Origin of the sequence: Streptomyces odontomachi (assembly GCF_024435355.1) — a bacterium.
Classification (GTDB): Bacteria; Actinomycetota; Actinomycetes; order Streptomycetales; family Streptomycetaceae; genus Streptomyces; species Streptomyces odontomachi.
In genome coordinates this window covers 115,344-173,014 of record NZ_JAMJWG010000006.1, presented here as the reverse complement: position 1 = coordinate 173,014, position 57,671 = coordinate 115,344, and the positions used below count along the sequence as shown (strand labels likewise).

44 protein-coding genes (1 of these 44 only partly in view) are annotated in these 57,671 nt (G+C 71.2%); 16 read left to right on the top strand and 28 right to left on the bottom strand.

The window, feature by feature from the left end:
* Window positions 1-101: 101 nt before the first annotated feature.
* The 4 genes from kdpC to kdpF are packed head-to-tail and all read right to left on the bottom strand — an operon-like array spanning window position 102 to window position 4,596.
* Window positions 102-713: a potassium-transporting ATPase subunit KdpC gene (gene kdpC, locus NQO67_RS15380; RefSeq protein ID WP_255950530.1), complete on the bottom strand. Its 612-nt coding sequence runs from the start codon at window positions 711-713 to the stop codon at window positions 102-104.
* A gap of 6 nt (window positions 714-719) precedes the next feature.
* Window positions 720-2,852 (bottom strand): potassium-transporting ATPase subunit KdpB, encoded by a 2,133-nt coding sequence (gene kdpB, locus NQO67_RS15375; RefSeq protein WP_255950529.1) that lies wholly within the window; start codon window positions 2,850-2,852, stop codon window positions 720-722.
* Window positions 2,849-4,510 (bottom strand): potassium-transporting ATPase subunit KdpA, encoded by a 1,662-nt coding sequence (gene kdpA / locus NQO67_RS15370; protein ID WP_255950528.1) that lies wholly within the window; start codon window positions 4,508-4,510, stop codon window positions 2,849-2,851. The genes kdpB and kdpA overlap by 4 nt, the downstream gene beginning before the upstream one ends.
* A gap of 8 nt (window positions 4,511-4,518) precedes the next feature.
* The gene (kdpF, locus tag NQO67_RS15365) at window positions 4,519-4,596 is read right to left on the bottom strand and encodes a K(+)-transporting ATPase subunit F (RefSeq protein ID WP_305125883.1); all 78 of its coding nucleotides are present in this window, start codon (window positions 4,594-4,596) and stop codon (window positions 4,519-4,521) included.
* A gap of 431 nt (window positions 4,597-5,027) precedes the next feature.
* On the opposite strand from kdpF, the gene NQO67_RS15360 reads away from it, so the two are divergent.
* A complete protein-coding gene (locus tag NQO67_RS15360; RefSeq protein WP_255950525.1) occupies window positions 5,028-6,059 on the top strand; it encodes a hypothetical protein in 1,032 nt (343 codons plus the stop codon).
* Window positions 6,060-6,087: 28 nt separating this feature from the next.
* Here the strand turns inward: NQO67_RS15360 and NQO67_RS15355 are convergent, their stop codons facing one another.
* From NQO67_RS15355 to NQO67_RS15340, 4 genes are all read right to left on the bottom strand, one after another.
* Window positions 6,088-7,326 carry an MFS transporter gene (locus NQO67_RS15355; RefSeq protein ID WP_255950524.1) on the bottom strand — a complete coding sequence of 413 codons (1,239 nt, stop codon included), beginning with the start codon at window positions 7,324-7,326 and terminating at the stop codon, window positions 6,088-6,090.
* 22 nt (window positions 7,327-7,348) lie between these two features.
* Window positions 7,349-8,164, bottom strand: a complete 816-nt coding sequence (locus tag NQO67_RS15350; protein ID WP_255950523.1) for a PIG-L deacetylase family protein — start codon at window positions 8,162-8,164, stop codon at window positions 7,349-7,351.
* The gene (locus NQO67_RS15345; RefSeq protein WP_255950522.1) at window positions 8,161-9,306 is read right to left on the bottom strand and encodes a glycosyltransferase family 4 protein; all 1,146 of its coding nucleotides are present in this window, start codon (window positions 9,304-9,306) and stop codon (window positions 8,161-8,163) included. The genes NQO67_RS15350 and NQO67_RS15345 overlap by 4 nt, the downstream gene beginning before the upstream one ends.
* Window positions 9,307-9,411: 105 nt before the next feature.
* A complete protein-coding gene (locus tag NQO67_RS15340) occupies window positions 9,412-9,984 on the bottom strand; it encodes a helix-turn-helix domain-containing protein (RefSeq protein ID WP_308295666.1) in 573 nt (190 codons plus the stop codon).
* Window positions 9,985-10,133: 149 nt separating this feature from the next.
* On the opposite strand from NQO67_RS15340, the gene NQO67_RS15335 reads away from it, so the two are divergent.
* Window positions 10,134-11,225: a GTP-binding protein gene (locus NQO67_RS15335; protein ID WP_255950521.1), complete on the top strand. Its 1,092-nt coding sequence runs from the start codon at window positions 10,134-10,136 to the stop codon at window positions 11,223-11,225.
* Window positions 11,226-11,308: 83 nt separating this feature from the next.
* On the opposite strand, the gene NQO67_RS15330 is transcribed toward NQO67_RS15335, so the two are convergent.
* The 4 genes from NQO67_RS15330 to NQO67_RS15315 form a co-directional block, all read right to left on the bottom strand.
* The gene (locus tag NQO67_RS15330; protein WP_255950520.1) at window positions 11,309-12,223 is read right to left on the bottom strand and encodes an acetamidase/formamidase family protein; all 915 of its coding nucleotides are present in this window, start codon (window positions 12,221-12,223) and stop codon (window positions 11,309-11,311) included.
* Window positions 12,223-12,363 (bottom strand): hypothetical protein, encoded by a 141-nt coding sequence (locus NQO67_RS15325; protein WP_255950519.1) that lies wholly within the window; start codon window positions 12,361-12,363, stop codon window positions 12,223-12,225. The genes NQO67_RS15330 and NQO67_RS15325 overlap by 1 nt, the downstream gene beginning before the upstream one ends.
* A gap of 100 nt (window positions 12,364-12,463) precedes the next feature.
* A complete protein-coding gene (locus NQO67_RS15320) occupies window positions 12,464-13,828 on the bottom strand; it encodes an MFS transporter (RefSeq protein WP_255950518.1) in 1,365 nt (454 codons plus the stop codon).
* A gap of 211 nt (window positions 13,829-14,039) precedes the next feature.
* The gene (locus NQO67_RS15315) at window positions 14,040-14,609 is read right to left on the bottom strand and encodes an antibiotic biosynthesis monooxygenase (protein ID WP_255950517.1); all 570 of its coding nucleotides are present in this window, start codon (window positions 14,607-14,609) and stop codon (window positions 14,040-14,042) included.
* A gap of 368 nt (window positions 14,610-14,977) precedes the next feature.
* Between NQO67_RS15315 and NQO67_RS15310 the strand changes: the two genes are divergently transcribed.
* Window positions 14,978-15,883: a fructosamine kinase family protein gene (locus tag NQO67_RS15310; protein WP_255950516.1), complete on the top strand. Its 906-nt coding sequence runs from the start codon at window positions 14,978-14,980 to the stop codon at window positions 15,881-15,883.
* 45 nt (window positions 15,884-15,928) lie between these two features.
* Here the strand turns inward: NQO67_RS15310 and NQO67_RS15305 are convergent, their stop codons facing one another.
* The 4 genes from NQO67_RS15305 to NQO67_RS15290 all read right to left on the bottom strand — a co-directional run bounded on the left by NQO67_RS15305 (window position 15,929) and on the right by NQO67_RS15290 (window position 21,783).
* Window positions 15,929-17,929 carry a beta-galactosidase gene (locus tag NQO67_RS15305; protein ID WP_255950515.1) on the bottom strand — a complete coding sequence of 667 codons (2,001 nt, stop codon included), beginning with the start codon at window positions 17,927-17,929 and terminating at the stop codon, window positions 15,929-15,931.
* 109 nt (window positions 17,930-18,038) lie between these two features.
* Window positions 18,039-18,965 (bottom strand): carbohydrate ABC transporter permease, encoded by a 927-nt coding sequence (locus NQO67_RS15300; RefSeq protein WP_255950514.1) that lies wholly within the window; start codon window positions 18,963-18,965, stop codon window positions 18,039-18,041.
* Complete coding sequence (locus NQO67_RS15295; protein ID WP_255950513.1) at window positions 18,962-20,107, bottom strand: ABC transporter permease; 1,146 nt, start codon at window positions 20,105-20,107, stop codon at window positions 18,962-18,964. Before NQO67_RS15295 ends, NQO67_RS15300 begins: the two co-directional genes overlap by 4 nt.
* The gene (locus tag NQO67_RS15290) at window positions 20,107-21,783 is read right to left on the bottom strand and encodes an extracellular solute-binding protein (RefSeq protein WP_255950512.1); all 1,677 of its coding nucleotides are present in this window, start codon (window positions 21,781-21,783) and stop codon (window positions 20,107-20,109) included. The genes NQO67_RS15295 and NQO67_RS15290 overlap by 1 nt, the downstream gene beginning before the upstream one ends.
* A gap of 786 nt (window positions 21,784-22,569) precedes the next feature.
* Here NQO67_RS15290 and NQO67_RS15285 point away from each other — a divergent pair.
* Window positions 22,570-24,495 carry a glycoside hydrolase family 127 protein gene (locus NQO67_RS15285; protein ID WP_305125856.1) on the top strand — a complete coding sequence of 642 codons (1,926 nt, stop codon included), beginning with the start codon at window positions 22,570-22,572 and terminating at the stop codon, window positions 24,493-24,495.
* A 77-nt stretch (window positions 24,496-24,572) separates the two neighbouring features.
* Here NQO67_RS15285 and NQO67_RS15280 read toward each other — a convergent pair whose 3' ends face one another.
* Window positions 24,573-25,235: a peptidoglycan recognition protein family protein gene (locus NQO67_RS15280; protein WP_255950510.1), complete on the bottom strand. Its 663-nt coding sequence runs from the start codon at window positions 25,233-25,235 to the stop codon at window positions 24,573-24,575.
* 307 nt (window positions 25,236-25,542) lie between these two features.
* Entirely contained in the window at window positions 25,543-28,032 is a 2,490-nt protein-coding gene (locus tag NQO67_RS15275; RefSeq protein ID WP_255950509.1) for an MMPL family transporter, read from the bottom strand.
* Window positions 28,033-28,511: 479 nt separating this feature from the next.
* On the opposite strand from NQO67_RS15275, the gene NQO67_RS44255 reads away from it, so the two are divergent.
* On the top strand, window positions 28,512-29,711 hold the full coding sequence (locus NQO67_RS44255) for a PP2C family protein-serine/threonine phosphatase (protein WP_255950508.1): 1,200 nt from the start codon (window positions 28,512-28,514) through the stop codon (window positions 29,709-29,711).
* Between the two features lie 95 nt (window positions 29,712-29,806).
* Here NQO67_RS44255 and NQO67_RS15265 read toward each other — a convergent pair whose 3' ends face one another.
* The 5 genes from NQO67_RS15265 to NQO67_RS44570 form a co-directional block, all read right to left on the bottom strand.
* Window positions 29,807-31,390, bottom strand: coding sequence for a dipeptide ABC transporter ATP-binding protein (locus tag NQO67_RS15265; protein WP_255950507.1), 1,584 nt, complete (start codon window positions 31,388-31,390; stop codon window positions 29,807-29,809).
* Complete coding sequence (locus NQO67_RS15260) at window positions 31,387-32,385, bottom strand: ABC transporter permease (RefSeq protein ID WP_255950719.1); 999 nt, start codon at window positions 32,383-32,385, stop codon at window positions 31,387-31,389. The genes NQO67_RS15265 and NQO67_RS15260 overlap by 4 nt, the downstream gene beginning before the upstream one ends.
* A 74-nt stretch (window positions 32,386-32,459) precedes the next feature.
* Window positions 32,460-33,446, bottom strand: coding sequence for an ABC transporter permease (locus tag NQO67_RS15255; RefSeq protein WP_255950506.1), 987 nt, complete (start codon window positions 33,444-33,446; stop codon window positions 32,460-32,462).
* Between the two features lie 90 nt (window positions 33,447-33,536).
* Window positions 33,537-35,252 (bottom strand): ABC transporter substrate-binding protein, encoded by a 1,716-nt coding sequence (locus NQO67_RS15250; RefSeq protein WP_255950505.1) that lies wholly within the window; start codon window positions 35,250-35,252, stop codon window positions 33,537-33,539.
* A gap of 234 nt (window positions 35,253-35,486) precedes the next feature.
* Window positions 35,487-35,579, bottom strand: coding sequence for an Ms4533A family Cys-rich leader peptide (locus NQO67_RS44570; protein ID WP_374119000.1), 93 nt, complete (start codon window positions 35,577-35,579; stop codon window positions 35,487-35,489).
* 154 nt (window positions 35,580-35,733) lie between these two features.
* On the opposite strand from NQO67_RS44570, the gene NQO67_RS15245 reads away from it, so the two are divergent.
* Window positions 35,734-35,958: a hypothetical protein gene (locus tag NQO67_RS15245; RefSeq protein ID WP_255950504.1), complete on the top strand. Its 225-nt coding sequence runs from the start codon at window positions 35,734-35,736 to the stop codon at window positions 35,956-35,958.
* A gap of 53 nt (window positions 35,959-36,011) precedes the next feature.
* Here NQO67_RS15245 and hypF read toward each other — a convergent pair whose 3' ends face one another.
* Window positions 36,012-38,471 (bottom strand): carbamoyltransferase HypF, encoded by a 2,460-nt coding sequence (gene hypF, locus NQO67_RS15240; RefSeq protein WP_255950503.1) that lies wholly within the window; start codon window positions 38,469-38,471, stop codon window positions 36,012-36,014.
* Between the two features lie 272 nt (window positions 38,472-38,743).
* Between hypF and NQO67_RS15235 the strand changes: the two genes are divergently transcribed.
* Window positions 38,744-39,229, top strand: a complete 486-nt coding sequence (locus tag NQO67_RS15235; RefSeq protein WP_255950502.1) for an RICIN domain-containing protein — start codon at window positions 38,744-38,746, stop codon at window positions 39,227-39,229.
* Between the two features lie 108 nt (window positions 39,230-39,337).
* On the opposite strand, the gene NQO67_RS15230 is transcribed toward NQO67_RS15235, so the two are convergent.
* Both NQO67_RS15230 and NQO67_RS15225 read right to left on the bottom strand, forming a co-directional pair.
* Window positions 39,338-41,755, bottom strand: coding sequence for an RICIN domain-containing protein (locus NQO67_RS15230; protein ID WP_255950501.1), 2,418 nt, complete (start codon window positions 41,753-41,755; stop codon window positions 39,338-39,340).
* A 133-nt stretch (window positions 41,756-41,888) separates the two neighbouring features.
* Window positions 41,889-44,513: a PA14 domain-containing protein gene (locus tag NQO67_RS15225; protein WP_305125881.1), complete on the bottom strand. Its 2,625-nt coding sequence runs from the start codon at window positions 44,511-44,513 to the stop codon at window positions 41,889-41,891.
* A 593-nt stretch (window positions 44,514-45,106) separates the two neighbouring features.
* On the opposite strand from NQO67_RS15225, the gene NQO67_RS15220 reads away from it, so the two are divergent.
* Complete coding sequence (locus tag NQO67_RS15220; RefSeq protein WP_255950499.1) at window positions 45,107-47,821, top strand: glycoside hydrolase family 3 C-terminal domain-containing protein; 2,715 nt, start codon at window positions 45,107-45,109, stop codon at window positions 47,819-47,821.
* Between the two features lie 107 nt (window positions 47,822-47,928).
* On the opposite strand, the gene NQO67_RS15215 is transcribed toward NQO67_RS15220, so the two are convergent.
* Window positions 47,929-48,531 (bottom strand): TetR/AcrR family transcriptional regulator, encoded by a 603-nt coding sequence (locus tag NQO67_RS15215; protein ID WP_255950498.1) that lies wholly within the window; start codon window positions 48,529-48,531, stop codon window positions 47,929-47,931.
* A gap of 234 nt (window positions 48,532-48,765) precedes the next feature.
* On the opposite strand from NQO67_RS15215, the gene NQO67_RS15210 reads away from it, so the two are divergent.
* The 3 genes from NQO67_RS15210 to NQO67_RS15200 are packed head-to-tail and all read left to right on the top strand — an operon-like array spanning window position 48,766 to window position 50,275.
* Window positions 48,766-49,935 carry an alkane 1-monooxygenase gene (locus NQO67_RS15210; RefSeq protein WP_255950497.1) on the top strand — a complete coding sequence of 390 codons (1,170 nt, stop codon included), beginning with the start codon at window positions 48,766-48,768 and terminating at the stop codon, window positions 49,933-49,935.
* Window positions 49,932-50,105 carry a rubredoxin gene (locus NQO67_RS15205; RefSeq protein WP_255950496.1) on the top strand — a complete coding sequence of 58 codons (174 nt, stop codon included), beginning with the start codon at window positions 49,932-49,934 and terminating at the stop codon, window positions 50,103-50,105. The genes NQO67_RS15210 and NQO67_RS15205 overlap by 4 nt, the downstream gene beginning before the upstream one ends.
* Window positions 50,102-50,275: a rubredoxin gene (locus NQO67_RS15200; protein ID WP_255950495.1), complete on the top strand. Its 174-nt coding sequence runs from the start codon at window positions 50,102-50,104 to the stop codon at window positions 50,273-50,275. Before NQO67_RS15205 ends, NQO67_RS15200 begins: the two co-directional genes overlap by 4 nt.
* Window positions 50,276-50,306: 31 nt before the next feature.
* Here the strand turns inward: NQO67_RS15200 and NQO67_RS15195 are convergent, their stop codons facing one another.
* Window positions 50,307-51,131: a winged helix-turn-helix domain-containing protein gene (locus tag NQO67_RS15195; protein WP_255950494.1), complete on the bottom strand. Its 825-nt coding sequence runs from the start codon at window positions 51,129-51,131 to the stop codon at window positions 50,307-50,309.
* A gap of 643 nt (window positions 51,132-51,774) precedes the next feature.
* Here NQO67_RS15195 and NQO67_RS15190 point away from each other — a divergent pair.
* The 5 genes from NQO67_RS15190 to NQO67_RS15170 form a co-directional block, all read left to right on the top strand.
* Window positions 51,775-52,674, top strand: coding sequence for an alpha/beta fold hydrolase (locus tag NQO67_RS15190; protein WP_255950493.1), 900 nt, complete (start codon window positions 51,775-51,777; stop codon window positions 52,672-52,674).
* A gap of 35 nt (window positions 52,675-52,709) precedes the next feature.
* Complete coding sequence (locus tag NQO67_RS15185) at window positions 52,710-53,822, top strand: 2-oxoglutarate and iron-dependent oxygenase domain-containing protein (RefSeq protein WP_255950492.1); 1,113 nt, start codon at window positions 52,710-52,712, stop codon at window positions 53,820-53,822.
* A gap of 118 nt (window positions 53,823-53,940) precedes the next feature.
* Window positions 53,941-55,872, top strand: coding sequence for a serine/threonine-protein kinase (locus NQO67_RS15180; RefSeq protein ID WP_255950491.1), 1,932 nt, complete (start codon window positions 53,941-53,943; stop codon window positions 55,870-55,872).
* A 115-nt stretch (window positions 55,873-55,987) separates the two neighbouring features.
* The gene (locus NQO67_RS15175) at window positions 55,988-56,854 is read left to right on the top strand and encodes a right-handed parallel beta-helix repeat-containing protein (RefSeq protein ID WP_255950490.1); all 867 of its coding nucleotides are present in this window, start codon (window positions 55,988-55,990) and stop codon (window positions 56,852-56,854) included.
* A 542-nt stretch (window positions 56,855-57,396) separates the two neighbouring features.
* A protein-coding gene (locus NQO67_RS15170) for an IlvD/Edd family dehydratase (RefSeq protein WP_255950718.1) crosses the window boundary here: on the top strand, window positions 57,397-57,671 show its start. 1,441 nt of this gene lie beyond the right edge of the window; 275 of the gene's 1,716 nt are visible here — the first part of the coding sequence; its start codon is at window positions 57,397-57,399; the stop codon falls past the right edge of the window.

The window sequence follows — 57,671 nt, the reverse complement described above, 5'->3', positions numbered from 1 at the left end:
TCCACTCCGGGGGTCGGTCGGGACCGGCGGGCCGGCGGCGGGAGCCACCGGGCCTTCGGTGTCCGGTCCGGTGGCTCCCGGCTGTCCGTTCGCCAAGCCCATCAGGGGTGGACCAGTTCCTTGAGGGCCACGTTGACCTCGAGGACGTTGACCCGCTGCTGGTCCATGAAGCCGGCCGTACGGCCCTGGGTGTGCTCCTTCACCAGCTTCTGCACCTGCGCGACGGACAGGCCGTTCGCCTGGGCCACCCGGTGCACCTGGAGGTGGGCGTAGGCCGGTGAGATGTCCGGGTCGATGGCTGAGCCGGAGCCGGTGACCGCGTCCGTGGGGACCGCGGACTCGGGCACGCCGTTGAAGTCGGCGACCTGCGTCCTGGCCTCCTTGACCGCCTTGACGAGGCGGGGGTCGCTGGCGCCGAGCTGGCTGGAACCGGTGGCCAGCGGGTCGTACCCGCTGTTGGACGGGCGGCCCTGGAACCAGTGCGGGTCCGGCCGGTCGGTGCCGGGCACGTTCCAGCTCTGGCCGATCAGCCGGGACCCGACCTCCTTGCCGTCGACCTTCACCACCGAACCGTTGGCCTGGTCGTGCAGGGCCACCTGGCCGATGCCGGTCACCAGCAGGGGATAGGCGATACCGGTCACGGCGGTGAGCGCGAGCAGCATGCGCAGGGCGGCCCAGAGCAGGCGTCCGGTGTTCGCCACGGAGAAGTCCATGTCGTTTCACCCAATCCCGGGGATCAGCGAGATGAGCAGGTCGATGATCTTGATGCCGATGAAGGGCGCGATCAGGCCGCCGAGGCCGTAGATCCCGAGGTTGCGCCGGAGCATCCGGTCCGCGCTCACCGGCCGGTACCGCACGCCCCGCAGGGCGAGTGGCACCAGCGCGATGATGATCAGCGCGTTGAAGACGACCGCGGACAGGATCGCGGAGTCCGGTGAGGACAGGCCCATGACGTTCAGCTTGTCCAGGCCTGGGTAGACGGCCGCGAACAGTGCCGGGATGATCGCGAAGTACTTGGCGACGTCGTTGGCGATGGAGAACGTCGTCAGGGCGCCGCGGGTGATCAGCAACTGCTTGCCGATCTCCACGATCTCGATCAGCTTGGTCGGGTTGGAGTCGAGGTCGACCATGTTGCCGGCCTCTTTGGCGGCCGAGGTACCGGTGTTCATGGCCACGCCGACGTCCGCCTGTGCGAGGGCCGGGGCGTCGTTGGTGCCGTCACCGGTCATCGCGACGAGCTTGCCACCGGCCTGCTCCCGCTTGATCAGCGCCATCTTGTCCTCGGGAGTCGCCTCGGCGAGGAAGTCGTCGACGCCGGCCTCGTCCGCGATCGCCTGCGCGGTCAGCGGGTTGTCACCGGTGATCATGACGGTCCTGATGCCCATGCGGCGCAGCTCGTCGAAGCGTTCCCGCATGCCCTCCTTGACGACGTCCTTGAGGTGGATGACGCCCACCACGCGGGCGCCCCGGTCGTCCTTGACGGCGACCAGCAGGGGAGTGCCGCCCGCCTGTGAGATGCCGCTCGCGATCGGGTCGGCGTCCTCGGCCGGGGCGCCGCCCTGCTCCCGCACCCAGGTCAGGACCGAGCCGGTCGCACCCTTGCGGATCCTCCTGCCGTCCATGTCCACACCCGACATACGGGTCTGGGCGGTGAACGGGACCCACTGGGCGCCGGCCAGCTCGCCCTGGTGCCTTTCCCGCAGTCCGTACCGCTCCTTCGCCAGGACGACGACGGAACGGCCCTCGGGCGTCTCGTCGGCCAGCGACGACAGCTGGGCGGCGTCCGCGACCTCCGCAGCGGTGCCTCCCCGCACCGGCACGAACTCGGCCGCCTGCCGGTTGCCCAGGGTGATCGTGCCGGTCTTGTCGAGGAGCAGCGTGGAGACGTCGCCGGCGGCCTCGACCGCACGACCCGACATGGCCAGCACATTGCGCTGCACCAGCCGGTCCATGCCCGCGATGCCGATCGCCGACAGCAACGCGCCGATCGTGGTGGGGATCAGACAGACCAGCAGCGCCACCAGCACGACCATCGTCAGATGCGTGTCCGCGTAGTCGGCGAACGGCGGCAGGGTCGCCACCGCCAGCAGGAAGACGATCGTCAGGGACGCCAGCAGGATGTTCAGCGCGATCTCGTTCGGCGTCTTCTGCCGTGCCGCGCCCTCGACCAGGCGGATCATCCGGTCGATGAAGGTCTCGCCCGGTCTTGTGGTGATCTTGACGACGATGCGGTCGGAGAGCACCTTGGTGCCGCCGGTGACCGCGGACCGGTCGCCACCGGACTCGCGGATGACCGGCGCCGACTCACCGGTGATCGCCGACTCGTCGACGCTCGCCACCCCCTCGATGACGTCACCGTCACCGGGGATGACGTCGCCCGCCTCGCAGACGACCAGGTCGCCGACGTTCAGCTCGGTGCCGGGCACCCGCTCCTCGCGCTCGCCCACGAGGCGCCGGGCGACGGTGTCCGTCTTCGCCTTGCGCAGGGTGTCGGCCTGTGCCTTGCCGCGGCCCTCGGCGACCGCCTCCGCCAGGTTGGCGAAGACGACCGTCAGCCACAGCCAGGCGCTGATCGTCCAGCCGAACCAGTCGCCGGGATCCTCGAAGGAGAAGGCCGTGGTCAGCACGGAGCCGATCCACACCACGAACATCACGGGCGACTTGACCATCACCCGCGGATCGAGTTTGCGTACGGCGTCCGGCACGGACGTGATCAACTGCTTCGGGTCGAACAGGCCGGCACCGACCCGGCTCTCGCCGGACCGGCCGCCGGTGGGGACGTCCTGGTGCGGCGCCCGGGTCGCGGTGGTGGTGGACATGACGTCCTCGGGTTTCTCGATGTCGGTGGTCATGCCAGCCCCTCGGCGAGCGGACCCAGCGCCAGGGCCGGGAAGAACGTCAGCCCGGTGACGATGAGGATCGAGCCCACCAACAGGCCGGTGAACAGGGGCTTCTCCGTCCGCAGGGTGCCGGCGGAGACAGGGGTCGGCTGCTGTGCGGCCAGCGAGCCGGCCAGGGCCAGGACGAACACCATCGGCAGGAAGCGGCCCAGCAGCATGCACAGGCCCAGCATGGTGTTGTGGTACTGCGTGTTCGCGGCGAACCCGGCGAAGGCGGAGCCGTTGTTGTTGCTGGCCGACGTGTACGCGTACAGCACCTCGGAGAAGCCGTGCGCACCCGTGTTCGTCATCGACGCCTCACCCTTGCCCAGCGCCATCGCCAGCGTGGTGCCGACCAGCACCAGCGCCGGGGTGATGAGGAGGTAGCAGGCGGCCAGCTTGATCTCGCGGGAGCCGATCTTCTTGCCCAGGTACTCGGGCGTCCGCCCGACCATCAGACCGGCGATGAACACCGCGATGATCGCCATGATCAGCATGCCGTAGAGGCCCGAGCCGGTGCCGCCGGGAGAGATCTCGCCCAGCATCATGCCCAGCAGCAGGATGCCGCCGGACAGTGCTCCGAAGGAGTCGTGGAAGGCGTCCACGGCACCCGTCGACGTCATCGTGGTCGACACCGCGAACAGCGAGGACGGGCCCTCGCCCAGCCGCTGCTCCTTGCCCTCCAGCGCGCCGCCCGCCAGCTGTGCGGCGGTGCCCGGGTGGGCGTACTCGAGCCAGGTCACGGCCACCACGGCGAGGACCCAGATGGTCCCCATCGCGCCCATGATGGCGTACCCCTGCCGGACGTTGCCGACCATCTTGCCGAAGGTGCGCGGCAGCGAGAACGGGATCACCAGGATCAGGAAGATCTCCAGCAGGTTGGTGAAGCCGTCGGGGTTCTCGAAGGGATGGGCCGAGTTGGCGTTGAAGAAGCCGCCGCCGTTGGTGCCCAGCTCCTTGATGACCTCCTGGGACGCCACAGCGCCGGGGCTGATCGCCTGCTTCTGGCCGGTCAGCGTGGTGATCGTGTGGATGTCCCCGAAGTTCTGGATCGCGCCCGCCGCGATCAGCAGCACGGCACCGACCACGGAGATCGGTACCAGGATGCGCACGGTGCAGCGCACCAGGTCCGCCCAGAAGTTGCCCAGGTCACTCGTGCGGGACCGGGCGAAGCCACGGATCAGCGCCACGGCCACCGCGACGCCGACGGCCGCGGAGACGAAGTTCTGCACGGCGAGACCGGCGGTCTGCACGACGTGGCCCATGGCCACCTCGCCCGAGTACGACTGCCAGTTGGTGTTGGCCACGAACGACGCGGCGGTGTTGAACGCCTGGTCAGGAGCGATCGGCTGGAAACCCAGGGACAGCGGCAGCTTGTCCTGGACCCGCTGGAGCAGGTACAGGAACAGCACGCCGACCGCGGAGAAGGCCAGCACCCCACGCAGGTACGCGGGCCACCGCATCTGCACGTCGGGGTCGGCACCCACCGAGCGGTAGATCCAGCGCTCGATCCGCAGGTGCTTCTCGGACCGGAAGACGGCGGCCATGTAGTCGCCAAGCGGACGGTGCACCAGCACGAGCGCGCCGATCAGCGCGATCACGAGGAGCACATCAGCAAGTACGGGGCTCATGTCGCGGCTCAGAACCTCTCGGGAAAGACGAGGGCGAGGACGAGGTAGCCGAGCAGGCCGACGGCCACGACGAGGCCGACGCCCATCTCGAGATTGGATGCGGTCTCGGCGGTCACAGCTTCGCCACCCCCCTGGCGATGAGAACCACCAGTGCGAAGACCGCGACGGTGGTCACAGCGAAGGCCACGTCGGCCATCGTGAACTCCTGAAAGGTTCGGGACAGGATCGGACTCGTCCAGGAAACGCGCTGCTCAGCCGGGTCCCCACCGTCCTTGACGGCCGCCTTACGGCGAGCCCGGCGGTTTTGACACGTCCCATACGCTCAGGCGGACCGGCCCACGGCCGGACGACGGAGAGTGGTGAAAGGGTCCGCGTTGTCGCCCCTGTGACCATCGGCTGACTCAATGCGACCAGCTGTTAGGGTGCCGTTCACGCGACCACGCCTTCAGGGGCCGGGCCAGGAGCCGTACGCATGGGATCGCCATTAGCAGGGCGTGTTCACATCTCCGTGTCGATCATGACGCATCCCCAACGCCGGGACCTGGCCGACGACCTGTGCGAGCGGCTCGGCGAGCTGGCCCCCCGGATCGTCGTCGACCCCGAACCCGACGGGCCGCCGACCGCCGTGCGCACGGCGGCTGCGGCGTGGAACTCCGCGCCCTCGGACGCCACCCATCATCTGGTGATCCAGGACGATGTGCATCCGAGCAGGGAATTCACGTCCGCGCTCGCCGATGAGGTGCGCTCGGCGCCGATGTGCTGTCTGTCCCTGTACGCCGGGTGGGCGAACCGGGTCGGCGCCACCGCACGGGTCGCCGCCCTGACCGGAAGGCGCCGGTTCCTCATCGAGGAGTCGTTCGTCCCGGCACCGGCGCTCATCCTTCCCACGGGCCTGGCCCGCGAGGCGGGTGCCTATCTGAACGCGCACATGGCGGACGCGGACCTCGGGGACTCGACCCTGCTCAGCAGCTTCCTGCGCCGGCGCGGCATCCCGGTGGAGGCGCTGACCGCGAGCCTGGTGCAGCATGACGCCCTCGGCAGCCCCAGCCTGCTGGCGAAGTCCGCCGCGAAGGGCATCCGACGTGCGGCGTGCTTCCGGGACGACATCACCGATCACACCGACTTGGACGGTCTGCTCGCCCGGCCGCCGGCACTGCCGTACGTCATACCCGACAACCGGCGCGCCGTCGTCGACGTGGGTCTTCCGGACGGGAGCTGGAAGACGCTCCACGCGGCGGAGTGGCTGGAGGGGCGCGGATACGACGATGTGCTGCCGCCCCCGGTGAAACCCCTCGTCGACGAGGGCGGCCGGGTGGTCGCCTCGTCCTCGGACCTGCGGGAGGCATGGCTGGCCGCGTTCTGCGCGGGTGTGCTCGCCGGCCCCGGCGCCCTGCCGCGCAGCTGCGAAGGTTCGGTGGCCGCGGTCGCCCTGCGGAGCCTCCTGCCCGGCTCGTTCCGCAGGGGCCTGACCGGGCCGGACGTCGCGTTGCTGACCGACATCGGCGGGCCGCTGATCGACGACGCCCTGGAGCGCAGCCGCCGGAGCTGACGTCTTCCGTTCGCGACAGCGCGCCGCGTCACGACGAAGCGCGGGACGACGCCATGTCCTCCGCGTCGCCGGGTTCCACCGGCTCCGCACCGCGGCCGCCTCCGCCGAGTACCAGGCCGACCGTCACCACGAGGAAGAACGCCGCCGGAACCCAGAAGATCCCGGGCAGCCCGAGCACGCCGACCCCCAGCGCCCCGGTGGCGCCGGCGACGATGCGCGACAGGGACTGCCCGGCGAAGAACACCGACGTCGCCGTACCGGTGCCCAGGGTGCTGAACTGCTGCAAGAACGTGGGCCCGAGCCCGAGGGTGACGGACAGCACGATGACGTGGACGACCTGCACCACGTACAGGTTCCACATCTGACCGCTCAGCGCCAGGATCGCGAAGTCCACCACGCCCACCGCGATTCCGGCGGTGACGATCCGATGGATCCCGAACCGATCGCTCAGGGCCCCGACCAGCGGCATCACCACGACCTCGCACACCGCGGAGACCGACAGCAGGCTTCCGAAGGTGACCAGGGAGCCGCCGAGGTCACCGGTCACGTACAGCGGCAGGTAGACGGACTTGAGGCCGTCTCCGCTGAGCACCAGGGCGGTTCCGGCGACGAACAGCAGCACGCTGAGCCCGGCCGCCGGCAGGCTGCGCAGGGACGCCTTCGGCTTGGCCGGCACGGTGCGCCGGGCGTCCGTGAGCGTGAGCGAGAGCGCCGCGCAGCAGAGGTACAGGCCGGCGGACAGGACGAACGCGGTCCGCAGCCCGTAGGCCGACGACACCGCCGTCCCCACGAGCGGCCCGACGACGTAGCCCAGCGCGTAGCCGCCCCTGATCGTCGCGGTGATGGTGGCGCGGGCGGTGGAGTTCTTCTCGTCCAGGGTCTCCGCAAGGCTGGCGAAGAACTGGGCGCTGACCGTCCCCAGGACCGAGAAGAACACCATGTTGATGGCGAACGCCTCCCAGATCCTCCCCGTGAAGGAGAGCAGGACCCAGCCCGCCGCGAGCCACACCATGGAGCGACGCAGGAGCTTCGTGCGGGAGGCGACGCGGTCCGACAGCCACCCGGTGCTCAGGCTCACCACGGCTCCCGCGACCGTGGAGACCGCGAACAGCCCGACGGTCCGGTTGTCGGCGTGCAGGTGCGAGCTGAGGAACAGGGACAGCAGCGGAACGGCGGACGACGTGGTCGTGCCCAGGAGCAGGAAGCAGACGAGGTACTTGCGGTACTCGGCGTCCCGCACCACCAGGGCCAGCGTGCCGGCCTTCATGCCGGGTGCCCGAGGGAAGGGTTCATCGCGTGGCTCCGCCCGTCGTCGCCAGCCCCCAGGTGGCTTCGTTGTACGCCGTTTCGGAGCGCTCCCGGGCGTACCGCTCGAGGCGCTCGGGCAGCGGCTCACTCTCGTGTCCGAGGAGCGCGAGCTGCGACTCGTAGTGCAGCAGGGCTCGGAACTTCGCGTCCCGGTCCTGCGGGTCGACCGGCTCGACGAGGTGGCCCGTGAAGGACGTGCCGGCCGGCAGCGGCGGCATCCGCGTCGTCTTCCCCCGGTAGGGCAGGTCCTCCCAGAACCTCAGTGGGATGTCGGTCCCCAGCAGCGCCTTGACGGTGGCGTCGCGCGTTCTCCAGTGGTCGACATGCCTGCCGATCGCCGCGCAGGTGTACACCGCGGCAGGGCGGAAACGCGTGGAGAATTCCCTGATGTGCTGCGCGACCGATGCCATCAGGTCGGGTTCCTCGACCTCGAGGGCCTGGCTGCTGACCGACCGTGAGGGATCGTCGACCAGCCAACGGCCGTTCGGGAGGGTCCGGTAGATGGCGTCCAGGAAGTCGGCGTGGCGCGGTGTCAGACCCAGTTCGCGCAGGGCCTTCGCGTCTTCGTCGATGCGCATCGGAACGGGATTGCCGCTCACCCCCCACGTGTCGTGGTAAACGTGCGCGGTAGCGGAGTACGGGGGGCCCGGCACACCCGCGAACACGGTCAGCACGACGACCTCGGCACCGCTTCGGGCAAGTTGGTGCAGTCGCGCACCGTACGACAGGACGGCGTCGTCGAGATGCGGTGAGACGGCCAGCACGCGTGTCGGTGCCGTCGGTCGTGCGGAGGTCATGAGGCCGCCCGGTTGGTGACGGCTTCGGCGAGCACGGCACGGGTCGAGGCCGCGAGCCCTTCCCAGCTGAACTGCCCGCTTCTGCGCCGGCCCGCAGCCCCGAGCTCGGCGCTGAGCCGGTCGTCGTCGAGCAGCCGCAGGACGCTCTTGGCCATGGCGTCCGTGTCGGCGGGATCGTGCAGGAGCGCGGCGTCCCCGGCGATTTCCGGAACGGCGGGGCGATCGGATCCGACCACGGGTGTTCCGCAGGTCATGGCGTCCAGGACGGGGAGACCGAAGCCTTCTCTGTGGGCCGGGTGCAGCAGCAGGGCCGCCGCGTTGTAGACGTGCGGGACGACCTCGTTGGGGAGCCAGTCGGTGACGGTCACGTCCTCCTGGACGCCGTATTCGCGGAGCGTGGACCACACGGGAGGGAAGTCGGCGTTCATCAACACCAGCCCGGTGGATTCCCGGACGGCCTTCGGGAGGGCGGTGTAGACGTCCAGGACACCGCGCAGGTTCTTACGCGGGTGGGTGGCGCCCACGTTGAGGAGGTAGGCACCTGTCACCCCGAGCTGTTCCCGCACGACTTCGCGGGAGACCTCGATGTCCGTGGGCGTCGTGCGCAGTGAACTTCCCAACAGGGTCACGGCGACGGGCTTGTCCGTGATTCCCCAGAGTTCCGCAACGTCCGACGCCGTCGCCTGGGACACGCAGATCACCGCGTCCGCATGCTCGGCCGCGCGCCGCCCCCACTCCTTGTAGAGGGCGAGATTCACCTCGGTGAAGAATTCTGGATGCCGCTCGAAAACCAGATCGTGAACGGTGACGACTTTGGCGCCCGGCCAGTCGAGGGGGAGGAAGAAACTCGTCCCGAGGATTACGTCGGGTGCATCCTCGTACAGGGCGGAATTCAGTACCTCTTGATGCCATCGAAAATCTCTGACCGAACGGTCCGGATAATCGGATAACTCGAAGGGGAGCCGCCGCACGGTGCAGGTTGGACTCGACTCGATCACCACGTCGGCGATCTGTCCGGTCGGCACGTAGACAAGGAGCTCGTCCTCTCCTTTTGCAAGGTATTCAACGAGCCGGGAAATGTAGTGGGTGAATCCACCGAGGCGAGCTGATCCGCTTACATAGGCGTCAATCCCAATCCGCATTTCGTGGACACTAGCACCCGCTCCCGGGGACTGTCACCCGACCGAGAAGTCGGTCTCCGGAGGCCGTGCATTCATAAGGGATGAAGGGATCTGCCATCGGCGGCTTCAGTGCGGCGGCTCTGACGCGCAGCCCGGGGAGACGGTTCGAGACGGGGTCCCGAGGCGTTGGGCCACCATCCGCCGGTAGTTCGGGCACCGCGTGAGGTCGTCGTGCGCACAGCCCAGGGCGCCTTCCAGCAACTCCAGGGAGGTCTGGGCGGCCGCGATCCTGGAACGCAGTGCCGCGGCCTCGCGGCGCAGGATGTCCCGACGGGTGGTGGGGTCCGCCGCGGCGGCGGCCAGGGCCCGGATGGTGTCCAGCGCGAGGCCGGCGTCCTTCGCCTGAAGGATCAGCGCCACGCGGGTGAGGTCGTCGGCGTCGTAACGGCGACGGCCCCCCGCGTCCCGGCCGGGGCGCAACAGGTCCATCGTCTCCCAGTGCCGCAGGACGTGGGTGGCCAGACCGAAACGGTCGGCCACGGCACCGATGGTCATCGTCGTCGTGGTCATCGCTGTGGCCGTCGTCGTGGTGCTGTCGGGGGCGCTCGACTTCATGTCGCCATTAAGGCGCAGCAGGCCGGACATGTCCAAGGCGGCGGCGACGGCGCGGGGGCTGAACAGCACCGACGACAACGCCAACGAGCGGCAGGGGAAGGCTCTTGACCCTCTTCACCCGGGCCCGTAGCGTCGGAGCGCTTTGCGGGAGAAGCCCGCTCCGTGCAGGGATCCGCAGCTCGGCGGCTCCGCGCAGGCGCGTGCTTTTGGTGCGCAACGGGGAGGGACACGCGGTGATACGGTTCATCGGCCTCAGCGGGTTTCTCGGCGCCGGCAAGACCACCACGCTGCTGGCGGCAGCCCGCCACCTTCAACTGCGTGGCCGCCGGGTGGCCGTCATCACCAACGACCAGGGCACCGACCTGGTGGACACGCGCCTGGTGAAGTCCAGTGTCGACCGGGTGGGCGAGGTCACCGGCGGGTGCTTCTGCTGCCGGTTCGACGACCTCGTGGACGTCGCCCGCACCTTGGTGGACGATCAGGGCGCCGACACGATCCTCGCCGAGTCCGTCGGCAGCTGTACGGATGTGCAGGCCACCGTCGTGAATCCGCTGAAGAAGTACTACGGGGACCGGTTCGCGGTGGCCCCGCTGACCACCGTGGTCGAGCCGGACCGGTATCAGGCCCTCGCCAGCGCCCTCCCGCTGGAGGACACCGAGTCCGACCTCTCCTACCTCTTCGGGAAGCAACTGGAAGAGGCCGACGTCATCGCCCTGAACAAGTCGGACACCTTACCGGCGGGGAAGCGCGAGGAGCTGGTCGCGCGGCTCGCCCGGCGCCATCCGACGGCTCGCGTCCTGCCCTACTCGGCGGCCACCGCCGAAGGAATGGCCGACCTGGTGGACGCCTGGTGGGACGGCACCGGCTCGGGGACGGTCCTGGAGATCGACTACGACCGTTACGCCCATGCCGAGGCCGAACTGGCCTGGCTCAACCAGGGCTTCCACGCAGTCGGCGAGCCGGGCTTCGTGCCGCACCGGTGGGCCGCCACCGCCCTCCAGTACCTGTCGGAGCGTGCTGCCGCCGCGGGCTGGCTGGTCGGGCACGCCAAGGTCAGCGTGCGCTCCGGAACGGAGTTGACCAAGCTCAGCGTGGTCACTGCCGGCGCGGCCCCGGTCGCCACCGTCGCCCAGACCGAGCCCGTGCGCACCGCGGACGTCCAGTTCAACGCCCGGGTGGTGTGCGATCCGGCCGTCCTCGAACAGGCGGTGCGGGACGCCGTCCGCGCCGCGGACAGCGCGGCGGGGTGTGCCAGCACCCCGCAGTCCGCGCCGACCGCGTTCCGCCCCGGGTATCCGGTTCCGGTGCACCGCATCCGCGGGTAGCCGTCGGCCTCGTGCCCGGCGCCCGCGCCATGCTGGCACGGGGCACCGGACACCGGGCATCGGGCATCGGGCATCGAGGACGGTCAGAGGCCGGCCAGCAGGGCCCGGTCCAGATGGGCGCTGACCACCCAGTTCGGTACGTCCACCACCTCGGAGATCGCCAGGTCGCCGGCGATGCTGACGAGCAGGTAGGCGTCGACCGGATCCACTCCGGTGCGCCGTGCGACCTCGTCGACCAGGGCGCGGGTGGCCTCCTTGGCCGCGGCCATCAGGTCCGGGCCGATCCCCGTGGTGGCCAGGGCGGCACCGGTGCGGCGGGTGGCCGGGGCGGTTTCCAGTACCGGGGTGCGGGGTGCCGCGCCCCGTTCCAGGTCGACCCGCAGGGCGACGGTCGCCGAGGTCTCCACGCCGGTCCCGCAGACCTCACCGTCGCCCATCGCCGCGTGCACGTCGCCCAGCGAGAGCAGCGCACCCTCGACGCCCACCGGAAGCCTGAGCCGGGCACCAGGACCCACCTGGCGGATGTCCATGTTGCCGCCCCAGCGGCGCGGCGGCACCAGCGAGTGCTCGCCCGGCTCCGGCACGGCCACCCCGATGGTGCCGACCATCGGCAGCACCGGCACGGCGAGGCCGGGCAGCAGCTCGGCGCGGTCGCCGTCGATGGAGACGATCCGCAGGTGGGCGTCGGGGAAGTCGTCGGCGAGCAGCCCGAAGCCGGGGATGCAGGCGGTCCAGCCCCAGTCGGCGACGGACGTCTCCAGGATGTCGATCACCAGCGCGTCGCCCGGCTGCGCACCCTCGACCCGGATCGGGCCGGTCACCGGATTGACCCGGCCGAAGTCCAGGGCGGAGACGTCGACGGCCGTCGAGTCGCGGGTGAGCTGTCCGCCGCTGGACTCCAGGGTCTGCACGGTGATCGTGTCGCCGGGGGCCAGGGTGAGCACCGGGGCGATCGAACGGTCCCACACGTGGTGCACGGAGGTTGCTTGCAGATGCATCAGTTCTCCAGTTCCAGATCGGTGCCACGGCCGCTGCGGCGGTAGTACAGCAGGACGCAGGCGCCGATGACGAGCCAGGCGCCGATGACGAGCCAGGCGACGTCGCCGATCCGGGCCCGGTCGTCCACGTTCCACAGCACCCGGCTCCGAGGTGCCGCACCCGGCGGAGGGAGGCGGACGTCACCGCCTGACCGCTGACCGCTGACCGCTGACCGCTGACCGCTGACCGCTGACCGGGCGTCAGCCCCGTGCGGTGGCCGCCGGCTGCGCTTCGGCGCCGCGGTCCTCGGGTTGGGCCTCGCGGGAGGCCTCGTGCAGGGCGACATGCCGGGTCTCCGGGGCCAGCGGGACCGAGATCACTACGCCGAGGAAGACGACGGCGGCGAGGATGAGCATCGTCGGGCCGATCCCCAGACCGTCGAGCACGGACGGCAGCACGAACGTGCTCAACGCCGCACCGACGCGGCTGATCCCCGCGGCGAGCCCGGTGCCGGACGCGCGCACCTCGGTCGGGAAGATCTCCGACGGGTAGACGCTCTCCAGGTCGGCGGCGGCGGAGATGACGAACGCCACGACGAGGAAGACCGGGATGAGCACCGGGGCGGGCAGTGAGGGGTCGAGGCCGAGCACGAGCAGGGCGCTGCCGACGATGACGAACGACCAGATGACGAACGACCTGCGGCTGATCGCGTCCATCACGAACCAGCCTGCCACCGCGCCGGCCAGGAGCAGCAGGTTGAACAGGACCTCCCCGAGCGAGCCGTTCTCGATGCCGAACGCGTCCACGATCCTGGGCAGGAACGTGCCGATCCCGAAGTAGGGGAACACCTGGCAGAGCCAGAACATGCCGGCGAAGAAGGTGCGTCCACGGTAGCGCCGGGAGAACACCTCCCGGTACCGGGTGCGCTGCTCCTTCGGCGGCGCCTCCTCCAGGGCGTACTCGGGACCGAAGTAGCGGTCGACGATGCTGCGCGCCTCGTCGGCCCGGCCCTTGCTGACCAGCCAGCGCGGGGACTCCGGGGTGCCGAGCCGTAGCAGCAGGGTGAGGAGGCCGGGTATCGCGCTGCTGGCGAGCAGCCAGCGCCAGGCGTCGTCCCCGAGACGGCCGTCGAGCAGGATGCCGATGCCGTACGAGGCGACGAATCCGACCGTGAAGGTGGCGTTGAGACTGGAGAGCAGCCGCCCGCGGTAGCGCCGCGGCGCGAATTCCGTCAGCAGCGTGGGGGCGATGGCGTAGTCGGCGCCGATGGCGACGCCCAGTAAGAAGCGCAGCGCGAACAGCGCGACCGGGCCGGCCACGAAGAGTTGCAGGACGGACGCGATCACGAAGAGGACGAGGTCGCCCAGGAGCATCTTCTTCCGGCCGACCCGGTCCGTGATCGGTCCGAAGACGACTGATCCGGCGAAGATGCCGATCAGCGCCGAGGCGCCGAGCAGGCCCTCCCAGGTCGAGCCGAGCCCCATCTCCGTTTTGATCTGCGGCAGCGCAAGCCCGATGGAGCCGAGGATGTACCCGTCGCAGATGAAGCCTCCGACGGTGTAGCAACAGGCTTTGACGTGGAACGCGGTGATGGGGGAGTCGTCGAGCAGCCGTGCGGTTCCCATGCCAGGACCTCGCTGTCATCAACAGAGTTGCTCCGTCAGGGGCGGCAGGGAACGTAGCCTTTTCACGGGAAAATTGTCAACAATCTGACGATCGGACAGTACCCGATCGGATAGTGGCCGTTCTGCTACCCCTCGTCCCCTTCCTGGGCCCTTCGCCGTCGAACCGAACGAGGGCGACATCCGTGTCCGACCCGCGAGGTCCGACGCAGCCTCACTCCGCGGCCTGCTCGCCGTACAGCCAGCGCCGCAGGACGCGGCTCAGCCCCGGCATGATGGCGTAGGTGAGCAGCGGCGACAGGAACACGGGGAAGATCACGGTGGCTTCGGCGGGCTGCCAGGTCTCGAAGTACCGCGCGAACACCTCGTTGTACAACAGCGCGAACGGATAGACCGCCACCAGGGTGACCAGCGACATCTTCCAGCGGGCCGGCGGCCTCGTCACCATCCGGGGGATGTTGAACCAGGTCTCCAGACCGGTGGTGGTCAGCTGCGGATGGGCCGTCCGGCCGAAGGCACTCACCTGCTCGTACCGTGCCGCCCGTTCGGGCGAGGCCATCCACCGGTCCAGGCTGTCCGGACCGGACCAGCGCACCACCGCGTGGTAGCGGCGGCTGCCACCCTCGGGGCGCAACCAGGTGACGCCCTGGTTGCCGGGGAACGTCTCCGCGTCGGCCTGCAACCCGTGCGCCCACCGTTCGAAGGCGGCGTCCTCACCCGGCCTGACCTCCCAGGTGAAGACGGTCGTCACGGGCCTGGGCGCGCGCTGCACCTGCTCGTTCATCTCACCGTCCGGCCGCCCTGCCCGGCGCCGGCACGGCGCTGCGCAGGGTGCTGTGTCGTGTCCCCCGGGCCAGGCTAGGGCGCCCGCCCCCGGATCGGGAGCACCGCCTCGCGGTCGTGGCGCCACCGCCGCAGCGGCTCCTGGCGTTCCCGCGGCCATGCGTGCTCGCCGTCGACCCCACCCCGCGTATCCTGCTCCGCGGCTCGCCGACCGCCGCGCACGACGCTCCGCGGGTCGGTGCGTACGACGACGGCGGCCCGACAGAACGCCGGCCGACGCCGACCATCCGGAGGACGGGACGAGGTGCTGACGGTGAGCGAGGACACGGCATCCGAGACACGCGCCGCCGCGACGGCGCACCCGGGCGCATGAGCGGCTCCCCGGCGGGCCCGGGCGGCGACGACCCGGGGGCGGCCTGCGGCAGCGGCCCGGGCACCGCGGCGGCCCGGCTCACCGGGCGTCGAGTGACCGGGGAACGCCGGCTCACCGGCGCGCTCGCCGAAGTCACCCTCGCCGGCGGGCAGGTGGTCATGGTCAAGCACGACGACACGCCCGGCGCGATCCGGGCCGAGGCGGCGGGGCTGCGCTGGCTGGCCGCGGCCGGCACGGTCCCGGTGCCCGCCGTGCACGGTCACGACCGGCACCGGCTGGTGACCGACCGGGTCCCCGCCGGCCGGCCGACCGGGGCCGCCGCGGTCCGCTTCGGCCGTGCCCTGGCCGCCCTGCACGCCGCGGGCGCGCCCGCCTTCGGCGCGCCGCCACCCGGCGGTCCCGCGGACGCGTACATCGGACGCGCCCCGATGCGCAACACCCCCGGCGCCGACTGGCCGCACTGGTACGCGGCGCACCGGGTGCTGCCGTACCTGGCCCGAGCGGTCGACGACGGCACGCTGGAGCATGCCGAGGCGGCGGTGGTCGAACGTGCCATGGCGCGGCTGCCGGAGCTCGCCGGCCCCGCGGAGCCGCCCGCCCGGCTGCACGGCGATCTGTGGAACGGGAACGTGCTCTGGGGCGCCGACGGGCAGGCGTGGCTGATCGACCCGGCCGCGCACGGCGGGCACCGTGAGACCGATCTGGCCATGCTCCACCTGTTCGGCTGCCCGCACCTGGAGCGCGTGCTGGCGGGCTATCAGGAGAGGGCACCGCTGGCTGCCGGCTGGGCGGACCGCATGGGGCTGCACCAGCTCTTTCCCCTGCTGGTGCATGCGGTGCTGTTCGGCCGCGGCTACGCCGAACAGGCCCTTGCGGTGGCCCGGGCGGCCCTGGAGAGATGACCCGCCGCGCGAGGTGGGCCACGTGCGACGACGCTCCGGGCGGGCTCACACGTGCTGCGCGGCGCCGCTCCCCGTGCCCGTGCCGTGCGGAACCAGTGCGGCCACGCCGTACCTCTCCAGGCGGACGGAGTCCGTGGCGACCTCGCCGGTCAGCAGGTCGCGGTGGGTGCCGGTGGGCAGGGTGACGTCGGCCGGTCGGCGGCCGTGGTTGAGCAGGAACAGCACGGTGCCGCGGCGTACCGCCTCCACCCCGGCGGGCAGCTCGGCGACCGGGGGGCGCACACCGGCTTCGGCGGCCGCTCCGGCCAGCAGGGCGCTCAGGGCCTCCGGTTCGGGCAGCGTGGACAGATACCAGGCGCTGCCCCGGCGCAGCACGGCCGGGAGGCCGTCGAGCTCGCCGCCGCGGTACGCGGTCACCACCGTGGCGTCCTCGGCCGCGGTGAGCTCCTCCGACCACAGCGTGCCGCGGAAGCGCACGCAGTCGACGGTGTCCTCGGCTTCGAGCGGCCACCACTCGTGCACGGTGCGGATCCCGAGCAGCTCCCTCAGCCGTGCGTCCATGCCGCCGGGCCTGATGCGGTCGTCCCCGTCCACGATCCCGGTGAAGAAACCGCAGACCAGGGTGCCACCGGACCGTACATAGGACACGAGGTTGTCCAGGGCGGCGTCCGTCAGCAGGTACAGCTGCGGCACGGCGACCATCCGGTACGCCGCCAGGTCGTGCTCGGGGTGCGCGAAGTCGACGGGCAGCTTGGCCTCCCACAGGGCGCGGTGCCAGGACCGCAGCACGTCCTCGTGGCGGACCAGGGACGAGGGCCGGCCGTCCTGGCCACTCGCCCACCAGGAGTGCCAGTCGTGCAGGACGGCGATGTCCGCCGAGGTGTGCGTGCCCGGCACGGTGCCGCCCAGGGCGGGCAGCTCGCGGCCGATCCGCTTGATCTCCTGGAAGGTGCGGCCCTCCTCACCCGCGTGGCCCACCATCCCCGAATGGAACTTCTCCGCGCCCTGCCGGGACTGCCGCCACTGGAAGTAGCAGACACCGTCGGCGCCGTGCGCCACGGCCTGGAAGGTCCACAACCGGCCCAGACCCGGGGGCTTGGGATGGTTGACGCCGCGGAAGTTCACCGGGCCGGCCGCCTGCTCCATCAGCAGCCACGGGCCGCCGGCCTGGCCGCGCGTCAGATCGGCGATCATCGCGTTGTACTGGCCGCCGAGCGGATCGCGCGGGTCCGGATAGCTGTCCACCGAGACGACGTCCTCCTGCGCCGACCACGCCCAGGCGTCCTGGCCGATCCACAGCGGCATGAAGTTCGTCGTGACCGGGATGACGCCGGGCGTGTGGCGGCGGACCAGGTCGCGTTCGGCGAGGTAGCACTCCATGAGCGCGTCCGAGGTGAAGCGGCGGAAGTCGAGCAACTGCGTGGGGTTCTTCAGGTACTGGGCGCGGCGCGGCGGGATCACCTCGTCCCAGCAGTCCACGCGCTGGCTCCAGAAGGCCGTGCCCCAGGCCTCGTTGAGGGCGTCGAGACAGCCGTAGCGTTCCCTGAGCCAGACCCGGAAGGCGCGCGCCGCCTCGTCGCCGTAGTCGAAGGTGCAGTACTCGTTGTTGATGTGCCACATGCGCAGGGCCGGGTGGTGGCCGTAGCGCACGGCGAGGTCCTCGGTGATCGCCGCCGCGTAGCGCCGGTAGACCAGGCTGGAGTGGGAGAACTGCTGGCGGGCGCCCCACCACACGATCTGCCCGTGCTCGTCACGGGGCAGCGTCTCCGGGTGCAGCCGGCCCAGCCACGGCGGCGGGGACGCGGTCGGGGTGGCGAGGACGACGCCGATGCCGTGCTCGTGCATCAGGTCCATCAGGCGGTCGAGCCAGCCGAAGTCACGGGCGCCCGGGCGCGGTTCGAGCTTCGCCCAGGAGAACACGCCGAGGGTGACGGAGTTGACCCCGGCGGCCTTCATGAGGCGGACGTCGTCCGCCCACACCTCCTCGGGCCACTGCTCGGGGTTGTAGTCGCCGCCGAAGAGGATGCGGCCGTCGGGGGTGATCACGAAGGTGGCTTCCTTGGGATTTGGGGGCCAACGGTGGCGGGGAAGCGGGTCGGGCGGCGGGCGTGGGCCGGGCACACGGGCCCGTGCCCGCCGCCCGGCCGGTCCCGGTTCACCCCTTCACGGCGCCCGTGAGCATGCCCTTCTTGAAGTGCTTCTGCACGAGGGGCGAGGCGATCCCCACCGGGATCAGGGCGAGGACCATCACGGCCATCTGTAGTCCGAGGGAGGAGAGCTGGCCGGAACGCACCGCCTGCTGGAGTCCGGTCGGCGCCTCGGTGTTCTTCTGGACCAGCTGGATGAGCACGTTCTGCAACGGCAGCATCTGCTGGTCGGTGAGGTAGATGGAGGCGTTGAACCATGCGCTCCAGTACCCCACCGCGTAGAACAACGAGATGACGGCGAGCACCGCGCGCGACAGCGGCATGACGATCGTCAGCAGGATGCGCAGATCGCCGGCGCCGTCGATGCGGGCCGACTCGGTGAGTTCCGGCGAGATCCCCATGAAGAAGGACCGCAGCACCAGGATGTTGAAGACGCTCACCGCGCTCGGCAGGATCAGCGACAGATAGGTGTCGGTGAGCCCGAGCGACTGCACCAGCAGGTAGGTCGGGATCAGGCCGGCACCGAAGAACATGGTCGCCATCAGCGCCATCAGCAGGAACCGATGGCCCAGACTGCCCGTCCGGGACAGCCCGTAGGCCGCCAGGACCGACACCACCATGGAGAACAGCGTGCCGAAGAAGGTGACCCCCAGCGAGACCAGGATCGCCCGGCTGACCTGGCCGCCGCTGAGCAGTTCGGTGTAGTTGACGAAGGTGATGCCCTGCGGGATCACCACGAGCCCGCCGACCCGGTCGATCACCGGCTTGGGGGAGAGGCTGGTGACGATCACGATCCACAGGGGAGCCAGCACGCCGAGGCAGCACAGCAGGAGGAAGCCACCCTTGGTGGTCAGCCCGGTCCTGCTCGGCGGCTCCTCCCACACGGGGCGCGCCGGGGCCTTGAGGCTCCGGATGAGCTGCGTGTTGAGACTCACTTCTGGTACACCCCCTGCTCGCCGAGCAGGTGCGCGAACTTGTTCGCGCCCAGCACGAGACAGACTCCGATGACTCCCTTGACCAGGCCGACCGCTGCCGCGTAGCTGAAGTCGCCGTGCTGGATGCCGACGTTCCACACATAGGTGTCGAGGACCTCGCTGGCGCCCGCGCCGACCGCGTTGCGCTGCAACAGGAACTGCTCGAAGCCGACGCTGAGCGCGTCACCCACCCGCAGCACCAGCAGCAGCGCGATCACCGGGCGCAGCGCGGGCAGCGTCACATGCCACATGCGGCGCCACCGGCCCGCGCCGTCCATGGCGGCCGCCTCGTACAGATCGGTGCTGACGGAGGCGAGCGCGGCGAGGAAGACGATGATCCCCCAGCCCGCGTCCTTCCACACCGCCTGCGCGGTGACCAGGTACTTGAACAGCCCGGCGTTCGTCATCAGGTCGAAGCCCTGCACTCCGTGGTCCTGGAGGACCTGGGCGATGATGCCGGCGCCGCCGAAGATCTGCTGGAAGACGGTGACGACCAGTACCCAGGAGAAGAAGTGCGGCAGGTACATGACGGCCTGGGCGACGGCACGGACCCGGGGGCGCACCACGCTGTTGATGAGCAGCGCGAGGGCGACCGGGACCGGGAAGAACAGCACCAGTTGCAGCACGAACAGCACGACGGTGTTCTTCGCCGCGCTCCAGAACAACGGGTCGTCGAACATTCGGGAGAACTGCTCGACGCCCACCCAGGGGCTGTGGAAGATCGCCGTGATGCCGTTGCTGGAGATGTACGGGTCGTAGTCCTGGAACGCGACCACGTTGCCCAGCAGCGGGATGTAGTTGAAGAGGAGGAGCAGCGCGAGGGCGGGCAGCGTCATGAGGATGAGCGCACGGTCCCGGCGCAGCCGGACCCGCCAGGGGATCCTGCCGGAACGCCGCTTGGCGCCGGCACGCGCCGCGGTCCGCCCCGCGGCGCCGGCGCCGGCGGCCGCCCCGTCCGCCACCGTGCCGGCGGCCACGCCGTCCGCCAGGACGTCGGCGGGCGGCGTGGCTCGCTCAGTGCCGCCGTCCGCGGGGAGCGGAGCGCCGGCCCGGCCCGGCGGCGTCTCCTCCCCCTCGGAGGGGCGGCCCGTTGCGAGGGACATCAGTTGCCGCTGCCGTTCTCGTCGAGGAGCTTCTTGTACCAGTCGCGCAGCTTCTCGCCGCCGGACGACTTCCACGTGGCGATGGCGTCCTGGATGTCGGACATCTTCTTGTTGCCGCGCACGTAGTCCTTCTCCAGCTGCTCGAACTGGCTGGAGAGGTTGGCGTACCGGGACGGCTCGACGATGTTCATGCCGTACGTGGACGGCTTCTTGGCGAAGGCGCCCATCCGCTGCTCCCACTCCGCCTGCTTCCTGGCGACTTCGGGGAAGTCCGGGTGCGCGACATAGGGCGCGGGCGCGGCCAGCATCACCCAGGCGTTGACCACCTCGGAGTTGCCCCGGTCGTTCTTGACCGGAACGCCCTTCTTCACCGTGTAGTGGGTGCCCTCGACGCCGTAGTCGACCAGCATCCGCTCCTTGGTGCCGTAGGGGGCGGCGGCGAAGTTCGCGGCGGCCAGCGCGTTCTCGACGACCGCCTTGGAGGCGCCCTTGCGGATGCACGACCAGATGGTGGCGGGCTGGCCGGCCCAGAGGGTGGGGTCGCCGCCGTCGGCACCGAAGATGTCCATGCCGTCGATGACGAAGTCGGGGTTGGACTGGGCCTGCTCCGCGGTCCTGACGTACCAGTGCGAGAAGTCGTTGTTGTAGACCAGGACCTGACCGGCGGTGAACCGGTTCTCAGGCTGGCCGGACTGGGCCTTGGCGTCGGGGTGCACCACGCCGGCCGCGTACAGCTTGCGGGACCATTCCAGCGCCTCGAGGTACTCGGGCCGCTCGATGCGGTAGGTCAGCTTGCCGTCCGCCAGGTTCCAGCCGAGCGTGCCGGAGGGCCGAACGCCGTAGACGTTGAAGGCCGTCCAGGTCATGTCGTCGCAGGCGTACACCTTGGCCTTGGCGTTGGTCGCCTCCTTGGCCCAGGACAGGAACTCGTCCGCCGACGTGGGGACCTCGTACCCCTTCTTGTCGAAGATGTCCTTGCGGTAGAACGGCACGATGAAGGTGGAGCTGGCCGAGGGCATCGGGATGCCGCGCAGCGCACCGCCGAAGATGCTCATCCGCCAGGAGTCGGACGGGATCGCGGCCAGGTTGGGGTACTTCTTGACCTTGTCGCCGGCCAGGTACGGGCCCAGGTCCATGAACTTCGCGGTGACCGCGTTCGAGATCTTGCCGACCAGCTCCCAGCCGGGCACCACCACCATGTCCGGTATGGAGCTGGAGGCCAGGATGGCGCCGAGCTTCTCGCCGTAGGTGTTGCCGTCCTGGTTCTGCCAGGTGACCTTGGTGCCGGCGGCCGCGTCCACCGCCTTGTAGTAGGCGCAGTCCGGCTTCGGCGCGGTGCCCCACAACGGCGACATGATCTTGATGGGTTCCCCGGTACCGAGCTTCTTCGGGACCGACGTGGTCAGCGCCGCGAGATCGACCTTGCCCGTGTACCCGGCCACCGAACCGTTCTTGGAGGGGACGTCGGGGTTCACCCCGTGCTGCGCGACGAACGTCGGGACGAGCTTGTCGGCGTCCTTCGCGGAGGTGGTGCCCTCCTTGCCGCCGTCGGCCGAGCCCCCGCACGAGGTGAGCAGCGGCAGCCCGCCCACTACCGCGGCGGCGGTCGCGGCGGTGGAGGCGAGGAACCTTCGCCGGCCGAGGCCGCCTGGGGACGAGGTCGAGTTCGGCGTCATGTGCGGCAACCCTTCGTGCAATGCGCTGGGCGGGAACGGGACTTGGACGAGCAGGAACCACTGTCGAACCGATTGTCGAAGCGCTTCAATCAGGTCAGACAGGGCAGAGGGTATGGGAGCGCTTCCATAGCGACAAGGCTCGTGGCGAGATTTCTCGGCGGGTGAGTGCCGAGTGGCTGGGCGGGAGTCGGGTGCCCTCGGATCCGCCGGACGGTGTTCCGAACGGTACCGCTGGTGGCGGCGCTGGGTCGGTTGGGGTGCCGGCCGCGCGGTGTCATGGTCGAAGCGCTTCACTGGATTCGAAACCGCCAACTGCGCCGTCGGGCGACCCGAAGTTGTCGTGTCCATTAACAGGGGGCCGGGGCTTCGGCTACCGTGAGGGCACGCACCGTATATCGCACATCGTTCGGTATCTCGAACGATGGGGTCGGATGGACCCACGCGCATCGAGCACATGCACATCGGGCCCATCGCGTGCTTCGGGCCCTGTCGTGCGCCGCGTACCCGGAAGGTCGTCCTGGGCGCCCGACGGCATGCCACGCCCAGCGCACCACGTTCCGGGCGCTCGGAGCACATCAAGCGCACGGAGAGCATCAAGCGCACACGGAGCGCGTCGAGCGCACGAAGCGCAGCAGACCCGCAGCACGCGACGAGCGCACCCAGCACGTCCCACGCACGGAACACACCGACCCTACGGGGCGCATCGAACGCACCGAAGCCCCCCGCACCTCAGGAGAGGCGGGCCGTCCTGGCCCCCGGGGGCTCACGGCACACGGAAGGTTCGACATGAGTGGATCACTGCACAGACGGCACTTCCTGGCGGCGGCGGGCGGCACCGCGGCATTGCTCGCAACAGGCGCCACCCGCGCCACAGCGGCACCCGGGACACACGGGACGGCACATTCCGGCACGGCGCGCGCCGGCGCGGCCGGCAGCGGTGGGACACCGCGGGCGGCGTCCACCGTGCAGCCCTTCCCCCTCACCGCGGTCACCCTGCTGTCCAGCGCCTTCAAGGACAACCAGGCGCGCAACTCGGCCTACCTGCGATACGTCGACATCGACCGGCTGCTGTACACCTTCCGCCGCAACGTGGGTGTGTCCAGCTCGGCCCAGCCGTGCGGTGGATGGGAGTCGCCGGACACGGAACTGCGCGGCCACAGCACCGGGCATCTGATGTCCGGGCTCGCCCTGGCGTACGCCAACACGGGGGACGGTGCGCTCCAGGCCAAGGGCGACCAACTGGTCGCCGCGCTCGCCGACTGCCAGGCGCGCTCCCCGCAGGCCGGATTCGGCAAGGGCTACCTCTCGGCGTACCCGGAGAACTTCTTCGACCGGCTCGAGGCCGGATCCGGGGTCTGGGCGCCGTACTACACCATCCACAAGATCATGGCCGGCCTCGTCGAGCAGTACCGCTCGGCCGGCAACGACCAAGCCCTGGACGTGGTGTTGAACCAGGCCGCCTGGGTGGACACGCGCACCGCGAACCTGTCCTACGCGACGATGCAGAACGTGTTGCAGACGGAGTTCGGCGGCATGGCCGACGTACTGGCCGACCTGCACTCCCTCACCGGGGACAGCCGGTGGCTCGACGTGTCGGAGCGCTTCCGCCACGCCGTCGTCTTCGACCCGCTGGCCAGGAACGAGGACCGGCTCAACGGGCTGCACGCCAACACCCAGATCCCCAAGATGGTCGGCGCGATCCGGCAGTGGGAGGAGGGTCTGGACGACAGCTACCGCACGATCGGCAGCAACTTCTGGCAGATCGTCACCGACCACCACACCTACGTGATCGGCGGCAACAGCAACGGCGAGGTCTTCCACGCGCCGGACGCCATCGCCTCCCAGCTGTCCAACGGCACCTGCGAGAACTGCAACAGCTACAACATGCTCAAGCTCACCCGGCTGCTGCACTTCCACGACCCGTCCCGCACCGACCTGCTCGACTACTACGAGCGCACCCTGTTCAACCAGATGCTCGGCGAGCAGGACCCGAACTCCTCGCACGGCTTCAACATCTACTACACCGGCCTCATCCCCGGCGCGTTCAAGCAGCAGCCCTCCTTCATGGGCTCGGACGCGAACCAGTACTCCACCGACTACGACAACTTCTCCTGCGACCACGGCTCGGGCATGGAGACCCAGGCGAAGTTCGCCGACACCATCTACACCCACGACGCCCAGAGCCTGCTGGTGAACCTGTTCATCCCCTCGGAGGTGCACTGGCAGGAACAGGGCATCACCTGGCGGCAGACCAACGGGTTCCCCGACGAGGCCGGCACCACCCTCACGGTCACCGCGGGCGGCGCCGCACACCAGCTTTCGGTGCGCATCCCCGGATGGGCGAAGGGCGCGCGGGCCACGCTCAACGGCCAGCAGCTCCCGGACACCCCGGCCGCCGGTAGCTGGCTGACCCTGGACCGCACCTGGCAGACCGGCGACACCGTGCAGGTCTCCCTGCCGATGCAGACGACGATCGAGTCCACGCCGGACGCCTCCAACGTGGCGGCGGTGCTGTACGGGCCCGTGGTGCTGGCCGGCGCCTACGGGAGCTCCGGCTCCTCGCGGATGCCCGCCCTCACCACCGGCTCGGTGCGCAAGACGGCCGACGCGCCGATGTCGTTCACGGCGACCGCCGACGGCAACGGCATGACCCTCGCGCCCATCGCCCGCACGCACCACCAGCACTACAACGTCTACTGGTCGATCGACTGACCCGGGACCGCCGGGGCCCCGGCACGCCCGCCACGGGCGGCCGGGGCCCCGGCACCGTGCCTACGGGCGCAGCCCTGCTACATCGCGGCGGCGACGTCGCTGCGCAGCTGCGGCAGCATCGCGTAGAAGGTGTCACCCGGGCACTCGGTGTCGTTGAAGTCCCGGTGCCCGTAGATCTCGTTCGGGTTGAGCCCGTACTGGGTGCAGATGTACGCGCACATGCCGACCAGGCTCGTGTAGAGGACCTGCGGCGGGGCCTCGGTGATGTAGGTGCCGTTGTTCTCTATGCCGATGCCCTGGCTGTTCTGGCCGACGGTGTGGGCGCCCACGACCATGTCGCTGCCCGCGCGGAGGCGTTCCAGGCTGCGGTGGCGGCCCTCCATGATGTAGCCGGTGCGGCTGATGGTGAAGTGCTGGCCGGAGTCGATCCAGCCGTTCGTGTCCATGTGCAGGTCCTGGATCTCCTTGGCTATGGCGAAGGAGCCGGACTGGCCGGTGTCCGGAGTGTTGTCGAACGCGGTGTGGTGCACCACGATCTTGTTGGGGTCGTTGCCGGCCAGGCTGACTGCTGAGGACGGTGGCCGGGCGTTCCACGCCGTGGTGTCGTAGATGGTGGGGGCGGCTTGGACGGCCCGTGCCGGAGTGGAACCGAGGATCACGGCTCCGGTTCCGAGGCTGAGCGCGGCGGCCGAGGTGAGGAATCTGCGACGGCCCATTCCGGAGTGCTCGAAGAACGACATGCGTGCTCCCGCAGGGTGGGGGGTGGGGAGGACAACTTCTGTCTGTGGGACTGAAATTGAAACTTACTGCCAATCAATCATCTTCGAACAGGGGTCAGATGAAAGTTTGTGCCAATCCTTGTCGCTCCGTTGCCGCTTTCCGATCGCGGGGGAGATGGCCGGGCGCGCGCGACGGCCCCGACGAACGACGAGAGGCGGGCGATCCACTCGGGATCGCCCGCCTCGGCCGTGGTCACCCTTCCGTGCCGCGGGTGGCCGGTCGTCCTGCACAGCGCGCCCTGCTCCGGCGCGCCCCACTCGTGTACTGCTAGCCCTGCGGGCCCCACCCTTGCGGGTTGTGCCCCTGCGGGTTGCCCTGGGCGTCATACCCCTGGGGGTTGCCCTGCGGGTTGTAGCCCGGCTGGGCGTTCTGCTGGGGGTACCCCTGGGGGTTCTGCTGGGGGTTCTGGGGGTAGCCCTGCTGGCCGTACTGCTGTTGCGGGTGACCCTGCTGGGGGTGTCCCTGTTGTTGCGGGTAGCCCTGCTGGCCGTGTCCCTGCTGCGGGTAGCCCTGCTGGTACTGCTGCTGGGGGTAGCCCTGCTGGTTGTAACCCTGCTGCGGGTAGCCCTGGGCCTCCTGGGCGTAGCCGGCCTGGCCGTTGCCGGGGACGAGCGCGGGCTCGTAGGGGCCGGTGGGTGCGGCGGGCGCCGTGACCGGTCCCGTCTCCCTGGCCCTGTCCCCGTGCCCCGGCCACCATGCCGCATGGCCGATCAGCGCGGTGAGGCTCGGCGTGAAGAACATCGACATCACGAAGGCGGCGATCGCGATGCCGAAGGAGACCGCGAAGCCCATCTCCGAGAGCAGCGAGTTGCCGGCCAGCAGCATCGTGGCGAACGTCGCCGCCAGGATGAATCCGGCCGCTGCCACGGTCGGCCCGGCGTGCCGCAGCGCCATTCCGGCGGCGGCGCGCGGGTCCAGGCCCTCGCGTGCCTCCTCGCGGAGTCGGGCGATCATGAGGATGTTGTAGTCGGTGCCGATCGCGACCACGAACAAGTACATGATCACCGGGAGCATGAACATCAGCCCCGAGTGGCCCTGGATCTTCTGGAAGACCAGCACGGTGGCGCCGAGGGTGGCGCCGAATCCGAGGCCGACCGAGGCGATCAGGTACCAGGGCGCGACGATGCTGCGGAGCAGCAGGCCCAGGATGAGCATGATCAGTACCGCGGCGACGGGGAAGACGGTCTTGTAGTCGTGGTTGACCGCGGTGTCGACGTCCTTGTAGATCGAGGACATGCCGCCGACCAGGGCCTTTGTCCCGGGCGGGGCGTCGGAGTGCGCGACGTCGCGCACCTCGCTCACCACGTCGAGCGCCTTGTCGGTGGCGGCACCGTACTTGAGGGTGAGGGTGAAGTCCGCGGTGGCGCCGTCCTTGCTGTACCGCGGCGGGAGGGCGTCGGCGACACCGTCCACCGCGCCGAGCTGCTTCGCGTAGGCGCCCAGCGCGTTCTTGTCGAGCGGCTTGCCGTTGGTGCTGGTCAGGTAGACGTCGGTGGGTGATGCGGCGCCGGCGGAGTACGCCTTCTCCATCTGGTTCTGGACGACCATCGACTCCTTGGTGTCGGGCATGGAGCCCGAGGCGAGGTCGAAGGTGGCCTTGTACTCGGTGACGCCGAACGCCAGCGCCGCCAGGATGGCTCCCGAGATGATGGTGGTGAGCGCCGGGCGACGCTGCACGCCACGGCCGAGCGCTGCGAAACGGGCGTTCTCCGGCTCGCGCTGCCAGCTCTTGGACGGCCAGAAGATCTTCGGGCCGATCAGCGAGACCACGGCCGGAATCAGCGTCAGGCCGGCGATCAGGGTGGCGGCCACCGCGATGGCCAGCGCCGGGCCCATCTGCTTGAGGAAGCCGAGGGTGGACAGGATCAGTGCGAGGAAGGCGATGATGACCGCACCGGCGGCCGACGCGATGGCCTCACCGACCCGGGCGACCGCTTCCACCATGGCCTGCTTGGGTTCGTCACCGGCGCGCAACCGCTCGCGGTAGCGGAACATGAGGAAGAGGAAGTAGTCGGTGCCCACGCCGAACAGGACCACGATCAGTATCGAGGACACCGAGCTGTTGGCCTCGAGGTCGAACAGCTTGGTGGCGTAGGCGATCAGCCCGTTGGCGATCGCGGACACCACGCCGATCAGGATCAGGGGCAGCACGGCCAGGAGCGGCGCTCGGAAGATGATCAGCAGCGTGATCAGGATGATGCCGAAGGTGCCGATGCCGATCAGCGCCTGACCACGCTTGGAGGAGTCCTCCTGGTCCAACGCCTGGGCCGCGGCGCCACCGAGCTTGACGTCCAGGTCGGTGCCCTTGGCCAGGTCCTTCAGATCCTCGCGGAGGGTTTTCGCCGCCTCGTTCTGCTCGGGCTGACCGGCCTTCTTGTTGTCCATCTGGACCAGAGTGGTGTCGTACTTGCCGTCCTTGGACGGCTGGCCGGGGATGACCTTCTGCACCTGGTCGATGTGCTTCTTGCCCAGCTCGGAAGTGATACGGGCGATGTCGCTGAGGTCGGTCTTGGTCAGCTTGCCGCCGTCGGTGCGCTGGTACAACGCGATTGCGGCCGGGGTGAAGGCGCCCGGGAACGCCTTCGACTGGACGCCGGCTGCCTGGATGGACTCGTAACTCTTGGGGAGGAAGCTGCTCTGGTCACTGCTCGACGGCAGGGTCGGAGCCGTGGCGACGATCGCGACCGCCGCGATCACCCAGGCCACGATCGTCCAGATCGGATGCCGGACGACAGCGCTTCCCATGCGCTGGAACATTTCGGATTTTCCTCCAAGGCAGGAGGATCACCGCCGCCCTGGGGAGAGAAGGCCCGGCATCGGTGACCCAGACCGGAATCGCCACCGGTCGATGTGGTTGTGTGCGGCTGCGTATAGTAACTTACCTGCCGTCCGGCAAGACCGGCCGGCTCCCCCTCTGCACGCCGCGGTGCGGCGCGTTGCCTCCTGCATACTCCATTTTTCCGGGGGACGACCCCCGGACCCCCAGCCGGAAAAGCAGACCAGTCGGGGTGGCCGACGCGGACATCACGCGGCGAGCCTGAGCACATCGTTGTGGCGCCGCTCTGTTGTCCTGCGCCCCCTGCATACCGGGCCCCGCGCCCCCTCCCGCACCGCGCGCACCCCTCGCAGTTCCCAGTCACTCAAGGTAACCCCGGCATCTCCTGCGCCCACCCGCGGCCCGTTGCACACTGGAATCAACCGATTCACGCTGGACGCGCAACATGGGACGTGCTGAGGTGAGTGAACGGGACGGCGGTGTCCAGAGGATGCTGACGGGGCTGCTGGACGTCGTCGGCGTCACGGCACTGGACGATCTGGCGGACACGGTGGCCGAGCACGCCAAGAACGCGGGCTTCGCCGAGGTCCGCCTGTACGTCGGCGATGTGGAGCGCCGGGGGCTGCATCTGCTGCCGGGCGGCTCCACCCCCGCTTCCGTCCCGGAGGTCCTGCCGATCGAGGGCACCCTTCCCGGCCGGGCGTACCAGAGCGGCAACGTGCTGCCCGACTACGCGCCGTCGCCGCTCGGGTTCGGCTACTGGGTGCCGATGTTCGACGGTCTCGACCGAGTCGGACTGATGCGGATGACCAGCACGGAAAGCGGAGCCGGGGCCCGCGAGGACGCCCGGCACCTGGCCGCGCTGGTGGCCCTGGCCATCGTCAGCAAGCGCGGCCACAGCGACGGCTACGCCCGGGCGAACCGCACCAGCCCCATGAACGTCGCCGCCGAGGCGCAGTGGCAGCTGATGCCGCCGCGCACCTACCGGGACTCCCGTGTGGTCATCGCCGCGACGCTGGAGCCCTCGTACCAGATCAGCGGTGACGCCTACGACTACGCGATCGACGGCGCCCTGGTCCATCTGTCGATCTTCGACGCCATGGGGCATGACACCGCCGCCGGCCAGGTCGCCGCCCTGGCCCTGGCGGCCGCACGCAGTGCCCGGCACCGCGGGGCCGGGATCGCCGAGGCCGGCCTCGCGATCGACCGGGAACTGGTCGGCCAGTTCGACGGCGAGCGCTTCGCCACCGCGGCGCTGGCCTCGCTCGACACCCGCTCCGGGGTGCTCAGCTGGGCCAACTTCGGGCACCACCCGGTGCTGTTGCTGCGCGGCGGAGAGGGGATCCGGCTGCCGTGCCGGCCCGCCTTCCCGCTGGGCATCGGCCTGGGCGCCCCGGCGGCGACCGTCTGCCACGCCCGGCTCGAACCGGGTGACCGGGTCGCCCTCTACACGGACGGCATCATCGAGGCACGTCGCCCGGACGCCTGCCAGTACGGCCTGGCCCGCCTGATCGACTCGCTCGCCCAGCACCATGCCTACGGTGTGTCCGTCCCGGAGACCGTGCGCCGCTTCGTCCACTCCTTCGTCGACCACCACGACGGATTCCTGGAGGACGACGCCACGGTGCTGCTGTGCGAGTGGCCGGGGCCGCACGCCTGACGGTCGGGGGCTCAGGTGGGCCCGTTGCTCCGGGAGCACGTCCGGGGCGCCCGACGGCCTTGACCGTCCGGCGCCCCGGGCACGTCACCGCACGCTCACGGTGCCGCGGTCAGCGCCCGGCGGGCGGTGCGCCGCTCGGCGGCGGCGACCGGATCGAGCGCGGGCACGGCGGCCAACAGCCGGCGGGTGTACGGATCGCGCGGCTTCCCGTACACCTCGGCCACCTCGCCGACCTCCACGAGGCGACCCTGCCGCATGACCGCCACCCGGTCGCTGACCTGGCGCACCACGGCGAGGTCGTGCGCGATGAAGACCAGGGCGATCCCGAACTCCCGCTGGACCTCGGCGAGCAGCGCGATCACCTGGGCCTGTGTGGTGACGTCCAGCGAGGAGACCGGCTCGTCGCAGACCACCAGGTCGGGCTGGGGGGCGAGGGCGCGGGCGATCCCGACGCGCTGCCGCTGCCCGCCGCTGAACTCGTGCGGATAGCGGTCGTAGTGCGCCGGGTCGAGCCCGACCCGCTCCAGCAGCTCGCCGACCCGGGCACGCAGCCGGGCCCCGTCGCGCTCGCCCCGGGCCCGCAGCGGATCGGCCACCGCTTCGCCGATGCTGCGCCGCGGGTTGAGCGAGGCGACGGGATCCTGGAACACCATCTGCACCCGTGGACGCCTGCCGTCGTAGCGCAGGGTGCCGCCGGTCGGCTCCAGCAGGCCGACCAGCAGCCGCCCGAGCGTGGTCTTGCCGCTGCCGCTCTCCCCGACCACGCCCAGCGTCTCGCCCGTGTGCAGGGTGAGGGACACCCCGTCCACCGCGGTGACCGCGCGCCGCCCCCGACCGAACTCGCGGCGCAAACCGGTGGCGGTGAGCAGCACGTCGCCGGTGACCGGGGCGCGCGGCGGCACGGGTGCGTCCACGCGCGGCACCGAGCCGAGCAGCTCGCGGGTGTACGGCTGGACGGGGGAGCCCAGCACCGTGGCGACGGGGCCGCGTTCGACCACCCGCCCGCCCCGCATCACCAGCACGTCGTCGACGCTCTCCGCCGCCACCCCCACGTCGTGCGTAACGAGCAGCAGACCCATCCCGGTCTCCTCGCGCAGGCCGTGCAGCAGGTCGAGGATCTGCGCCTGGACGGTGACGTCCAGCGCGGTGGTCGGCTCGTCGGCGACGAGCAGGTCCGGTTCGAGGGCCATGGCCATCGCGATCAGGGCCCGCTGGCGCATCCCGCCGCTGAACTCGTGCGGCCGCATCCGCGCCCGGCGCGCGGCGTCGGCGATCCCGACCTGGTCGAGCACCCGCACGGCCCGGGCGCGCGCCGCCTGCCGCCCGGTCTTGTGGTGCGCCCGGTACACCTCGGCGATCTGGTCGCCGACCGCGTAGTAGGGGTCCAGGGACGACAGCGGATCCTGGAAGACCATCGCGGCCCGGGCGCCCCGCAGGGCGCGCAACTCCTCGTCCGTGGCCTGCTGCACATCGGTGCCGGCCACCTCGACCGAGCCGGTGACCCGGGTCCCGGTGCCGCGGTGCAGCCCGAGCAGGGCCGCGGCGACGGTGCTCTTGCCGGAGCCCGACTCGCCGACCAGACCCAGCGCCGCGCCCTTGCGGAGCGTGAAGGAGAGGTCGTCCACGGCACGCGTGGTGCCGTAGTCCACGGTCAGACCGGTTACCTGAACGAGGCTCATGCCAGCACCACCCGCCGGTCGGCCACCGCGTGCAACACATCGGCGACGGTGTTGGCCAGCACCACGAAGAAGCCGGTGACGAGCACCATCCCGACCACCACGGGCAGGTCGACCACATCGACCGCCTCGACCAGCGCCCGGCCCAGGCCCGGCAGCCCGAACAGGGTCTCCGTGAGCACCGCCCCGCCGAACATCGACCCGAAGTCGTTGGCGGTCAGCGCGATCACGGGTGCGACGGCGCCGCGCAGCGCATGGCGGCCGAGCACCGACCGCTCGGCGATGCCGTAGGCGCGGAAGGTGCGCACATGGTCCTCGGCGAGCGTCTCCAGGATCGCCGCCCGGGTCACCCGTGCGTACTTGGCGGCCTCGATCAGCGCGAGGGACAGCCAGGGCAGCAGCAGGTTCCAGGCCCACTGCTGCGGGTCCTCGGTGAAGGGCACGTACTGCGGGAACGGCAGCCACTGCAACTGGCCACAGACGACGATCATCAGCAGCAGGCCGATCACGAAGACGGGGGTGGCGGTGCCGGCGAGGGTGAGCCAGGTCAGCACCCGCTCGGTGATCCGCCCGCGCCGCCACGCGGAGAGCAGCCCGGTGCCGACACCGAGCAGCAGCCACATCACCATGGCCCCCAGGGCCAGCGACCCGGTCACCGGAAGCTTGCTGAGGATCAGGTCCGTGACCTGCCGGTCGCTGCGGTACGAAAGGCCCAGGCAGGGCGCCCCGCAGTGCTCGGTGGCGGTACCGGTGGAGAAGTCCCGGCCCGCGACGATGCCGCGCAGGAACTCCCAGTACCGCTCGTACACCGGCTCGTCCAGGTGGAGTTGGGTGGCGACCTGGTGGACCTGGGCGGGCGAGCAGCGCGGGCCGCAGGTGATCTGGGCGACGTCGCCCGGCACGATGTAGAACACCGCGTAGACGATCACGGTGATGGCCAGCAGGGTCGCGACGGCGCCGACCACCCGGCGCAGCACGAAGCTCCCGAGGCCCCGCAGGGCGGGTGTCCGGCGCAGCAGCGCATCCCCGGGACGGCGCTTGACCGCGTCTTCGCGGAGGGCGGGTGAGGGATTCATGCCCGGCCCTCCCGCTTGCGCCCGGTGCCGATGCGCAGCCGGGAGGCGGCGCGCGGATCGAGCGCGGTGCGCACCCCGTCGCCCAGGACCGTCATCGCCAGCACGGTGACGAACAGCGCCCCGGCCGGGTACAGCAGGTACTGCGGCGCGGCCTGGTACCACACGTCCGATGCCGTGATCATCTGCCCCCAGGAGGGGGTGGGCGGTTTGACGCCGACCCCGAGGAACGACAGGGCGGCCTCCACGGTGATGTTCACCGGGATCAACAGCGCCCCGTAGGTGATGACCGGCGAGGCGAGCGCGGGCAGCAGCTCGCGGCGGGCGATCTGCCAGGTGCGCCAGCCGCTGAGCCGGGCCGCGGCGACATGGTCCAGCTCCTTGAGGGTCATGGTCTGCGCCCGCACGATCCTCGCCACCGAGCCCCAGGCGACCACTCCGACGATGAGCGCCACCAGCACCGGCCGGGGCAGGCTGGTCGGTACCACGGCCAGCACCGCCAGTGCCATGATCATGAACGGCAGCGCGACGAAGATGTCGGTGAGCCGGCTGAGCACCTGGTCCAGCCACTGCCCACCGAGCCCCGCGCCGATCCCGACGACCAGCCCGATCAGGATCTGCACGCAGGTGGCGCCGAGCGCGACCCCGAGGGAGACGCGCGCCCCGTACACCAGCCGGGCGAACAGATCACGGCCGGTCTGCGGTTCGACGCCGAGCCAGTGCTCGCCGCTGATCCCGCCGAGCCCGCCGACGGGCACCCCGCCCCGGGCCGAGTCGACCAGCTGGGGGTGGTACGTGGTCGGGTCCTGCCCCTCAAGCGCGGTGAGCAGCGGCGCGGCCAGCGCGATGAGGACGAGCAGGACGACGATCGCACCCGCGACCAGGGTGGCGGGCTGCGCCCGCAGCCGTTGCCAGAAGCGGCGCGCCCCGGAGCCGACCGGCTGTGCCGGCTCCGGGTCGGCCTGCGGCAGCAGGGCCTCACTCATGGCGTCGGCGTCCCTTCGCCGGTACTCCCGGGTGTCCGAAGGACCGCACGCCCGCGGCCCGTCGGACCTGTCCGTTTCCGCTGTCCCGCACTACTTGACCGCCGTCTGCGAGACATCGAGAACGCCGGTCCAGTCGCTGATCACGACGTTCCTGACGTCCTTGCCGAACAGCCGCTTGTAGACGGGGTGGAAGAGCGGCACCACCAGGGCCTGCTTGCCGATCCGCTCGTCGAGGGCGCCCCAGCGCTGCGCGGCGGCGGTCAGGTCCGTCATCTTGTTGATCGCGTCGATCTCCTTGTTGACGGCCGGGTCGTTCAGCTGCCCGCTGTTGAAGTTGGCGCCGCCCCTGACGATCTGGCGGCCGTCGAAGATCGGGGCCAGGAAGGGGCCGCCGGAGGGCCAGTCGGCGCCCCAGTGGGCGAGGAAGAGGCCCGGTTCCGACTTCACGTCCTTCACGGTGTCCGAGTAGTCGTTGTACTCCAGGCCCTTGAGCTTCACCGTGATGCCGGCCTTCTTGAGCGCGTCCTGGAGGGCGGTCGCGATCTCCGGGCTGGTCTCGAAGTCATTGGAGTTCGAGTGCGTCAGGGTGATGGTGAGCCCGTGCGCGTACCCGGCCTGCTTCAGCAGCGCCTTGGCCTTGGCCGGGTTCCCGGCGGAGCCGGCGGGGAACGGGTCGTACGGCGTGTAGCCGAAGGCCTTCTGGTCCGGCAGGAACGTCGTCGCCGGGGTGGCCAGCGAGGACCCACCGGCCGCGTTGACCACCGAGGAGCGGTCCACGGCGTAGGCGACGGCCTGCCGCACCCTCGGGTCGTCGAACGGCTTCACCTTCGGGTTGAACGCCAGGTAGTTGGTGTAGCCGAAGTGCCCGGTGCCGACCCGGTCGGCGAGCTTCGGGTCGCTGCTGACCTTGGCCAGCTCGGCCGGCCCGAGGTTGGTGTCGGTGGTGACGGCGGCGGCGTCCGCGCCCTGGCCGGCCTGGAGGCGCTGGTTGATCACCGAGGAGTCCAGGCCGGAGCGGACGTCGATGCGGTCCGGGTACGCCTTGCGCTCGACGTCGGTCTCGGCGGACCAGTACCGGTTCCGTTCGAGGACGAGGTGCTCGCCGTCGTTCTCGTTCTTGACCACCCGGTACGGGCCCGAGGAGACCGGGTGGTTCTCGTACTTCGTACCGTCGTCCTCGCCCTGGGGCACCGGAGTGAACTGCGTCTGGGTGGCCAGGAAGGGGAACTCGCCCTCGGGCTTGTTCAGGTGGAAGACGATGGTCCGCGCCGTGGGCGTCTCGATGGAGTCGAGCCCCTTCTTGTCCTTGTAGGGGCCGGGGTAGTCGGCCCCGCCGACGAGCCAGTCCCGCAGGTAGGGGGCCCCGCCGGAGAGCTCGGCGGCGAACGACCGCTCGATGCCGTACTTGATGTCGGCACTGGTGATCGGCTTGCCGTTCTCGTACTTCAGACCCTTCTTCAGGGTGTACTTCCACACCGTCGCGTTCTTGCTCGGGGTCCCGAGGTCCGTGGCCAGGTCGGGCACCACCTTGGTGCCGGCGGCGCCGTTCTCGCGGTTACGGGTGGTCAGGGTGCGGAAGACCAGCGAGGGCACGTTGCCACCGCCCGAGGTGTACTGCCGCGCCGGGTCGAAGTTGGTCTGCGGCACGGCGTTCAGGACGGAGAGCGTGCCGCCCTTGTGCGGTGTCCCGCCGGCACCGTCGTCATGGCTCTTCGGCCCTGCGCAGCCGACCGCGACCGAGGCCAGGGCGAGGGCGACGGATGCGGCCGCGAGACGGCGGGCGGCGGTGCGGGACGGTGGGCGCATGGGGGCCTCTCGACAGGTGCCGGCCACCGGACCGGGGGTGGGTGCCGGGCGGTGGCGGACGGGTGGGGATGGGGGAGGGACGGAGGAGGAGTGTCCTCGCAGGTCCGGCCGTGCACAAGCGTCCGGTCGGCCACGGTGGGGTTGCGACGGCCTTGCGGGCGGTGGGTCACCGGCCTGGAAGGGCCGCCTCAGGGCGCGGCGGAACAGCCGCCGGGGCCGTGGGGCGGGGCCGGCTCAGCGACAGTGGATGTCGGCCACGCTGAGCGCGCTCACACCGATGAGAGCGGTGACGATCGCGGCGCGCTCCAGAGCCTGGCTGAAAAACATACGCAAAAATATGTACGAGCCCACCCCTGTGTGTCAACGCGCGTCCATGACGACAAAAGGCCCACGGCCCGAAGAAGGCCCTGTACGGCCGCCCGCTCGGCGATCCGGCGGACCACCGGGTGCGGACGGGCGTGGGCCGGGTGATGCTGGAGGTATGGCTGAAGTGGCCCGGGTGATCGTGGAGGCGCCGTCGACGAGCGGCGGCCGGCGGGTGCGTGTGGACGGGGAGAGCGTGGGCCTCGCCTACGGCTTGGGAGACCTGGTGGAGTTCCTGCGCCGCGCCGGCTTGGAGGACCTGGACGACGACGCGCTGCGGCACGGCGCCGGCCTGGTCGAGTGGCGCGGCGGCGGCCCGGACGTGTGGGCGGCACCGGCGTGAGCAGTCCGGCACCGGCATGATCTGCTGCCCGGCACGGGCGTGCTGCGCCGTGGCTACGGCCCGACCTGCCGCGCCCCCACCGCCACCTGCCCCAGGGCGAGACCCGCGTCGCTCGGTGGTACCCGGCGGTGGCGCAGCACCCGGAAACCGTGGTCGCGCAGCCGGTCCGTGCACAGGGTGGTCAGCAGGACGTTCAGGAACACGCCGCCGGAGAGGGCGACTTCCGACAGCCCGGTGCGCTCGCGCAGCCGCACCGCAAGGGTCACCACCAGATCGACGACGGCCAGGTGGAAGCGGGCCGCCACGTCCCGTGGAGCGGCGCCGTGCAGCACGTCGGAGGCCGCCGCTGCGATCACCGGCGCCGGGTCGGCCAGCAGCGCGGCGCACCGGCCCGCCCGCGCCGGCTCGCCGTCCGCCTCGCGCAGGCCGCTCGACCACGCCGCCTGCCGTTCCCTACCCCCCGCCGCGGGCAGGCCCCGACCCGAGCGGCCACCGTCACCGCGGACCAGCGCGAACGCATACCGGCCCGAGCAGCCGTCGATCGCGTCCCGGGCCAGCTCCTCGAACCGCATCGCGGCCTCCGCCTCGTATCTGACGCGGTGGCAGACGCCGGCCAGCGACGACAGTGCGTCGAAGAGCCGGCCCATGCTGGACGTGGGCGTGCAGCGCAGACCGGTGTCCAGCTGGCGGGCCAGCACGGCGCGCTCCGCGTCGGAGCAGGCCGCCACGCACGGCAGGCGCGCATCCCAGGGCACACCGGCCGCCCGCAGGTGCGACAGGGCCATCCGGCACGGGTTGCGCACCCCGGCGTCACCGCCCGGCAGGGGCACGTAGCGCAGCTGGGCGGCGCGCTCGAACCCGGCGTAGTCTGCCAGCAGCGCCTCGCCGCCCCACACGGCACCGTCGCGGCCGTATCCGGTGCCGTCGAAGGCGAAGCCGATGACCCGGGTGGCGCCGGTGTGGCCGTGCTCGGCCATGGCGGAGGCGATGTGCGCATGATGGTGCTGCACGGTGGCCACCGGCAGCCCGGCCGGGTTCCGGCGTGCCCACGCCGTACTGCGGTAGCCGGGGTGCTCGTCGGCGACCACCAGCTCTGGGCGGACCCCGCAGAGCGCGCCGAGGTGGTCGGCCGCCGTCTCGAAGGCGCGCCGGGTCGCGAGGTCGTCCATGTCGCCGACGTGCGCCGACAGCCAGGCGTAGCCGTCCTCGGCGACGCAGCAGGTGTTCTTCAGGTCGCCGCCCACGGCCAGCGCCGGGCGAACCAACATCGGCAGCGCGATCGGCAGCGGCGCATACCCCCGGGACCTGCGCACCGGCAGCACGTCGCCGTCCGCGACGCGTACCACCGAGTCGTCGCACGGCACCCGGATCGGCCGGTCGGACCAGAGCCAGGCGTCCGCGAGCGACGCCAACCGGGTGCGGGCCGCGGCGTCGTCGGTGACGATCGGTTCCCCGGCGAGGTTGCCGCTGGTCATCACCAGCAGGGACGGGCCCGCCGGATCGCCCGGCAGCCCGAACAGCAGATGGTGCAGCGGGGTGTACGGCAGCATCACCCCGATGTCCGGATGGCCCGGTGCCACCGAGGGCGCCGGTGCGCCGGATGCGTCGCCGCGGGCACGGAGCAGCACGACGGGTCGTTGGACGGCGCAGAGCAGCCGCCGCTCGGCGGGGGAGACGACCGCGATCGCCTCGGCCACGGCCAGGCTCGCGGCCATGACGGCGAACGGTTTGTCACCGCGGTCCTTGCGCTTGCGCAGCGCGGCCACCACCGTCTCGTCGCGTGCGTCGCAGGCCAGGTGGTAGCCGCCGAGGCCCTTCACCGCGACGACCGCCCCCTCGGCCAGCAGCCGGCGCGCCCCGGCGAGCGCGGCCGCACCGGTCTCGTCCGGCGCCTCGGCACGTGACAGCGCCAGGGTGGGGCCGCACCGCGGGCACGCCACCGTCTGCGCGTGGAAGCGCCGGTCGGCCGGGTCCGCGTACTCGGCGGCGCAGGTGGCGCACAACGGCAGCTCGGCCATGGTCGTGGCGGGCCGGTCGTAGGGCAGGGAACGGATGATGGTGAAGCGCGGACCGCAGTTGGTGCAGCTGATGAAGGGGTGACGAGAGCGCCGGTCGGTCGGGTCGTGCAGCTCCGCCAGGCAGTCGGCACAGGTCGCGATGTCGGGCGGCACCATCGTGCGGCCCCCGCCGCCCTGCGAGGTCACGATGGTGAACCCGGTGCCGGCGACCGGTGCGATGCGTTCCGCGCTCACCTCCGCCACGTCCGCCAGCGGCGGCGCGTCCACGGCGATGCGCCGGACGAACTCCTCCAGCGCGTCCGGCGCGCCCTCGACCTCGACCGACACCCCGTCACCCGTGTTGCCGACCCACCCGGCAAGACCCAGGCCGTGCGCCAGCGCATAGACGAACGGCCGGAACCCGACCCCCTGCACGACACCGCCGACCCGGACCCGGTACCGCAGCCGGTGCGCGGTCAGGCCGCCGTGTCCGTCGGGCACCTGGTCCGCAGCCATGCCTCGCGCCCTCCTCCCAAGCCCGGGAGACAATCCCGATTCGAGTAGATATATACGGGTGAATGGAGGGATCAGGATATGGCGCTGGAACGCCCGCGACGTGGCATTCCCTCCCGCGTGCCGCCGTGCCCGGCTCACGCACCACCTGGAAGGCCTTACGGATCGCTTACCGCCCCCAGGAACGGCCCGGGCCGGGGTGCCCGGGCTGGCTACGGTCGCCTCGGCCGCCGTCGGACGGGCCGTCAGCGGTGTAACGAACGAGGGAGACGACTGTGCGTGCAGCACGTGGACGTGGGGCAGCGGCCCTGCTCGCCGCGGTGGTGGGGGGCCTGCTGGCCGGGGCAGGACCCGCCGCGGCGAGCGTGACACCGGGCGAGTGGTGGAACGGCGCCTATGAGGGGTACTGCCTGGCCGGCGACGACGCCGGCCGGGCGTTCCTCGGCGAGTGCGACGGCACCCCGAACCAGCGCTGGAACAGCCCGACGCTGGAAGGCGAACCGGGCTCGGTGGGCGCGGTCTTCGCCATGCAGAACAAGGCCACCGGCGAGTGCCTGACCGGTGCCGCCGACGGCGGCGTCACCACCGCGGCCTGCACCTACGACGACACCCAGGGATGGGTCGGCGGCTCGCTGCTGGTCAACCGGGCGACGGGGCTGTGCGTCGCCGCCGAGAGCCCGACCGAGCTGCGCCAGGTCACCTGCGACCCGGAGTACCTGCACGACGACCAGCGCTGGTACCCGGCCGAGGTCGGTCCCTGAGATCAGCGGGCCGGCGCGCCACGCCGCCGCTCCGGGTGCGGGGCGGCGGGCGTGGCGCGGCTCTCGGTTCCGGGTCTCGGTTCCGGGTCTCGCGCGGGGTGGCAGCGGTCAGAGCAGCTGCCACAGGTGGTCTGCCGTGCCGTTGTCGTCGAACTGGACCACCTGGGCGCTGTTCTGCGTCGACATGCCGTCGACGCCCAGTACCTTGCCGCTGTTCTTGTTGCGGATCCGGTACCAGCCGCCGTTCTGGGTGTCCTCGACCAGCTGCCAGAGGTGGTCGGCGGTGCCGTTGTCCTCGTACTGCACGACGATCGCGCTGTTGGCGGTGGACATGCCGTCGACGCCGAGCACCTTGCCGCTGTGGCCGTTGCGGATCAGGTACCAGCCGTCGCCGCGGTCGACGAGCTGCCAGGCGTGGTCGCCGGTGGGCGTGTTGTCGAACTGCACCACCCGGGCGCTGTTGGCGGTGGACATGCCGTCGACGGCCAGCACCTTGCCGCTGTTCTTGTTGCGGATCCGGCGGAAGGGCGGCTCGGGTGTCCACGGGGTGCCGTCGGACGCCGCGGTCGGGAAGGTGGTGATGCGCAGCCGGGCGGCGCCCATCGGCACCAGGGTGACCGTCTCGACGGGCGCGGTACTGAGAGCCGGGCTGGCCTGGAGCGGGGCCACGACATGCTCGTCGTCGGCGACCCACTCGGCCAGCCGGCGAGCCCGGGCGGTGATCTGGACCGGGGTGCCGTCGTGCGTGAAGGGGTTGTCGGCGAGCGGTCCGCCGGCCCGGCTGAACGAGAGGCCGGGGTCCTGGTCGATGGCGTAGTTCCACGGGGTCGTGGCATGCACCTCGTACTGCGGGAAGGCGTCGTCGCCGGCGTACCGGACGTAGTTCTCGCCGATCCGCAGGGCATAGCCGAGCGGTCCGTGGTCGACGCTGACCGCGCCGGACTGCGCGGCCCAGGTGCGCACCGCGGTGCGTTGCGGCAGGCGGATGCGCACCACGTCACCGTCGGACCAGGTGCGTGCGATCCGGACGAACGAGGGACCGTCCTGCGCCGTCACCGGGGCACCGGCGACCGTGACCTCGGGGCCCTGGCACCAGCCCGGCACGCGCAGGCTCAGGGGGAACGCCACCGGGTTCGGGACGGACACGGTCAGGGTGATCGTCTCGTCGAAGGGGTAGTCGGTGTCCTCGGTGATCGTCACGGCCGTGCCGCCCGCCACCTCGGCCCGTACCTCGCTCGCCGCGTACAGCGCCGCCGCCAGGCCCCCGTCCGGGGTGGCCAGCCACAACTCCTCGGCGAAGTACGGCCATCCCATGCCGTAGTTGTGCGGGCAGCAGCGGTACTGGTCGACGCCGGGCTGGTAGGACTGCATGGCGAAGCCGTTCTGGAACTGGCCCTCGGTCTTCACCGCGTCGTCCAGGTCGATGCTGTTGGCGCTGGTGATGTAGTGCGTGCCGGTGCCCTGCGGGTCGAGCGCGGCGGGCAGCATGTTGAAGGCCAGCTCCTCGCACCGGTCGGCCCACACCGGGTCCCCGGTGATCCGGGTGAGCAGCTCGTGGCTGGCCATGAACTCGACGATGCCGCACGTCTCGAAGCCCTGCCGGGGATCGCCGAAGCCGGGCCGCACGTTCTCGTCGCCGGCGAAGCCACCGCCCGGGAACTGCCCGTACGCCCCGCGCACCGCGTCATACGTCCGGTACGTGGCCCGGGTCAGCTCGGCGGACCCGTTGAACTGCGCGTACTGGGCGGGCTCGCGGAAGCCCTGCGCGATGTTCACGTTGTGCGGGGTGGGCAGGGTGTCCGCGGTCCAGTCCACGCCGCCGGTGTGCATCTTCCCGGCCAGCTCCAGCAGGAAGTCCTCGCCGCTGCGGTCGTACAGCCAGCGGACGATGTCAAGACCGTCGCCCCAGCGGTACGAGACCCAGCTGGCGTCGAACGCGCCCGTGCCCTGCGCGTTCATGTAGCGCAGGAAACGCGTCATGAAGGGAACGATGCGGTCGTCGCCCGCGCCGGTGTGCTCGGTGTACTCCAGGTGCGTCCGCAGCGCCATCAGCAGAGGCAGGTACGGCCAGAAGTCCGGGCCGCCGTTCAGCTGGGTGCGCAGCGCGGTGGGACCGAAGAAGCCGTCCGACTGCTGGGTGGCCAGGATCGCGTCGATCCAGCGGCGGGCGTTCGCGAGGGCGTCCGCGTCGCCGGTGGCGATCGCCAGCGGAACGTATCCGCGCAGCCAGTACGGGACCTCCTCCCAGCCGGTGTTCTCGGGGTGCACCCACCCGGTGGCGCCGAAGTCGAGGAAGTGGGAGGCCTGTTCGTAGCGCCCGCACAGCCCGTCGAGCTGGAGCCGCAGCTGGCCGGCGAGCCAGCCGCGCGCCGTGATGCTGCCCGGCGGCAGCCGGGTGAAGGCCGCGGGCGTCACCGCGGCGGTCCGGCGGGACGCGGCGGCGGCCGGCCCAGCGGTGCAGGCCAGCGCGGCGGCGCCCGCGGTGAGGGCACCGGTGGTCAGGAAGCGGCGTCGGGTGAAGGACATGGCAGATGCCTTTCGGCCGGGGAGTGGGGGAGGAGCACGGTCCCGGGCGGGCCGCCGGCGCGCCACGGCGCCCGGAGGTGCGGTACGCCGTGGCGCCCCGGGTGCGGAGCGCCACGGCGTACCGGACGGTGGATCAGGCCGTGTCGCAGCTCAGCGTGCCGGCCTCGGCGCCCTCGATCAGCGCCCGCTGGGCGTCCCTGAGCCGCTTGGCATCGGGTTTGAGGACGCTGCGGTCATAGGTCATCAGGCCGTTGAGCTCGCCCTCCACATCGCTGATCTGGGTGTAGACGGCACCGTTGCTGCCGTGGCAGGCGGCCAGCTGCTCGACCTCCTTCAGGCGCGCCAGGTACTCGTCGGTGTACTTCTCCGGGTCCACCGAGACGTACGTCTGCTGCACCGGGAAGGAGTGGCCCGGCACGGCCAGCCCGAGGCCGCCGTACTCGCCGCTCACCAGCGCCCGCCGGCCGTCCGGCGCCGGCAGCAGCGGACTCGGGTAGCCGTGCGCGTCGGCGATGTCGCCGTTGCCGCCGTCCTGCGCACCGCAGCAGTTCAGGCCGCTCATGTTGTTCACCAGGCGGGTCGGGTCGAGCTGCCCCGCCAGGTCGGCGATGCGGGCCTGGTCGTACTGGCCCCAGCCCTCGTTGAAGGTGACCCACATGACCACCGACGGATGGCTGTCGTGCTGGTGGATCATCCGGGCCAGCTCGTCCTCGTACTCGGCGCGGGCGGCCGGCGACGGGTTCACCGTGTTGTCCATCGCGGGCATGTCCTGCCACACCATCAGGCCGAGTCGGTCCGCCCAGTAGTACCAGCGGTCCGGCTCCACCTTGATGTGCTTGCGGACCGCGTTGTAGCCGAGTTCCTTGTGCACCTTCAGGTCGTAGGCGAGCGCCTCGTCGGTGGGCGCGGTGTGCAGGCCGTCCGGCCAGAAGCCCTGGTCGAGGGTGGCCATCATGAACACCGGCTTGCCGTTGAGCACGGTGCGCCGCGTGCCGTCGACGGTCTTCACGCCGATGGAGCGCATGCCGAAGTAGCTGCCCACCCGATCGGCCCCGGCACCCTGGCCGATGGTGACCTTCAGGTCGTACAGGTGCGGGTCGTCGGGGGTCCACAGGTGGGGGTGCGGTACCGGCACGGACAGCGCGGTGCCGGTGGTGCCGGCGGCCCGGCCCACCTCGCGACCGCCGTCGTAGGCGACGGCGGTGACGGGCAGCCCGTCCGGTACCCCGCGTGGCGTCACCGCGACGGTGTCGTCGGCCAGGTCGGGCGTGGTCGTGACGGCCTCGGCGTGGTCCGCGGCGACCGGCTCCATCCACACCGTCTGCCAGATCCCGGAGCTCGGGGTGTACCAGATGCCGCTCGGGTCCAGGCGCTGCTTGCCCATCGGCGGGTCCTCGCCGTCCGACGCGTCGGTCGGGTCGTACACGCCGACCACCAGCTCCTGCGGCCCGGTGCTCTGCAACGCGTCGGTGACGTCGACGCCGAACCGGTCGTAGCCGCCCTTGTGCACGGCGACCTGCCGGCCGTTGACGTACACGGTGGCCTGCCAGTCGACGGCGTCGAAGTTCAGCTGGAGCCGCTTGCCGTGGCCGACCCGCCAGCCGTCCGGCACGGTGAAGGTGCGGCGGTACCACATGCGGTCCTCGTGCCGCTCCAGACCGGACAGCTGCGACTCGACCGGATACGGCACCCGGATCCGCTCGTCGAGGTCCTTGCCGAACGGCGGCTGCTCGCCCGCCGTGGCCCCCGCGAACTGCCAGGACCCGTTGAGGTTCTGCCAGGCGCTGCGGGTCAGCTGCGGGCGGGGGTACTCGGGGTGGGCGTTCGTGTCGCTGACGTCGTCGGCCCACCGGGTCTTCAGCTGGTAGGTGGAGTGGATGGCCCCGCTGGTCCAGAAGTCGGCGACGGCCTTGCCGGTGGCGTCGCCCAACCCGCCGTCGCCGTCGTAGCGGACGTCGGCGGAGCCGCCGTGGCCGCCCACGACCGGCTCGTCCAGCGGGACCACGAGCCGCCGGGGGTCGGCCGGGTCGAGGGTGGTGGTGCCGCGCGGCCAGACCGAGCCGCCGACCACGATGCTGAGATGGTCGTCGAGCCCGGCCGGCGGGGCGGCCATCGGCTGGGCGAAGTCCAGGGTGAGGGTGCGGCCGTCCGGCTGCACCGCCACCTCGGTCGGGCCGTCGTATTCGAAGCCGTCCGGCAGGGTGAAGGCGGACTGCGGCACGGCCTGCTTCGTGCCGCCCGGCGGGGTCCACCTCAGGTGCATGTTCGAGCCACCCTGGTGCTCGAAGTACTCCATCTTGATGGGGTAGGCGTGGCCGGCCTCGAGCCGGATCGGCGCGGAGGTCTGCTCGCTGTCCCAGTCGTCGACCCAGTGGTCGATGACCAGCTTGTCGTCGATCCAGAGCCGGAAGCCGTTGTCCGCCGAGACGGAGAAGACGTGATCACCGGTGGTGGTGGGGGTGATGCCGCCGGTCCAGCGGACGCTGTCGTCGTCGGCCTGGCCGGTACGGGCCGTCAGCCTCGGCTCCAGGTCGGGCAGGTCGAGCGAGGGGTCGAAGGCGGTGGCCTTCAGGGTGCCGAAGTCGAAGGCACCGGGGGCGGTCTGCGTGTAGTACTCGCCCTTGAGGCCGTGGGCCGCGGGAACAGGGGTGGAGTCGCCGGCCGCCGTCGCGCCGACCGCGGGGACGGCGAGCGGGGCGGCGGTGAGGGCGAACGCGGTGAAGAGCGCCGTCGTCCAGGAGCGCAGACGGCGTCTCAGGGGTGGGGATGATGGCTGCACAGTACCTCCGGGCACAGGAGCGGGGGCGGGCTCCACTGTTCGTCGTACCGTTCTGTACAACGTTGTAAAGAGCCGTTGGCATGACAGCACGCCTCCCTGGCTCTGTCCAGACGCCCGACAGCGCGACGGAGTACGGATGTTGGCGTGGCCGGTCGTCCAAGCGCCGCCGTCAGAGGGTGCCGTGCGGGCGACGGCGACCCGAGGGGCGCTGACCTGAGGGTTAGGGAAGGCGGGCGCTGAAGGGGAGTCCGTCAAACGGTCGTCCGTCGGTCGTCCGTGGCCGTGCCCGGCGCCGTCCGGCGTCGCCCGGCATGCCGGAAGTGGCCGCCCCCGCTCTTGACAGTGCCCCGGTCGTGGACGACGCTCTCCTCTCGGAGAGCGCTCTCCGGGGCGTTCCGGGACTCCCGGGACGCCCCGGAACCCCTGCGAACCCCACCGCTCTCTCCCCGGACCGCCCCGCACCACGGCCCGGACCACCCCCACGCCGTCCGCGCGGCGCCGTCGCCCACCGTCGAACGTCGAACCGGGGCGGGTGACGACGCTCGGGGACATCACCCTCCAGGGAGTCGCAGATGAGCCCGTTGTCCCGACTGTTGCGCACCGCCGGGAGGTGCAGACCGGCCTTCGCGGTGGCCGTCGCTGCGGTGCTGGCACTCGCCGGCCTGGCCGGCGCACCCGCCACAGCGGCCCCGGTGCACCCCCTCGACGCCGGGTCCGCAGCCGCCCCCTCCGGCACCGTCATCTCCGCGTACAAGCAGGTCACCGCGTCGTCCTACGAGGGCGGCAATGCACCGGCCGCGGCGCTGGACGGGCGTACCGACACCCGGTGGTCCAGCGAGTTCAGCGACGACCAGTGGCTCCAGGTGGACCTCGGCGGCCCCGCCAACATCAGCGGCCTCGTGCTGAACTGGGAGGCCGCGTACGCCACCGGCTACCACATCGACGTCTCGGACGACGGCACGACGTGGTCCACGATCCACACCACCACCGCGGGCAAGGGCGGCGTCGAGCAGCTCGACATCACCGGCAAGGGCCGGTACGTCAGGTTCACCGGCACCGCACGGGCCACCGGGTACGGCTACTCGCTGTGGGAGTTCCAGGTCTACGGGACCGTGGACGACTCCGCCGCCACCCCGCCGCTGCTCTCCGGGCCCACCAAGGCACCGGCGACCACCGGCCAGTTCGAACTGACGGCGCCCGCCGACCACGCCCTCGTCACCGACACCCGCCGGCCGAAGCTGTCCTGGGCGGCGGTGTCCGGCACCGCCCACTACGAGGTGTGGCTGAACGTCAGCCGTACCGACTACGACTTCACCGCCGCCGGCAACCTGCTCGACCTGTACACCAAGGTCGCCGAGACCACCGGCACCGACTACACGCCGAGCTGGGACATCTCCGACCGGTGGACGTACCGGTGGTTCGTGGTCGCGGTGTCCGGTTCCGGGCAGCAGACCACCTCGAAGATCCGCACGTTCGGCGTCTACCTGCCGGACGTCGAGCAGGTCGACGACGGTGTGTCGATCGTGGACGGCGCCCGCGACCTGGACAAGAACGGTTCCGTCGAGCCGTACGAGAACTGGCGGCTGCCCGTCGACACCCGGGTGAACGACCTCCTCGGCAGGATGACGCCGCAGGAGAAGGCGTACCAGATGTTCTACAACGTCCAGTCGTACCCGATGTCCGGCTGGCACTTCGGCCCCGCGCAACCCGCCGACCTGCACGACGTGCTGCTGTCCACGGCCGCCACCCGGCTCGGCATCCCGCCCGTCTCCGCGGGCGACACCACCGCCGGCTACCAGACCACGTACCCCTTGCAGTCGACCCTCGCCGCGGGCAAGGACTACCCGCTCGACTACCAGCTGGGCGACATGCAGCGCCGGGAGGAGCTGGAGGTCGGGGCGCGCGGCACGCTCTCGCCGCTCGCCGAGGTCGGCACCAAGGTCCTGTACCCCCGCATCCAGGAGGGCGGAGGCGAGAACGCCGACGTGGCCGCGGCCCAGCTGCGGGCGCTGGTCGCCGGGTTGCAGGGCGGCCCGGAGCTCAACCCGTCCTCCGTGCTCGCCACCGTCAAGCACTGGCCCGGTGAGGGCGCGGGCGGCGAGGCCGGCATCGTCTACGACGGGGTGACGATCAAGTACCACATGATCCCGTTCAGGGCCGCGATGGAGGCCGGTGCGGTGAACATCATGCCGGGCTACGCGGGCAGCTCCTACCTGGACCCGGGCGGCCCCGGCGCCGGGGACAGCGCCAAGATCCTCGCCTATCTACGCGACAACCTGGGCTACACCGGCCTGATCACCACGGACTGGCTGCCCTCCAGCGCCTGGATCAACGCCGCCAACGCCGGCTCCGACGTGATGGGTGGCGCCGACCCGGGATCCGCCGACTTCTCCATGGCGGACTTCGAGGCACAGGTGCCGCAGGCCCGGATCGACGACGCGGTGCGCCGGATCCTCACGCTCAAGTTCGAACTGGGCGTCTTCGAGCACCCCTACGGCGACCCGGTGAACGGCGCCTACCGGTTCCACCAGCCGTCCTACGTCGCGCTGGCGAACAAGGCGGCACGCGAGTCCGACACCCTGCTGAAGAACGACGGCGTGCTGCCGGTGAAGCTGTCCTCGGGCGACAACATCGTGGTCACCGGCGACCGTGCCACCGACGGCGCCGCCTGCTGCATCTGGTCCAGCTACTTCCACCCGAACTACGGCTCGCTGGACATGCTGGACGCCATCAAGGCCAGGGCCGCCCAGGCGGGCGTCAACGTCTACCAGGACACCGGGCCGTCGCCCAAGCTGGCGGTGGTGAACGTGGGCGAACCGTCGTACACGCACGCCACCGCCTGGCCGAACACCCAACCCCAGCTGCCCGCCGACCAGCGCGCCCTGATCCAGCAGTTCAAGGACCAGGGGATCCCGGTGGTCGTGGTGCTCACCCTGCCCCGACCCATCGTCATCAGCGACTGGAACGGCCTCGCCGACGCCATCGTGGTGACCTACCGCGGCGGCGAAGAGGTCGGCCCGGCGACGGCCGGCCTGCTCTTCGGGGACTACACCCCGCACGGACACCTGCCCTGGCAGCTGCCCGCGAGCATGGACCAGATCCTGAAGTCGGGCGGCTCCGACACCCAGGCCGACGCCAACGAGAGCTGGGACCTGCCCTACGACCTCGGCGCCAGCGACGCCGAACGCGCCGAGATCCGGGCGAAGATCGACGCGGGACAGCCGGTGCCGACGGGCTACGGGAAACCGCTCTATCCGTACGGTGCCGGGCTGACCGACTGGAACTGAGGTTCTGCTGCGAACAGTGACGGGCCTGGGGCGCACCGCCGGTGGGAGGGTGCGCTCCGGGTCTTCCGGCTGCTCGGTCTGCGTCGCTGCTCGGTCTGCCGGGCTGCTCAGCGGGTTGTGCGCGGGGCGTGCGCGATACGGGCGGTGATCTGGGCTATCCGGCGGGCGGACTCCTCGGGTGAGGTGCCCGGCTGCACGATATGACTGACCGTGAGCCGCACGACCGCCTCGACGGCGAGGCCGCGGGACTCCGCGTCGAGTTGCGGCCAGACCTCCGTCACATAGGCGTCGAGCATGGCCGTGGCCGTGTTGAAGACCGGTTCGGGGCGGGTGGTCAGATAGGTCAGCAGGAGGTCGTCCTCGCCGCCGCCCGCGCTGGTCACCACGGCCTTGATCAGGGGATTGTCCGAGGCCTGCCGCAGCGTGTAGCCGACGCCCGCCACCGCCGCCGCCTCCAGGTCGTCCCGGTGCGCGTCGAGTTCCTGCTGGATGCCGAGGAGGAAGCGCTCGGCCTCCCGCTCGGCGAGGGCCCGGCCGATGGCCTCCTTGGAGCCGAACTCGTTGTAGAGGGTCTGCCGGCTGATGCCTGCGGTACGGGCCACGGCGGCCAGCCGGAGCCGGCCCCAGCCCTCGGCCGCGACGAGGTCGAAGGCCGCGTTCAGCACCTGCTCCCGGAGCAGCGAGCGAACGCTTTCGCGGAATCTGGTCATCGTCGCCCCACTCTAGCCCTGGTTTCACCCGCTCCTGCGGCAGCGGCCGACCGTCGGGCTGGCCGGGCGGGTCCGTCCGGAGGGCGCCGCGCGGGCAGCGCGAAGGCCCTGGATGCCGTAACTCGTACGTGATTCCTGCGTATTCATCTTGTCGGATCCGTTGACACTCTACCTGGAAACTGTCTAACTGCTGGGCAGTAGGACGCGAACATGCTCTATGCGAGGAGTCGGTCCATGACACAGACAATCGGGGCGGGAGAGGAGCAGGTCACGTGGCGTGACCCGAAGCGCTATCTGTGGCTGCTGGGGCTGGTCATTCCCCTGTTCCCGTTCATCTGCTACGGGCTGGTGAAGGTCACGGGCTGGAGCGTCATGTGGTTGGCGGGCGCCGCCACTATCTACGTGCTCGTGCCGCTGCTGGAACCGCTCATCGGAAAGGACGACGCGAACCCGCCGCAGAGCGTGCTGGCCTGGCTGGAGGCGGACCACTACTACCGCTGGTGCACCTACCTCTACGTGCCGCTCCAGTACGCGGGGCTCGTCTTCGGCTGCTGGGTGATCTCGTCCGGGGACATCGCCGTGGGATGGCGCATCGTGCTGGCGATCACCTGCGGGGGCGTCGCCGGTATCGGCATCAACACCGCCCACGAACTGGGCCACAAGAAGGAGAGCGTGGAGCGCTGGCTCTCCAAGATCAACCTGGCGCAGACCTGCTACGGGCACTTCTTCATCGAGCACAACCGCGGCCACCACGTCCGCGTCGCCACCCCCGACGACCCCGCGAGCGCCCGGCTCGGCGAGAGCTTCTGGCGGTTCTGGCCGCGCACCGTCTCCGGCAGCCTGCGCTCGGCGTGGCACCTGGAGAAGAAGCGCCTGGCCCGCTCGGGCAAGGGCCCCTGGACCATCAAGAACGACGTCCTCAACGCCTGGCTGATGTCCGTCGTGCTCTTCGCCGCCCTCGCGATCGCCTTCGGGCCCGGCATCCTGCCGTACCTCGTCGCCCAGGCGATCTTCGGCTTCAGCCTGCTGGAGGTCATCAACTACACGGAGCACTACGGCCTCGGACGGGAGCGCACCCCCAGCGGACGCTACGAGCGCTGCGCCCCCAAGCACAGCTGGAACAGCGACAACGTCGTCACCAACATCCTCCTGTACCACCTCCAGCGGCACAGCGACCACCACGCCAACCCCACCCGCCGCTACCAGGCCCTGCGCAACTTCGACGAGGCCCCGGAGCTCCCCACCGGCTACGCCGGAATGATCCTCATGGCCTACTTCCCCCCGATCTGGCGCCGCGTCATGGACAAGCGCGTCATCGACCACTACGGGGGCGACGTCACCCGCGCCAACATCCAGCCCTCCAAACGGGACGCCATCCTCGCCCGGTACGGACACGCCGCATGAGCCGCTTCGCCTGCCCCGTCTGCGACTACGTCTACGACGAGACCACCGGCGACCCCAGGGAGGGCTTCCCCGCCGGCACCCCCTGGAGCGAGGTCCCCGACGACTGGTGCTGCCCGGACTGCGGGGTACGGGAGAAGATCGATTTCGAGTGCGTGGAGAGTCCGGCATGAAGAAGTGGGAGTGCCAGGTGTGCGGCTTCGTCTACGACGAGGCGGAGGGCTGGCCGGACGAGGGCATCGCGCCCGGCACCCGCTGGGCGGACATCCCGGACGACTGGTGCTGCCCGGACTGCGGCGCGGCGAAGGCCGACTTCGAGATGGTGGAGGTCAGCCACGCCTGAACCGGTCGCCCGCCCCTGGCCCATGCGTCCGTCAACCGTCGCCGCGGCCGGTCCGCAGCCGGAAACCGATGCCCCACTCGGTGGTCAGCAGGTCCGCCGCGGCGGGCGGGAGCTTGCGGCGGATGCGGTGCACATGGAGATCGACCGAGCGGCTGCGGCTGCCCCGCCAGTCACCGATGCTGGTGCGCAGCTCCTGGCGTGACACCACCCGCCCACCGGCCCGGAGCAACTCGCCCATCACCCGGAACTCCAGCCGGGTGAGCGGCACCGGCTCACCGTCGACCAGCAGCTGCTGCCCGCCGAAGTCGAGGCCGATCGACGGCGCGGGCGAGCCGACGTAGGACCCGACCGGGGTCACGCCCCAGGTGACGGGCAGCTCCGCCGCGCGCCAGGCAGCGAAGCCGCCGACGACGTCGGTGCTGCGGTGCAGCCCCAGATCGTGCAGGGCACCCGCGGCAAGGCTGGACATCTGGCCGACCGGGCAGAGCAGGATCACCCGCAGCTCGTGGTCGACCGCCTCCTCCAGCCGCCACCGGCTGCACGGGTCGAGGCGCCACTCCAGCAGGCTGCGCTCCAGCACCAGCGAACCGGGGACCTCCCCGTCACAGCGTCTGCGCCCTTCCGAACGCAGATCGACCAGCAGCGCCCCGCCGGCCTGCTCGCGCGCAGCGTCGCGCGGTGCGAGCCGGCCGAACCGGGACCGTGCGGAGCGGACGAGGTCTTCCACGGACGGGTAGCCGCCGTCCGGTTCGCCGTCGGAGAGCCGGTCGCCGGTCGGGCGGCCTGCGTCGGGGTCGTCGTTCGTGGCGGTGTGCGGGGAAGTGTGGGTTGACGTATGGGTGTGTTGCGGGTGCATGCTCGACCGCTCCCGTCCGACCGATCCAGGATCTGACTGCGCGACGTCGTCGTCGGTGGGTGCCCGCCGGGCTCCGGGAGCCGGGGTGGGACGGCATCCGTGCGAGTGGGGGCAGCTTCAGGGCCCGTGCCGAGGAGCCGGTAACACCCTGTCGCCGCGCCCCGACAGCGGCCCGGTCCGGGCCCTGCGGTGCGTGGAGGTATGCCGCTTTATGACCACGTGTTCAGCGTACGGGCCACCAGGGGCACCGGAACAGCACCCGCCCGGCCACGCCACGCCGCCCGCGGCCACCGCCACCGCCACCGCCTGAGCAACCCGTCCCAGCGCCCGCCCCGCCCCCAGCCGTCGGCAACTGCTTCAATTCTGTGCCGATTCACCCCTCTGGCCTGCATTGACCCGCTCCCGCCCGGCTGCGACCGTAGTGCCCGAGGGCGCCGGCCACGCCCGCCGAACCCGTCTCGTGAACGCGCAGCAGGCACGGGCACACGCCATGTCCGCTGCCTGTCCCGTGCGCTGACCACCGTCACCTGGAGGACCCCGTCCGAGGGCACGCCCTGCGCCTGCCCGGGCCTCGTCCCCTTTGCAGACGTGCCCCGCCGCACCGGCGACACCCCTCCGTCCGCCCGTACCCCCGGAGACACTCATGTCTGTCACGACCGCCGCCGAGCCCCACGAGTTCGCCGAGCTGCTCCGTGCCGTCCCGGACACCGGTGCCCCGCCGGTGATCGAGCGGCGCTGGATGACCGTGGTGGTCGGCGGACAACGCCATGTCAGCGGCGTCTGCTGGGACCCCGCCGAGCCGCCCGGCGTCGTGCTGCTGCACGGGGCCGCGACCAGCGCCCGCGCCTTCGACGACGTACTGCGGGCCTACCGCCGGCCCGCCGTGGCCGTCGATCTGCCCGGGCACGGCAGGTCCACGTGGATCAAGAGCGGTGACTACCGGCCGCGCAGGCTGGCCAAGACGCTGGAGGAGGCGATCCGTTCGTACGCGCCCGGTGGGCCCGTCGTCGCTGGCCGCGGTCTCGGCGCCCTGGCCGCTGTCGCGGTGGCCGCCCGTTTCCCGCAGGTCGTCGGGCGGCTCGTGCTGATCGACACACTGCCCGGAGCGGCGGGTGAGACCGCGGACCAGCAGGCGCCGTGGCCGTGGCCCAGTCCCCGGTTCACCTCGCGGGACGAGGCGCGGGCCTGGCTCGCCGGGGCCGCGCCGTGGCTGGCGGAGACCGTCGTGGCGCGCGAGGCGGAGCTGGAGACCGTGCAGGCCGCCGACGGCAGTTGGGGCTGGCGGCACCACCTGGGCAGCCTGGCCGACAGCGGACCCGCCGGCTTCGACGACGACACCCTCTGGGAGCAGTTGGCCGCTCTGCCCGCCGCTCCGCTGCTCGTACGCGCCGAGCAGGGCGTGCTGTCCGGCGAGGTCGTCGACCGCTTCAACGAACAGGTGCCCCGGGGCGAGGTCGTCACCGTGGCCGACTCGGGACACCGCATCGAGATCGACCAGCCCGCGGCGCTGTCCGACGTCCTGCGCACCCTGACCGAGCAGTGAACCCGCCCGGAACCCGACCCCAGGAGCTGCACACCATGTCCCTCGACACACCTCAGGCAGCCGCCGCTTCCACCGCGCCGACCGGCGGGATCCCCACCATCGACCTGGCAGCGGCCCTCAGCGACTCCGCCCCCGCCGAACTGCTCGCCACCGTGCGCGCAGCGGCCGAGCAGTACGGCATCATCCAGGTCGTCAACCACGGCGTGCCGCAGGAGCTCATCAACGGCTTCCACCGAAGCGTCGGGCGCGTCCTCGACCTGCCGTACGAGAAGAAGAGCCGGCTGGCCAGCCCGACCGGCCACCCCTACCGGGGCTGGCGCCAGTGGCCGGACGACTTCGGGCGCCTGGAACTGGAACGCTTCAGCATCGGCCAGTTCGACACCCCCGAGGACGCCCGGGCCGCCGGCCTCACCGAGGAACAGGCCCAGCTGTACGCGCACCCGAACGTCTGGCCGGAGCAGGAGCCCGACCTGCGCTCCACCGCGGTCCGCTACCACGACGCCATGATCGGGGTCGCCCGGCAGGTGCTCACCCTGTACGCCCGGGCCCTCGGCGTGCCGCCGGACACCTTCCCGATGGGCGACGGGCCGGAGTACACGCACTTCACCGTCAACAACTACCCCACATGGACCCACCCGGGTAACGGCAGGGACGCAGCCGCCGGCGCCGCCCCGGGCACGCCCGCAGACGAGGACGTCCCCGACGCCGACAAGCTCCTGCTGCTGGAGCATGCCGACGGCTCGGTGCTGACCGTGCTGCACCAGGAGGGCGACTACACGGGGCTCCAGGGGCAACGCCCGGACGGCGGCTGGACCCCGGTGCCGATCGTGCCGGGCGCGCTCCAGGTGTTCACCGGCACCCTGCTGACCACGTGGACCGACGGCCGGCTGCACGCCGGACGGCACCGGGTGGTGGCCGGCGGCTCGATGACCCGCCGGTCGTCCGCGGTCTTCGTGCACCCCTCGCTGGACACCGTCGTCGCGCCGCTGGACGTCTTCACCGGTGGTGAGGAGTCCGACTACGATCCCGTCTCCGTCTGGGACGAGGCCGCCCAGCGGGTCGAGGAGTACCTCCAGGTCTTCGGCCGCCCCGAGCAGGTGGCGGCCTGGCGCGAGGGCCGTCCCTACGTCGCGGAGGTGACCCGGTGACGCTCCCCGCCGCCGGGCGCCACCCGCCGCGACCACCGGCGTCGCCGGCCTGCGGCCCTGTCACAAGTGGAGTACGCTCCGTGCCCGATCCCACTCTCGGCGACTACGGGGGATTCGCGTGCAGGGCAGGGCAGCGGGCGGCAAGGTGGCCGGCCGATACCGTCTGGAAGGGCTCATCGGCCGAGGCGGCATGGGTGAGGTCTGGCGGGCCCACGACGAGCTGCTCGGCCGCCTGGTCGCACTGAAGTCGGCGCCCACCGGCGACGACAGGTCGGCCGACCGGCTCAAGGAGTCCCTGGTGCGCGAGGCGCGCAACGCCGCGCAGCCGCACCACCCCCACATCGTCGAGGTCTTCGACTTCGTGGTGGAGGACGCCACCTGCTGGATCGTCATGGAGTACGTGCCCGCGCGCAGCCTCGCCCAGATCCTCGCCGACGGTCCGCTCAGCCCCGTGCGGGCGGCGGCCATCGGCCGGCAGATCGCCGATGCGCTCGCCGTCTCGCACGCCCCGCCGGTCGGCGTGGTGCACGGCGACCTCACCCCGGAGAACGTGCTGGTCCGGGATGACGGCGTGGCCAAGCTGACCGACTTCGGGATCTCCCGGGCCATCTGGTCCGACCCCACGGTCGATGCCACCGGCACGGGCACCGGCGCCGGCGGGGTGCGCGGCAAGCCCCGTTATCTCCCGCCCGAGCTGGCCGGCGGCCGGCCGAGCAGCGAGAAGTCCGATGTGTTCTCGCTGGGCGCCACCCTCTACGCGGCCGTGGAGGGCCGCTCGCCGTACGGCGAGGCCGACAATCCGCTGGCCTACCTCGGCCGGGCCCTCGCGGGCGCGATCGAACCGCCGCGCCGGGCCGGCCCGTTGACCAGGACGCTCGCCGCCCTGCTGGACCCCGACCCGAAGCGGCGGCCGACCGCGGCCGGCGCGCGCGACATGCTGAGCCGGCTCGCGCCGGCCATGCAGCCCGGCGGCCGGCCGGACGCCGACGAACCCACCTGGTCCGTGACGCTGCCGCTGCTGCGGCGCAGGGGGTCGGGGCTCCGCTGGCCGCGGCCCGGGCGGCGGAAGGTCCCGCTGGCGATCGGCGGGGCCGCGGTGGTCGCGGCGGCGGCCGTCGCAGCCGGTTTCCTCCTCTGGGGCCCGGGTGGGGGCGCCGGCTCCGACACCAAGGGCGGGGGAGCGACGCCGCAGACCTCCGTCGCCCCGAACGCCGGCGTCCTGGGGAACCCCCGTACCGCCGACCCGTGCGCCCTCCTCAGCACCAAGCCGTTCGACGAGTACGGAGACGTCCACGTCGACCCGGCCTACGGGGAGTTCAACCGCTGCGACGTGCTCGTGGCACGGGGCGACGACGACATCGTCGACATCGAACTGGCCTATTCCTCCGACGCGTCCGCGCCGGACTCGCAGTCGCACGCCCGCAAGGCCGGCAGGCTCACCGTCGTCGAGACGTCCGAGGAGGACGACGCGTGCGATCGAGTGATCCAGCTGCTCGACGGCAACCAGGTCGAGTTCACGGTGAAGCGGCTCGAAGAGACCTCCCTCGACGTGTGCGCCCTCGCCGACAAGGCCACCGCCCACGCCATCGGGCTGCTCGACCGCGCACCCGTGCCCCGGCGCCGCAACCCGTTCCCGCCGAACTCGCTGGCGCGGCTCGACGCCTGTGACCTGCTGGACCCGGACGCCGCCAAGGCGATGGGCGGCCTCGACCCGCGGGAGAAGGAACCGGACATCGCCCGCTGGGACTGCACCTGGGACAGCGACGGTTCCGACGCGGGCCTGTACCTGCGCTTCAGCCGCGACAACGACCTCACGGACGACGGGCAGCTCGTGCGACTCGGCGGAGCGCAGAGCTACCTCGCCCCCGAGGAGGACGGCCCGCACACCTGCATGGTGCGCACCGTGCACCGTGCGTACACCGACACCACGGGTGACCACGTCGTCGAGCACCTCTACCTCGCCGTCCACGGTCCGCAGTCCACCGACAGGCTGTGTGACATCGCCAGATCCGTCGCCACCAGCGCCGCGAAGCGGATGAGCACCCGGTGAACCGACGGGCCGTCCGCTGCGCACCGCCGCCTCCCCTCCCGCTCCGGTTCCGCACCTCAGGGTGCGGGGCGCGCCACCGGACCCCTCCCACGGCGCGGCACTAGCGTCCGGCGCCATGACGACGAAGCACCGCGGCGCGCACCGCCGGCGAATCCTGTGGTCGCTGCTCGGCGGCCTGGCCCTGCTCTCCACCTCCCTCGTCCTGGTCGCGAACGGGGACCGGGCCCACGGATCGCCGGCGGCCGGACCGCCCGCCACGGCCACCGCCCGGCAGGTGGCCGCCGATGACCGCCTGGTCATCACCGACGGCGGCACCGCCGACCAGCCGGACGTCTACGACGGGCAGGGCCGGTCCGTCGACGGCATCACCGTGGAGGCCGACCACGTCGTGGTGAAGAACTACGTCCTCGACGAGCCCGAAGCGCCCGGCATCGAGATGACCGGGAACGACATCACGGTCCAGGACAACACCGTCACCCGGCCGCGCGGCGGGGACGGCGACGGGCTGCGGTTCTTCGGCGACGACCTGAAGATCCTGCACAACACCATCCGCGGCACCCGCAACAGCGGCGGCCGGCACGCCGACTGCATGCAGACCTTCGCCAGCGACACCCCGCCCAGCCGGAACGTCCTCATAGCGGACAACCGTTGCGAGGACATCGACAACATGTGCCTGATGGCCGAGGGCCCGAACGACGGCGAGGGCGACGGGCACGGCCACACCTCCGACTTCACGATCCGCGGCAACTACTGCGAGACGCTCGAGGCGTCGCAGACCCTCATGTTCGAGGACGTGCAGCACGCCACCATCACCGGCAACACCTTCGCCGCCGCGCCGGACCACGGCATCGGCCTGGCCATCGGCTCGACCGACGCCCATGTCAGCGGCAACACCGTCAGCCCCGGCATCCACTACGAGGTCGGCATCGACGACTCCTCACGGCCCGGCTACCAGGGACCCGAGCCCGGCGGCGCCCCCTGAGGGCGGCCCGCCGGTTCCCGGGCGCCGCCGTGTGCCGGAGCCGAGGCGTACCCGGCCGGCGCGGGCACCGGGGCCGTGAGCCAGTCGGGACCGGCCTCGCGAGCGGCCCGTCCACCGTGGTCCCCGGGGCCCCGGCCCCTCGGTAGGGCCCCCTTGACCTGCGGTGAAGCCGCGTTTTAACGTTGCGAAGAAATTTCTTAATTAACACCGGAAAGTTGTCGTAACGGCACGGTCCGTCGGCACCGGTCCCTGAGCCACGGACCACCGACGCACACCGGCGAGGGCACGGACAAGCGGGGACGGATCACGGGGGACAGGGCCGGGCACGCCGCACGCGGGCCCGACCGCACGCACCCCGGTGGCGCGACACCAGGGCCACCGACACGTCACACGAAAGGCATGGGCGCCGACGCATGAGCACCAAGGACAGCACAGGCACATCGGCACAGGACGGCCCCGCCGCGGACCGTCCCGCCGGCGCGGGCACCGACCGCGCCGACCGCCGCAGCCAGGCCTGGTTCGGCGCCTCGGGGCGGGCCGGCATGATCCACCGCTCCTGGATGCGCAACCGCGGCTACGGCGACGAGATGTTCGACGGGCGCCCGATCATCGGCATCGCCACCACCTGGTCGCAGCTCGCACCGTGCAACTCCCACCTGGACGAGGTCGCGGAGGCCGTCAAGCGCGGCGTGCTCCAGGCCGGCGGCTTCCCGCTGGAGTTCCCCGTGCTGTCCACCGGCGAGACCATCATCCGCCCCACCGCCATGCTCTTCCGCAACCTGATGGCGATGGACGCCGAGGAACTCATCAGGAACAA

Bases quoted from the DNA above. Each gene is read 5' to 3' on its own strand.
- NQO67_RS15285 (WP_305125856.1), top strand. From the start codon at position 22,570: ATGAGTGGATCACTGCACAGACGGCACTTCCTGGCGGCGGCGGGCGGC.
- NQO67_RS15210 (WP_255950497.1), top strand. From the start codon at position 48,766: ATGACACAGACAATCGGGGCGGGAGAGGAGCAGGTCACGTGGCGTGAC.
- NQO67_RS15220 (WP_255950499.1), top strand. From the start codon at position 45,107: ATGAGCCCGTTGTCCCGACTGTTGCGCACCGCCGGGAGGTGCAGACCG.
- NQO67_RS15315 (WP_255950517.1), bottom strand. From the start codon at position 14,609: ATGAACGAGCAGGTGCAGCGCGCGCCCAGGCCCGTGACGACCGTCTTC.
- NQO67_RS15310 (WP_255950516.1), top strand. From the start codon at position 14,978: ATGAGCGGCTCCCCGGCGGGCCCGGGCGGCGACGACCCGGGGGCGGCC.
- NQO67_RS15275 (WP_255950509.1), bottom strand. From the start codon at position 28,032: ATGTTCCAGCGCATGGGAAGCGCTGTCGTCCGGCATCCGATCTGGACG.
- kdpC (WP_255950530.1), bottom strand. From the start codon at position 713: ATGGACTTCTCCGTGGCGAACACCGGACGCCTGCTCTGGGCCGCCCTG.
- NQO67_RS15250 (WP_255950505.1), bottom strand. From the start codon at position 35,252: ATGCGCCCACCGTCCCGCACCGCCGCCCGCCGTCTCGCGGCCGCATCC.
- NQO67_RS15265 (WP_255950507.1), bottom strand. From the start codon at position 31,390: ATGAGCCTCGTTCAGGTAACCGGTCTGACCGTGGACTACGGCACCACG.
- NQO67_RS15190 (WP_255950493.1), top strand. From the start codon at position 51,775: ATGTCTGTCACGACCGCCGCCGAGCCCCACGAGTTCGCCGAGCTGCTC.
- NQO67_RS15230 (WP_255950501.1), bottom strand. From the start codon at position 41,755: ATGTCCTTCACCCGACGCCGCTTCCTGACCACCGGTGCCCTCACCGCG.
- NQO67_RS15245 (WP_255950504.1), top strand. From the start codon at position 35,734: ATGGCTGAAGTGGCCCGGGTGATCGTGGAGGCGCCGTCGACGAGCGGC.
- NQO67_RS15355 (WP_255950524.1), bottom strand. From the start codon at position 7,326: ATGAAGGCCGGCACGCTGGCCCTGGTGGTGCGGGACGCCGAGTACCGC.
- NQO67_RS15280 (WP_255950510.1), bottom strand. From the start codon at position 25,235: ATGTCGTTCTTCGAGCACTCCGGAATGGGCCGTCGCAGATTCCTCACC.
- NQO67_RS15195 (WP_255950494.1), bottom strand. From the start codon at position 51,131: ATGCACCCGCAACACACCCATACGTCAACCCACACTTCCCCGCACACC.
- NQO67_RS15295 (WP_255950513.1), bottom strand. From the start codon at position 20,107: ATGTCCCTCGCAACGGGCCGCCCCTCCGAGGGGGAGGAGACGCCGCCG.
- NQO67_RS15345 (WP_255950522.1), bottom strand. From the start codon at position 9,306: ATGCGGATTGGGATTGACGCCTATGTAAGCGGATCAGCTCGCCTCGGT.
- kdpB (WP_255950529.1), bottom strand. From the start codon at position 2,852: ATGACCACCGACATCGAGAAACCCGAGGACGTCATGTCCACCACCACC.
- NQO67_RS15175 (WP_255950490.1), top strand. From the start codon at position 55,988: ATGACGACGAAGCACCGCGGCGCGCACCGCCGGCGAATCCTGTGGTCG.
- NQO67_RS15360 (WP_255950525.1), top strand. From the start codon at position 5,028: ATGACGCATCCCCAACGCCGGGACCTGGCCGACGACCTGTGCGAGCGG.
- hypF (WP_255950503.1), bottom strand. From the start codon at position 38,471: ATGGCTGCGGACCAGGTGCCCGACGGACACGGCGGCCTGACCGCGCAC.
- NQO67_RS15185 (WP_255950492.1), top strand. From the start codon at position 52,710: ATGTCCCTCGACACACCTCAGGCAGCCGCCGCTTCCACCGCGCCGACC.
- NQO67_RS15350 (WP_255950523.1), bottom strand. From the start codon at position 8,164: ATGACCTCCGCACGACCGACGGCACCGACACGCGTGCTGGCCGTCTCA.
- NQO67_RS15200 (WP_255950495.1), top strand. From the start codon at position 50,102: ATGAAGAAGTGGGAGTGCCAGGTGTGCGGCTTCGTCTACGACGAGGCG.
- kdpF (WP_305125883.1), bottom strand. From the start codon at position 4,596: ATGGGCGTCGGCCTCGTCGTGGCCGTCGGCCTGCTCGGCTACCTCGTC.
- NQO67_RS15330 (WP_255950520.1), bottom strand. From the start codon at position 12,223: ATGCATCTGCAAGCAACCTCCGTGCACCACGTGTGGGACCGTTCGATC.
- NQO67_RS15320 (WP_255950518.1), bottom strand. From the start codon at position 13,828: ATGGGAACCGCACGGCTGCTCGACGACTCCCCCATCACCGCGTTCCAC.
- NQO67_RS44570 (WP_374119000.1), bottom strand. From the start codon at position 35,579: ATGTTTTTCAGCCAGGCTCTGGAGCGCGCCGCGATCGTCACCGCTCTC.
- NQO67_RS15215 (WP_255950498.1), bottom strand. From the start codon at position 48,531: ATGACCAGATTCCGCGAAAGCGTTCGCTCGCTGCTCCGGGAGCAGGTG.
- NQO67_RS15290 (WP_255950512.1), bottom strand. From the start codon at position 21,783: ATGACGCCGAACTCGACCTCGTCCCCAGGCGGCCTCGGCCGGCGAAGG.
- kdpA (WP_255950528.1), bottom strand. From the start codon at position 4,510: ATGAGCCCCGTACTTGCTGATGTGCTCCTCGTGATCGCGCTGATCGGC.
- NQO67_RS15255 (WP_255950506.1), bottom strand. From the start codon at position 33,446: ATGAGTGAGGCCCTGCTGCCGCAGGCCGACCCGGAGCCGGCACAGCCG.
- NQO67_RS15205 (WP_255950496.1), top strand. From the start codon at position 49,932: ATGAGCCGCTTCGCCTGCCCCGTCTGCGACTACGTCTACGACGAGACC.